At 42.1% G+C, this 57,671-nt stretch carries 53 protein-coding genes (1 of these 53 running past the window's edge); 18 read left to right on the top strand and 35 right to left on the bottom strand.

Features of this window, described 5'->3' with window-relative positions:
- The 4 genes in view from rfaD to VHA01S_RS00430 are tightly spaced (at most 12 nt apart) and all read left to right on the top strand, a layout consistent with a single transcriptional unit that may run on beyond the window.
- Window positions 1-877 carry the 3' portion of an ADP-glyceromanno-heptose 6-epimerase gene (gene rfaD, locus VHA01S_RS00445; protein ID WP_023402404.1) on the top strand. Its footprint begins 65 nt before the window's first position, so 877 of the gene's 942 nt are visible here — the last part of the coding sequence; its start codon lies off the left edge, out of view; the stop codon is at window positions 875-877.
- A 12-nt stretch (window positions 878-889) separates the two neighbouring features.
- Window positions 890-1,846: a lauroyl-Kdo(2)-lipid IV(A) myristoyltransferase gene (gene lpxM / locus VHA01S_RS00440; RefSeq protein ID WP_023402403.1), complete on the top strand. Its 957-nt coding sequence runs from the start codon at window positions 890-892 to the stop codon at window positions 1,844-1,846.
- Window positions 1,836-3,035 carry an O-antigen ligase family protein gene (locus VHA01S_RS00435; RefSeq protein ID WP_023402402.1) on the top strand — a complete coding sequence of 400 codons (1,200 nt, stop codon included), beginning with the start codon at window positions 1,836-1,838 and terminating at the stop codon, window positions 3,033-3,035. The genes lpxM and VHA01S_RS00435 overlap by 11 nt, the downstream gene beginning before the upstream one ends.
- Window positions 3,032-4,126 (top strand): glycosyltransferase family 52, encoded by a 1,095-nt coding sequence (locus VHA01S_RS00430; protein WP_023402401.1) that lies wholly within the window; start codon window positions 3,032-3,034, stop codon window positions 4,124-4,126. The genes VHA01S_RS00435 and VHA01S_RS00430 overlap by 4 nt, the downstream gene beginning before the upstream one ends.
- On the opposite strand, the gene pseI is transcribed toward VHA01S_RS00430, so the two are convergent.
- Genes pseI through VHA01S_RS00385 form a run of 9 tightly spaced genes read right to left on the bottom strand, consistent with a single transcriptional unit; the run spans window position 4,108 to window position 14,120 of the window.
- A complete protein-coding gene (pseI, locus tag VHA01S_RS00425) occupies window positions 4,108-5,154 on the bottom strand; it encodes a pseudaminic acid synthase (protein ID WP_023402400.1) in 1,047 nt (348 codons plus the stop codon). The two genes, VHA01S_RS00430 and pseI, sit on opposite strands and share 19 nt — an antisense overlap.
- 6 nt (window positions 5,155-5,160) lie before the next feature.
- Window positions 5,161-5,862, bottom strand: coding sequence for a VOC family protein (locus tag VHA01S_RS00420; protein ID WP_023402399.1), 702 nt, complete (start codon window positions 5,860-5,862; stop codon window positions 5,161-5,163).
- Window position 5,863: 1 nt separating this feature from the next.
- The gene (pseH, locus tag VHA01S_RS00415) at window positions 5,864-8,047 is read right to left on the bottom strand and encodes a UDP-4-amino-4,6-dideoxy-N-acetyl-beta-L-altrosamine N-acetyltransferase (RefSeq protein WP_023402398.1); all 2,184 of its coding nucleotides are present in this window, start codon (window positions 8,045-8,047) and stop codon (window positions 5,864-5,866) included.
- Entirely contained in the window at window positions 8,040-9,164 is a 1,125-nt protein-coding gene (gene pseG / locus VHA01S_RS00410) for a UDP-2,4-diacetamido-2,4,6-trideoxy-beta-L-altropyranose hydrolase (protein ID WP_023402397.1), read from the bottom strand. The genes pseH and pseG overlap by 8 nt, the downstream gene beginning before the upstream one ends.
- Window positions 9,164-9,853, bottom strand: coding sequence for a pseudaminic acid cytidylyltransferase (gene pseF / locus VHA01S_RS00405; protein ID WP_023402396.1), 690 nt, complete (start codon window positions 9,851-9,853; stop codon window positions 9,164-9,166). Before pseF ends, pseG begins: the two co-directional genes overlap by 1 nt.
- Entirely contained in the window at window positions 9,850-11,016 is a 1,167-nt protein-coding gene (gene pseC, locus VHA01S_RS00400) for a UDP-4-amino-4,6-dideoxy-N-acetyl-beta-L-altrosamine transaminase (protein ID WP_023402395.1), read from the bottom strand. The genes pseF and pseC overlap by 4 nt, the downstream gene beginning before the upstream one ends.
- A 4-nt stretch (window positions 11,017-11,020) precedes the next feature.
- The gene (gene pseB / locus VHA01S_RS00395; RefSeq protein ID WP_023402394.1) at window positions 11,021-12,034 is read right to left on the bottom strand and encodes a UDP-N-acetylglucosamine 4,6-dehydratase (inverting); all 1,014 of its coding nucleotides are present in this window, start codon (window positions 12,032-12,034) and stop codon (window positions 11,021-11,023) included.
- Window positions 12,035-12,053: 19 nt separating this feature from the next.
- Window positions 12,054-13,157 carry a glycosyltransferase family 4 protein gene (locus VHA01S_RS00390; RefSeq protein ID WP_023402393.1) on the bottom strand — a complete coding sequence of 368 codons (1,104 nt, stop codon included), beginning with the start codon at window positions 13,155-13,157 and terminating at the stop codon, window positions 12,054-12,056.
- 6 nt (window positions 13,158-13,163) lie between these two features.
- On the bottom strand, window positions 13,164-14,120 hold the full coding sequence (locus VHA01S_RS00385; RefSeq protein WP_240432741.1) for a CDP-glycerol glycerophosphotransferase family protein: 957 nt from the start codon (window positions 14,118-14,120) through the stop codon (window positions 13,164-13,166).
- 203 nt (window positions 14,121-14,323) lie between these two features.
- Here VHA01S_RS00385 and waaA point away from each other — a divergent pair, with 203 nt between their 5' ends.
- Complete coding sequence (waaA, locus tag VHA01S_RS00380; protein ID WP_023402391.1) at window positions 14,324-15,610, top strand: lipid IV(A) 3-deoxy-D-manno-octulosonic acid transferase; 1,287 nt, start codon at window positions 14,324-14,326, stop codon at window positions 15,608-15,610.
- On the opposite strand, the gene VHA01S_RS00375 is transcribed toward waaA, so the two are convergent.
- Window positions 15,575-16,288: a 3-deoxy-D-manno-octulosonic acid kinase gene (locus VHA01S_RS00375; RefSeq protein ID WP_023402390.1), complete on the bottom strand. Its 714-nt coding sequence runs from the start codon at window positions 16,286-16,288 to the stop codon at window positions 15,575-15,577. The two genes, waaA and VHA01S_RS00375, sit on opposite strands and share 36 nt — an antisense overlap.
- 91 nt (window positions 16,289-16,379) lie before the next feature.
- On the opposite strand from VHA01S_RS00375, the gene VHA01S_RS00370 reads away from it, so the two are divergent.
- Together VHA01S_RS00370 and coaD are read left to right on the top strand one after the other, a co-directional pair.
- Complete coding sequence (locus tag VHA01S_RS00370) at window positions 16,380-17,423, top strand: glycosyltransferase family 9 protein (RefSeq protein WP_023402389.1); 1,044 nt, start codon at window positions 16,380-16,382, stop codon at window positions 17,421-17,423.
- Window positions 17,424-17,426: 3 nt separating this feature from the next.
- On the top strand, window positions 17,427-17,903 hold the full coding sequence (coaD, locus tag VHA01S_RS00365; protein WP_021714245.1) for a pantetheine-phosphate adenylyltransferase: 477 nt from the start codon (window positions 17,427-17,429) through the stop codon (window positions 17,901-17,903).
- 69 nt (window positions 17,904-17,972) lie between these two features.
- Here the strand turns inward: coaD and VHA01S_RS00360 are convergent, their stop codons facing one another.
- The 4 genes from VHA01S_RS00360 to rpmB form a co-directional block, all read right to left on the bottom strand.
- The gene (locus VHA01S_RS00360; RefSeq protein WP_023402388.1) at window positions 17,973-18,977 is read right to left on the bottom strand and encodes an NAD-dependent epimerase; all 1,005 of its coding nucleotides are present in this window, start codon (window positions 18,975-18,977) and stop codon (window positions 17,973-17,975) included.
- Entirely contained in the window at window positions 18,974-19,795 is an 822-nt protein-coding gene (gene mutM, locus VHA01S_RS00355) for a bifunctional DNA-formamidopyrimidine glycosylase/DNA-(apurinic or apyrimidinic site) lyase (protein WP_023402387.1), read from the bottom strand. The genes VHA01S_RS00360 and mutM overlap by 4 nt, the downstream gene beginning before the upstream one ends.
- Window positions 19,796-19,906: 111 nt before the next feature.
- Window positions 19,907-20,074, bottom strand: a complete 168-nt coding sequence (rpmG, locus tag VHA01S_RS00350) for a 50S ribosomal protein L33 (RefSeq protein ID WP_017029383.1) — start codon at window positions 20,072-20,074, stop codon at window positions 19,907-19,909.
- Window positions 20,075-20,087: 13 nt separating this feature from the next.
- Window positions 20,088-20,324 carry a 50S ribosomal protein L28 gene (rpmB, locus tag VHA01S_RS00345; protein ID WP_004728407.1) on the bottom strand — a complete coding sequence of 79 codons (237 nt, stop codon included), beginning with the start codon at window positions 20,322-20,324 and terminating at the stop codon, window positions 20,088-20,090.
- Window positions 20,325-20,705: 381 nt separating this feature from the next.
- Here rpmB and recG point away from each other — a divergent pair, with 381 nt between their 5' ends.
- A complete protein-coding gene (gene recG / locus VHA01S_RS00340) occupies window positions 20,706-22,784 on the top strand; it encodes an ATP-dependent DNA helicase RecG (RefSeq protein WP_023402386.1) in 2,079 nt (692 codons plus the stop codon).
- 78 nt (window positions 22,785-22,862) lie between these two features.
- On the opposite strand, the gene VHA01S_RS00335 is transcribed toward recG, so the two are convergent.
- Entirely contained in the window at window positions 22,863-25,199 is a 2,337-nt protein-coding gene (locus VHA01S_RS00335) for a Tex family protein (RefSeq protein ID WP_023402385.1), read from the bottom strand.
- 225 nt (window positions 25,200-25,424) lie between these two features.
- On the opposite strand from VHA01S_RS00335, the gene VHA01S_RS00330 reads away from it, so the two are divergent.
- The 4 genes from VHA01S_RS00330 (at window position 25,425) to envZ (ending at window position 30,221) form a co-directional block, all read left to right on the top strand.
- Complete coding sequence (locus VHA01S_RS00330) at window positions 25,425-27,323, top strand: ATP-dependent zinc protease family protein (RefSeq protein ID WP_023402384.1); 1,899 nt, start codon at window positions 25,425-25,427, stop codon at window positions 27,321-27,323.
- Window positions 27,324-27,350: 27 nt separating this feature from the next.
- Complete coding sequence (gene greB / locus VHA01S_RS00325; RefSeq protein ID WP_023402383.1) at window positions 27,351-27,851, top strand: transcription elongation factor GreB; 501 nt, start codon at window positions 27,351-27,353, stop codon at window positions 27,849-27,851.
- A 218-nt stretch (window positions 27,852-28,069) separates the two neighbouring features.
- A complete protein-coding gene (gene ompR / locus VHA01S_RS00320; RefSeq protein WP_023402382.1) occupies window positions 28,070-28,789 on the top strand; it encodes an osmolarity response regulator transcription factor OmpR in 720 nt (239 codons plus the stop codon).
- Window positions 28,790-28,805: 16 nt separating this feature from the next.
- Entirely contained in the window at window positions 28,806-30,221 is a 1,416-nt protein-coding gene (envZ, locus tag VHA01S_RS00315) for a two-component system sensor histidine kinase EnvZ (RefSeq protein ID WP_023402381.1), read from the top strand.
- Window positions 30,222-30,319: 98 nt separating this feature from the next.
- Here the strand turns inward: envZ and nfuA are convergent, their stop codons facing one another.
- Both nfuA and VHA01S_RS00305 read right to left on the bottom strand, forming a co-directional pair.
- Window positions 30,320-30,949, bottom strand: coding sequence for a Fe-S biogenesis protein NfuA (gene nfuA / locus VHA01S_RS00310; RefSeq protein WP_023402380.1), 630 nt, complete (start codon window positions 30,947-30,949; stop codon window positions 30,320-30,322).
- Between the two features lie 115 nt (window positions 30,950-31,064).
- Window positions 31,065-31,628: a ComF family protein gene (locus VHA01S_RS00305; RefSeq protein ID WP_152822149.1), complete on the bottom strand. Its 564-nt coding sequence runs from the start codon at window positions 31,626-31,628 to the stop codon at window positions 31,065-31,067.
- Window positions 31,629-31,985: 357 nt separating this feature from the next.
- On the opposite strand from VHA01S_RS00305, the gene bioH reads away from it, so the two are divergent.
- The gene (gene bioH / locus VHA01S_RS00300; protein WP_023402378.1) at window positions 31,986-32,750 is read left to right on the top strand and encodes a pimeloyl-ACP methyl ester esterase BioH; all 765 of its coding nucleotides are present in this window, start codon (window positions 31,986-31,988) and stop codon (window positions 32,748-32,750) included.
- Between the two features lie 5 nt (window positions 32,751-32,755).
- Here bioH and cysQ read toward each other — a convergent pair whose 3' ends face one another.
- From cysQ to gspC, 14 genes are all read right to left on the bottom strand, one after another.
- Window positions 32,756-33,574 (bottom strand): 3'(2'),5'-bisphosphate nucleotidase CysQ, encoded by an 819-nt coding sequence (gene cysQ / locus VHA01S_RS00295; RefSeq protein WP_023402377.1) that lies wholly within the window; start codon window positions 33,572-33,574, stop codon window positions 32,756-32,758.
- A 5-nt stretch (window positions 33,575-33,579) separates the two neighbouring features.
- Complete coding sequence (gene nudE, locus VHA01S_RS00290; protein ID WP_023402376.1) at window positions 33,580-34,137, bottom strand: ADP compounds hydrolase NudE; 558 nt, start codon at window positions 34,135-34,137, stop codon at window positions 33,580-33,582.
- Between the two features lie 118 nt (window positions 34,138-34,255).
- Window positions 34,256-35,029, bottom strand: a complete 774-nt coding sequence (locus tag VHA01S_RS00285) for a type II secretion system protein N (protein ID WP_023402375.1) — start codon at window positions 35,027-35,029, stop codon at window positions 34,256-34,258.
- Window positions 35,029-35,529 (bottom strand): type II secretion system protein M, encoded by a 501-nt coding sequence (locus VHA01S_RS00280; RefSeq protein ID WP_023402374.1) that lies wholly within the window; start codon window positions 35,527-35,529, stop codon window positions 35,029-35,031. The genes VHA01S_RS00285 and VHA01S_RS00280 overlap by 1 nt, the downstream gene beginning before the upstream one ends.
- A complete protein-coding gene (gspL, locus tag VHA01S_RS00275; protein ID WP_023402373.1) occupies window positions 35,529-36,779 on the bottom strand; it encodes a type II secretion system protein GspL in 1,251 nt (416 codons plus the stop codon). The genes VHA01S_RS00280 and gspL overlap by 1 nt, the downstream gene beginning before the upstream one ends.
- Window positions 36,748-37,809 (bottom strand): type II secretion system minor pseudopilin GspK, encoded by a 1,062-nt coding sequence (gspK, locus tag VHA01S_RS00270; protein WP_023402372.1) that lies wholly within the window; start codon window positions 37,807-37,809, stop codon window positions 36,748-36,750. Before gspK ends, gspL begins: the two co-directional genes overlap by 32 nt.
- Window positions 37,790-38,446, bottom strand: coding sequence for a type II secretion system minor pseudopilin GspJ (gspJ, locus tag VHA01S_RS00265; RefSeq protein ID WP_039969886.1), 657 nt, complete (start codon window positions 38,444-38,446; stop codon window positions 37,790-37,792). Before gspJ ends, gspK begins: the two co-directional genes overlap by 20 nt.
- Before the next feature lies 1 nt (window position 38,447).
- On the bottom strand, window positions 38,448-38,807 hold the full coding sequence (gene gspI, locus VHA01S_RS00260) for a type II secretion system minor pseudopilin GspI (protein WP_023402370.1): 360 nt from the start codon (window positions 38,805-38,807) through the stop codon (window positions 38,448-38,450).
- Complete coding sequence (gene gspH / locus VHA01S_RS00255) at window positions 38,794-39,393, bottom strand: type II secretion system minor pseudopilin GspH (RefSeq protein WP_039969926.1); 600 nt, start codon at window positions 39,391-39,393, stop codon at window positions 38,794-38,796. The genes gspI and gspH overlap by 14 nt, the downstream gene beginning before the upstream one ends.
- A gap of 12 nt (window positions 39,394-39,405) precedes the next feature.
- Window positions 39,406-39,849: a type II secretion system major pseudopilin GspG gene (gene gspG / locus VHA01S_RS00250; RefSeq protein WP_021714224.1), complete on the bottom strand. Its 444-nt coding sequence runs from the start codon at window positions 39,847-39,849 to the stop codon at window positions 39,406-39,408.
- Between the two features lie 28 nt (window positions 39,850-39,877).
- A complete protein-coding gene (gene gspF / locus VHA01S_RS00245) occupies window positions 39,878-41,095 on the bottom strand; it encodes a type II secretion system inner membrane protein GspF (protein ID WP_023402368.1) in 1,218 nt (405 codons plus the stop codon).
- Window positions 41,095-42,600, bottom strand: a complete 1,506-nt coding sequence (gene gspE / locus VHA01S_RS00240; RefSeq protein WP_023402367.1) for a type II secretion system ATPase GspE — start codon at window positions 42,598-42,600, stop codon at window positions 41,095-41,097. Before gspE ends, gspF begins: the two co-directional genes overlap by 1 nt.
- Entirely contained in the window at window positions 42,600-44,627 is a 2,028-nt protein-coding gene (gspD, locus tag VHA01S_RS00235; protein WP_023402366.1) for a type II secretion system secretin GspD, read from the bottom strand. Before gspD ends, gspE begins: the two co-directional genes overlap by 1 nt.
- 93 nt (window positions 44,628-44,720) lie before the next feature.
- Window positions 44,721-45,560, bottom strand: coding sequence for a type II secretion system protein GspC (gene gspC, locus VHA01S_RS00230; protein WP_084309009.1), 840 nt, complete (start codon window positions 45,558-45,560; stop codon window positions 44,721-44,723).
- Window positions 45,561-45,855: 295 nt separating this feature from the next.
- On the opposite strand from gspC, the gene hslR reads away from it, so the two are divergent.
- The 4 genes from hslR (at window position 45,856) to VHA01S_RS00210 (ending at window position 51,110) form a co-directional block, all read left to right on the top strand.
- Complete coding sequence (hslR, locus tag VHA01S_RS00225; protein ID WP_023402364.1) at window positions 45,856-46,242, top strand: ribosome-associated heat shock protein Hsp15; 387 nt, start codon at window positions 45,856-45,858, stop codon at window positions 46,240-46,242.
- 14 nt (window positions 46,243-46,256) lie between these two features.
- On the top strand, window positions 46,257-47,126 hold the full coding sequence (gene hslO, locus VHA01S_RS00220; protein WP_023402363.1) for an Hsp33 family molecular chaperone HslO: 870 nt from the start codon (window positions 46,257-46,259) through the stop codon (window positions 47,124-47,126).
- 320 nt (window positions 47,127-47,446) lie between these two features.
- Window positions 47,447-49,075, top strand: coding sequence for a phosphoenolpyruvate carboxykinase (ATP) (gene pckA / locus VHA01S_RS00215; protein WP_023402362.1), 1,629 nt, complete (start codon window positions 47,447-47,449; stop codon window positions 49,073-49,075).
- 106 nt (window positions 49,076-49,181) lie between these two features.
- On the top strand, window positions 49,182-51,110 hold the full coding sequence (locus tag VHA01S_RS00210) for an AsmA family protein (RefSeq protein WP_023402361.1): 1,929 nt from the start codon (window positions 49,182-49,184) through the stop codon (window positions 51,108-51,110).
- Here the strand turns inward: VHA01S_RS00210 and VHA01S_RS00205 are convergent.
- From VHA01S_RS00205 to typA, 4 genes are all read right to left on the bottom strand, one after another.
- Window positions 51,088-52,011, bottom strand: coding sequence for a bifunctional GNAT family N-acetyltransferase/hotdog fold thioesterase (locus tag VHA01S_RS00205; RefSeq protein WP_023402360.1), 924 nt, complete (start codon window positions 52,009-52,011; stop codon window positions 51,088-51,090). The two genes, VHA01S_RS00210 and VHA01S_RS00205, sit on opposite strands and share 23 nt — an antisense overlap.
- Window positions 52,012-52,054: 43 nt before the next feature.
- Entirely contained in the window at window positions 52,055-52,489 is a 435-nt protein-coding gene (dtd, locus tag VHA01S_RS00200; protein ID WP_023402359.1) for a D-aminoacyl-tRNA deacylase, read from the bottom strand.
- The gene (locus VHA01S_RS00195; RefSeq protein WP_023402358.1) at window positions 52,461-53,393 is read right to left on the bottom strand and encodes a virulence factor BrkB family protein; all 933 of its coding nucleotides are present in this window, start codon (window positions 53,391-53,393) and stop codon (window positions 52,461-52,463) included. The genes dtd and VHA01S_RS00195 overlap by 29 nt, the downstream gene beginning before the upstream one ends.
- A 304-nt stretch (window positions 53,394-53,697) precedes the next feature.
- Window positions 53,698-55,527 carry a translational GTPase TypA gene (typA, locus tag VHA01S_RS00190; RefSeq protein ID WP_023402357.1) on the bottom strand — a complete coding sequence of 610 codons (1,830 nt, stop codon included), beginning with the start codon at window positions 55,525-55,527 and terminating at the stop codon, window positions 53,698-53,700.
- Window positions 55,528-56,190: 663 nt separating this feature from the next.
- Between typA and glnA the strand changes: the two genes are divergently transcribed.
- Complete coding sequence (gene glnA / locus VHA01S_RS00185) at window positions 56,191-57,600, top strand: glutamate--ammonia ligase (protein WP_023402356.1); 1,410 nt, start codon at window positions 56,191-56,193, stop codon at window positions 57,598-57,600.
- The last annotated feature ends 71 nt before the right edge of the window (window positions 57,601-57,671 follow it).

Genomic DNA, 57,671 nt, shown 5'->3' with positions numbered 1-57,671 from the left:
AGGCATAAACGATATTTTGGTTGTTGATAACCTGAAGAATGGCAAAAAGTTTGTCAATCTGGTTGATCTTGATATCACTGACTATATGGATCGAGATGATTTTCTAACTCAGATTATGGCCGGCGACGATTTTGGCCCTATCGATGCGGTCTTCCATGAAGGTGCTTGCTCAGCAACTACCGAATGGGACGGCAAGTATATGATGTTGAATAACTATGAGTATTCAAAAGAGCTACTTCACTACTGCCTAGAGCGACAAATCCCATTTTTATACGCTTCATCAGCGGCTACCTATGGCGAAACCGACACCTTTATCGAAGAAAAACAATATGAAGGTGCATTAAATGTATACGGTTACTCAAAACAACAGTTTGATAACTATGTACGTAGACTCGTTGCAGATGCCAAAGCACATAATGAAACCCTGTCGCAAATCACTGGCTTCCGATATTTCAATGTCTACGGCCCTAGAGAGCAACATAAAGGCTCAATGGCCTCTGTTGCCTTTCATTTGAACAATCAATTAAATGCTGGCGAAAATCCAAAGCTGTTTGCCGGTAGCGAACACTTTAAACGCGATTTTGTTTATGTCGGCGATGTAGCTGCAGTAAACCTTTGGTTCTTAGAAAATGAGGTGTCTGGTATCTTTAACTTAGGTACAGGTAATGCAGAATCTTTTGATGAAGTGGCAAAAGCCGTCATCAAACACCATCAAAAAGGACAAATTGAAACTATTCCTTTTCCAGAACACTTAAAAGGTGCATATCAGGAATATACCCAAGCCGATCTAACCAAGCTAAGAGCGACAGGTTGCAACCACACCTTTAAATCAGTAGCCCAAGGCGTTGCTGAGTATCTAGATATCATTAATAAGTAGTTGCGAAGAACAATGAAAGAAACTCGTAATGATTTTGATCCCAAAGCCTATAACCCAGAGTTTAAATGGTCTTTTCTTGCGCCTAAATTCTGGACGACCTGGCTAGGGATTCTATTTTCTATTCCATTTAGCTTTTTACCTATTGCACTGCATCGCAAGTTAGCTTCGTATGCGGCTAAAAAGATTAGTGCAAAAACGCGTGGGCAAGCACAAAGAGCAAGAGTTAATCTTAGCTATTGCTATCCAGACATGCCTAGCAGCAAAAGAGAACAAATTATCTCTAAGATGCTGACTACTGCAGGAACGTATTTAATGCGCTTTCCATTACTAACATTGCGCAGCCGAAATTGGCTAGACCGCAATACAGTCGTTAATGGTATAGAGCATTTCACTAAGCTAAAAGAAGCCGAGCAAAATGTCATTTTCTTGGTTCCTCACACTTGGTCTGTTGATGTATTCGCAATGCTACTTGCATCAAAAGGGTACCCTATGTGTACCATGGTCAAGAGCCAAAAAAATCAGCTTAGCGAATGGGCAATGTCTAAGCAGCGCAAGCATTATGGCGGTCGCCTTTATGAACGTTCTGGAGGCATAAAACCTTTCATCAAAGCCATCAATGATGGCTATACTGGCTATTTTTTACCTGACCAAGATCATGGCCCAGATAAAAGTGTCTTTGTTGATTTTTGTGCCACAACCAAAGCAACGCTTCCTGTCATGGGGTTCTTAGCTAAAGCCACAAAATCTAAAGTCGTCCCGCTATGGACTGAATTTAATGCTGAAACTGGTAAATTTGAAATTGACGTATACCCTGCCCTAGAAAACTTCCCCACAACTTCACCGGAAGGGGATGCTTTGGCGATGAATAAGTTTATTGAACAGTGTTGCGAAGATAAGCCAGAGCAATATATGTGGAATTTGAAGTTGTTAGCAACAAGAGAAGATAAAAGTAACTTATATGCAAACTAAGATAAATTATGAGCAAATTAAAACTTTTTTCTATTGTTTACCACTATATTGGGCTATCTCTGGGTTATTTCTAGTAGACAGCGGTGACAAGAAACTTGTTGTACTAATCCTTTTAACCATACCATTTAAATTAATCAGTTATTTTAAAGGTGACAAAAATTTAAATATAGATATATTGGGTATTTCATTAATTATATTTTCTTTTATTTCATGTTATATCTACACAACAAAAGGTTATAGTTCATCAGAAATAAGAACCGTTTTAAGCTTAACCTTCTTTTATATCTTTATTTTTAATAAATCAAACATAATAAACCATAGAATAATGTCATGCGTTTTGTTTATAACAGCCTCTATTTCTGTTTACAACACATATGACTTTGTATTCTTATCCGATATAGGACGAGGATATTGGTATATAAATGCAATTCCTTATGCTAATCAACTATCAATGCTTTTGATGTTTGCCTTATTTAACTTCACTAAAGATACAACTAAAACAAGATATCTATCGCTATTATCTAGTGGGCTATTTTTATGTTCAATATTCATTAGTGATACAAGAGGGGCATGGGTTTCATTATTCCTATGCTCCATTATTGCCATGATTATATTCAGAAAAAGTTTAATTAAAGACAAATTACTACTATCTACTATAATTATATCGACAATGATTATACTATTGGCAACTAAAAATAATATATCAGAGAGACTAGAACAGACTAAAACTGAAATTAGTGCTATCTCCAAAGATAATTTAAACACATCTCTTGGAATAAGAATTCAACTATGGTCTCTTGGCTTGAAATTTATTAAAGAAGATTTTTCACTTACTGGTTATGGCCAAAAAGGGCATCTTAATAAGATAAAACAACTCAAAAAGCATGGCAAAATTAAGGGTAGACTAGCTAGGTTTGATAGTAAAAACTTTCACAATGATTTTATTGATAGAACTGTCAAATATGGTTTATTTGGACTATCCTCCTTAATATTTTTCATTGTTTTCCCTCTAAAGTTAGGATTTAAAAGTAAAGATATTGAAGTAAAGGCATTACTCATAATAACACCGTTATATATGATATCTGCTTGCATGTCATATATTTCCTTCTCATATAGTACTAATTTAGCGACTTATCTCATAATCATAATGATTGCCACCATAATAAATCGAGAATCCAATAGGATATGAATTTATATATATGCTCTACTCTTCGTCATGTAATATTTAGTATAAGTAAAGCAATTAATGACAAAGAACCAACAAAGATAATTTATTTTTTCGACTACCAAAAAGTAAAGCCTTCGACGTTTGATCAAAGTACACTACCCAATAATATTGAGTTAGTTCTATTATCGAGAAAGCTATTAACCAAACATTTACGAGAAAATTTTCTAGGTAAAATAACTTACGTTTTTGCTCAATGGGGATTAACTTTACCTAAATCAATAAGACACAGGTTAAGTACTCAACTACACACTTTTAATCCTAAACTATACCTATCATCTCAAGATATTAACCTATTTCTATTTAATAATAGAAATAAAATGTCTCGAATTTTTAGTTGCTTAGTAAGCAACTACAGAATAATAGAAGACGGAATGGGAAATTATCTGGATCTTCCAGTTAAAAAAAGTAAGTACATACTGAGATTACTACAAGGAAAGAGTATAAAATACTGGAATTTTGGTGAAGAAAAAAAGTGTATTCAAATATTAGTTCTTTACCCTAATCGCCTTCATCCAAAAATTAGAAAAAAAGGTCATAAAATAACATTTCTTGATACTGAAGAAGGTAATAACGCAATTTTATCTTTATTTTCAGTAGCAACATCAGACATTCCAGAAATAATTATAGCTACGCAACCTTTTTCACCTTCTATTACAAAAAAGTTAAAGTGTAAAAATATTGAAGAATATTTCTGCATGAATTTAGTAAACTATTGCGTAGAAAATGGTATTTCTCATGCCTTAAAGGTTCACCCGAGAGAGAGAAAAGAAAAATATAGCTCATACTTATCTTCAAACAAGATATTGAATGAAAAATTACCTTTAGAGGTATTCTTGCTTGGGAACAAATATAAACCAATAGTACTATCGTTAAATTCAACAGCTGGTGTTGGTTTTGAAGAGTATTGTGAACGAGTCACCCTTGTTGATGATGACTCTACATTAGATTCAATTGCAGAAAACTTAGCTTTATGGGAGAAAAAACCTGAGCTATTAAATAATCAACTATCAGAGAAGCTATCTCCCTATTTAACTCACTCGTTACGTAAATAGTGAGAAAATGCTAGAGGCGTACCAAATTTCAGATCTTCTGTCGCTTCTGCTCCTAAAACTTCATCTAAAAATTTAGGTAAAATACCATTCCCTGGGCGAATAGAACGGATGTGCTCATGAGTAAAAATTTCGCCCTTTAGAATATCCTTTACAACGTATAATGAGCGACGGTGCACCTTTGTTTTTGCCTCAACTTCTGTACTCACAAAGTTTGGCTTACCAATCGCATCAAAGGCCATTGTACAGCTTTCCACTAGAAGTTTTAGTTCCTCTTTTTCCAAAGAAAAAGCAGAATCAGGTCCACCATCTGCCCGCGCAAGTGTGAAGTGTTTTTCAATAACACATGCACCTAAGGCTACAGCAGCAACAGACACACCAACCCCCATAGTATGATCAGAAAGGCCAACCTCACAATCGTAAGCTTCTCTCATTATCGCCATAGTAGATATATTAGCTTGATCTGCCGGTGTAGGATAACCACTGGTACAATGAAGTAAGATAAGGTCTTTTGCTCCAGCTCCTCGAGCTGCTAATACGGCTTCTTCAATCTCGCCAAGATTAGCATTGCCCGTTGACATAATCATAGGCTTACCGGTAGCTGCCACTTTTCGGATTAGTGGCAAATCAATTAATTCGAATGAGGCAATTTTATAAGCAGGAGCACCTAGCCCTTCAAGAAAATCTACAGCGGTATGATCAAATGGCGAACTAAAGATTGTAATGCCAAGTTTAGCTGCTTCTTCAAATAAAGTTTTGTGCCAATCCCAAGGTGTATGAGCTTGCTCATATAAATCATAAAGCCTCGAACCATCCCACAGACCCCCTCGAATCATAAATTCTTCACTATCATGATCTATGGTTATAGTATCCGCAGTATATGTTTGTAACTTTACTGCATCAGCCCCAGCGTCTTTTGCCGCTTTAATCAATTCAATAGCTCTATTGATATCACCATTATGATTACCAGACATTTCTGCAATGATGTATGGCTTGTGACCTTTACCTATTTCTCTATTTGCTATTTTCATATATTTCTACTTGCCAACTAAATACGCATCAATCTTTTGCAACGAGTTTAACTCACCCATTACATCAGCTGGAATACTAATTTCAAATCGTTTTTCGATTTCCATAATAAACATTAGGTGCTTGAACGAATCCCATTCGGGGTTATCTTTCATATTAATCGCAGAAAAATCAGATGCTGATGCATCTACAATATCTCGATAGATACCAAACAAATCACTATTAGATTTAAGTTCATTCTGTTGCGCTTTAGATACATCCGTAGCACAGTGTATTGAAGGGGGATATGCTTCCAATAACTCAAATAAACCATGCACTGGATGAACTAAGAATACTACCCGACGACCATCGAATGCACCATCAGCCCTAGGCTCTACTACTAATTTAGCACCGAAATCTTTCTCTGCAACTTGTATAGCATTGTCTAAGTCAGCAACTGCATAGCATAGATGGTACGCCCCCCCTCCAGACTGTAAGTGATTCAGAATAGGCGACTCTGAACCCAAGGGAGACAAGATTTCTACAACTCCCATACCATTTAGCTCAACAAAAGCATAGTTGACTTGTTGTGCAGGGTTCTCACCAGGTCCGCGCAAAAGCTTAGAACCAGGAATAGAAAGAAAGTCATTTAACGTGGCAACAAGATCTCTTGTTGTCACCGCGTAATGATCAACATGTATTACACCCAATGCAGAAAACATAGGATTCATATTAATTTACCCACTTTAATTTCATTATTTCAGATTCTGGTAATTGTGTTTGGCTATCAAATTCAAAGCACCAGTCATCAGCCACTTTTGTGAATCCATTTTGTTCAAAAAGGTTGCTAACAGGCATATTTTTAGGAGTTGGAATATATCGCCCTAGCACCTTACCTACGCCGGACTCTTGTGCTTTATTTAAAAGACTAGAGAGTAGCGTATGCTCGATATCCCTACCCATGACCCTGCACGACATTACGAAATTATCTATGACCCACTGTGTACGTTCTTTATGCACAACTATGGCAGCAACTCCTTCATATTCAGAAGAATATTTATCCTTAGACTTGATATGTAATACCATCACATCAGGAGAATCCTTCCACAGGTTCAATTGTTCTTTGTTATAACGAATGGTTGTCGTATTAAATTGATTTGTTTTGTTAAATAATTGGAATGTACGTTCGAAATTTTTTACATCTAAAGATTCAATACGGATAGTCATTTCCAAATTTTTCAGAAATTCAATTCTATCTGCAAAGCTAATTTGAGCTTTTTGAATACCAACCCTCTTTTTATATAGCTCAGCTCTGCGCTTATCAGACTCGCTAATGTTGGCAAGCGTCAACTCCGGCAGCCTACTAATAAACTGATACCACTCAGAAGGATCTTCTGGTAACTCAGGAACAAAGACTCCTGGTGCATTTCTGCGCACTTCTTCTCGTTCAATAGGGTTGTCATCAATAAAACATAAAGAACTTAAACCTAAATTCAATTCTTCAGCTAGCTCATGGATGTTTTGCGATTTAGCTCTCCAATTGATTCTCCATGATACAAAATCACCCTCCCTCAATCGCATTTCAGGGTGCTCTTTAATAGCTTGCATAGCAATAGATTCGGTATTTTTACTGCAAATAGTCAATAAAATCCCTCTCTGTTTTAATGCTAAAAATAACGATTGCAGCTCTTTGTAAATATTACCCGGGTAATCACCACCGAGAGATACCCCCTCTATACCATCATCACCAATAACCCCTTTCCATAAGGTGTTATCTAGATCTAGTACCAGAGCTCTAGCCGATAGTGATTGGTTAGCGAATATCGAACCTATAATCATTTGAGCATAACGCTCTAGGCAGGTTAATGAGAAAGGCAACCTTGCCATATACCAATATTTATTAGCGAAGGATTGCCCGACATTCTTCAATAGTTGAGCATAAGGCAGTACCTCTACCGTATTGGTGTTTTTTAAATCATAAAGGGTACGATTCCAATCCGAAACCAACCGATTTAATCGTGAGTCGCCTTGTTGCTCTTCCAAAGAGTATGGGAAACCTTTTTGAATAGAAAAATCGGCGACGAAGACTTTATTACCTCGTTTAACAATTTGCTCAATAAAGGCCAAATATGCCATAACTCGATGCTCGGTTTCTAATAGGGCATCCTCAATAGGAAGGGTGTAGATGTCAGAAAAAAAGTCTTCAATTCGTTCGATAAATACATAGCAACTACTTGAATTATTTAAACTTATTTTATCAGTGTCTAAGAGATCCAACTGATACCGCCCGAACTCTGTTTTCTGAACCTTATATGGGAACTGGGGATATTTGCCACTTTCTTTAATCAAGGTATCAGTTAAGAAGTCCGTATTATGAGACGCAAACAAATAGAGCTCTGGACGAACATCAGGTTTATTATGTGAATGTTCGTATTTCATATAAATTACATTTTTATCAGTTTGTGTCGCACTATTGGGAAGTTCACATTCCTTAAAGCCTAGCTTCTCATGCAGTTTCCATGCTAATTGGTTGCTTTTTAGCGATTCACAATATAGTTCAAAAACATGCAACTTCTCATCTGAATATTTGATCACTTCTTGTTCAAGTTGAAGCCAAATAGCCGTCTTCTCACTCTGTTCTAGAGTGGCATTATCTAGGTAAAAGCCCCACCAAGCTGAAGCCTTAACCTGATTCCAAGCATAAATCGTAATAATTCCGACTGGTGTATCGTTTCTTTCAAAAATCAGAAGTTGTCGTTCTTCCATCTGCATAGTTTTATCCCACCAAGCTGAATGTTCAGCTGTCGAGATTAGATGATCAGTCAACATAACAGCACGCACATCAGGGTGGTTACGCCACTTTAATACCATCAATTTATCTTTATCTTCCGCAAGGCGAATTTTATAACTATGCATCAACCATATCTTCCAAAATTTTACACACTCTCTCGACTCCTACACCATCAACTAGGCCCGCACACTTACTAGATTGTTCCGTCAGCAGGCTAGGTTCCCTTAAACACTTTTCATAAATAGCTCGATAACTTTCTTCTGTGATTTCCTGATGCTTACCCAAATAGAAATGCCCTCCAATTTGGTGTAAATCTTTTGCTACTTGTTCTTGATTGTCAGCAACGGAGCACACTATTCCAGGTAAAGCCATTACACATCTTTCCCAAGTAGTCGCACCTACCGCACCAACATATAGATATGCCTTGGAAAAGAAATCCGTCATATTGCTAACTTGAATATATAAAGTGACTCGGTCTAAATGAAGATCACAATATTTTTTCACAGCAGCTTTGTGAGGGTTATTCATACCGATAATGACATCGAAATGATCGCTACTGTCAGCTTTAAGTAAGCCTTTTAGTGCTTTAAGGGTTTCATTTGCAATGTCGATCCCTCCAAAAAACAACACAACTCGTTTTTCTTCTCTTCTTAATTTATATGTTCGTAGCCTCTTTCTAGCTAATGAGAATTCGTCTCTTAACAGAGCGAAACTTGGGCCACATAACAACTTGGTATCGTTATCGATATAATGGGAGTAACGAGATTCTCCGAGCAGGTAGTAATTCTGGTCTAGCACTACATCCGCAGACAAATCTCTATCAGCCAAGTCATCTATTTGAAGAATATTCTTCGATAATGAAGATAATGATTCATGCCACTTCTTTTCAATAGCGTAGTTGTCCACTACAATCCAATCAAATCGTTCTAAATTGAAATGCTTTATTAATTTTTCAACAGCATGAAATGATTCATCTATTTCATGTTGATAGGGAACCTCTAGCCATGTTGCATGCGCACAATGTGCTGGCCAGTCGTTCAGGTTCTCTTCTATTTCTGGTTTGCTTAATTCAATGCATAAGTACTTAGTTTTAATCAACTCAAATAAATTACCCTGCAATTCACGAGCAATAAAATAGACCTTATGCCCTAGCATAGTTAACTTGTCTGCTAACGTAAGCATTCTATAGGTATGCCCAGTACCCATTTTTAATGAAGCATCTACACGAATTGCAACATGCATCAAGAATTCATTGCCTTAAAAAGAGTAAGAGCAAAATCCCAATCTTCGGGTGTATCAAGATCTACAACTCGTTTTCTTTGAATAGGAAAAGCTATCGCCCTATCAGAAAACATAGGTATACGTCTTTTAAAAGCATCAGGCTTACCCCAATAAAACTGAGCCGCATCATGATACCCCGCCTCTAGATCCTGTGAACGAGTATTGAAATGTTCTGGTTGAAACATACTCACACGCTTCCTCGAATCCAGCTTTACCCCTCTTTGAATAGGAAATGGGAATTCACATACAGGGAAGCAATAGTCAGCATTTTCTTGATGCGTAAAGATACTATGACAAGCATTTATATCCTCAGAGGATATAAATGGTGCTGTAGCATATATGCAGCAAATTGTGTCTATAGACTCTCCATTCATTTCATACCAGTCAATAGCATGCTCAAGCACATCTGCAGTTGTTGCATAATCATCTGAAATATCACTAGGTCTCAAAAAAGGCACTTCAGCTCCATGCTTCTTTGCTACATCAGCTATTTCAAGATCATCAGTAGAAACTATTACCTTATCAAAACACCCTGACTCTAAAGCTGCTTCAATGGAATAGGCTATAATTGGCTTGCCTGCAAATTCCTTTATATTTTTCCTTGGAATTCGTTTACTACCACCACGAGCAGGTATTACGGCTATTTTCATAACTTTCTTTCCAGAATATCTCTCAACAATGTCACTATATATACTTGCTGTTCTGCACTAAGGTTGGGGAACATTGGCAAAGAGATAGCTTCTCGATAATATTGTTCAGATTCAGGAAACATCCCCTCAGAGAACCCCATTTTTGAGTAATAAGGCTGTAGATGGATTGGAATATAATGTAGATTCACTCCAACCCCATTATCTCTAAGTGCATCAAATACCTGTTTATGTGTTAAATTAATTTCTTCCAATTTAAGTCTAATGACATAAAGATGTAGACCAGAATAGGTATCCTCTAATTGGAATGGACATTTTAAAGGTAAGCCTTCAAGAAGACGGTTATAGTTATTGGCCAAAACGTGACGTTTTGAAACAAACTCTTCCAATCTAGACATTTGGGATACACCCAGAGCTGCCTGTAACTCAGTCATTCTATAGTTGAAACCCAAATCAACTTGCTGATAATACCAAGAACCATGACTAGGACTTTCCATCAACGATTCATCACGTGTAATACCATGACTTCTAAATAAGGCCATTTTTTCAGCTAAGAGCTCATCATTAGTAAGAGCGGCTCCACCCTCAGCGGTCGTTACTATCTTAACTGGGTGAAAACTGAAAATTGTAATATCAGAAAACTCACAGCAACCAATTGGCTGAGATTTATATTTCCCACCAATCGCATGAGATGCATCTTCAATAACTCGAAAACCATATTCTTTTGATAGTTTCCAGATGGCTTCCATATCGCAAGATTGTCCACATAAGTGCACAGGGACCACCACTTTTGGCAATCTCCCTTGCTTTTTCGCCAATTTGAGTTTTTTCTCAAGTTGTATTGGGCACATGTTGTACGTCTTTGGATTAATATCAACAAAATCCACTTTTGCACCACAATATAAACCACAATTTGCTGAAGCCACAAAAGTGATAGGAGATGTCCAAAGCCAATCTCCTTCACCCAACTCCAAAGCCAAGCAAGCAATATGCAAAGCCGAAGTCGCACTATTAACCGCTAAAGCATACTTCGAGTGAGTAAATTGAGTTAATGCACTCTCAAAGGCTGGAACCTTCGGTCCTTGAGTCAAAAAGTCAGACTTAAGCACCTCTATTACATGATTTATATCTTCTTGAGAGATATCCTGTTTACCATATGGAATCATCCGTTTAAACCTCGAAGTTAGGGTCAACATGCTCTCTAATCAGTTTTCTTAAGCCTTCTACCGTTTCCCATTCGTCATTAGTCCCAGAATTATATTTAAAACCAAAAGGTACTTTTTCAGCTTTATGATGCTCTAGATATTCATCTTCTGAGTATGTAAACGATACCGAAGGCAAAATAGCGTAGTAACGCCCCATATCGATGGTATTAAGAGCATCCGTATCAGTAATCATCTCTTCATGAAGCTTCTCACCTGGACGAATTCCAACCTCTTTGATAGTGCATTCTGGAGCCACTGCCTGGGCAATATCGAGGATTTTATATGACGGAATTTTAGGTATAAATATTTCGCCACCCAAATGATTATCTAAAGCATACATAACCATATTTACACCATCTTGTAGAGAGATGTTGAAACGTGTCATTTCTTTATGGGTAATAGGTAATACTCCCTCCTCCCTCTTACTCAAGAAGAATGGTATAACCGACCCTCTAGAGCCCATAACATTGCCATAACGAACGACAGAGAAACGAATGTCCTTTGAGCCACGGATATTGTTTGCGGCAGTAAATAATTTATCCGAGGCAAGTTTTGTTGCTCCATAGAGATTAATTGGAGCACAAGCTTTGTCTGTAGAGAGGGCTACTACGTTTTTTACACCACATTGAAGAGCGGCTTGGATAACATTTTCAGCACCATCTATATTAGTACGTATACATTCAGTAGGGTTGTATTCTGCAGTATCCACTTGCTTGATTGCAGCGGCATGAATAATAACATCGACACCTTCACAAGCCTGAATCATCCGATTTCTGTCTCGCACATCCCCAATAAAAAAGCGAAGCTGAGGATAATCTTTTTGAGGGTACTTCTGTCTAAGTTCAAATTGCTTAAGCTCATCACGAGAAAAGATAATAATTTTCTTAACCGACGGATAACGATTCAAAATAGTTTTAATGAACTGCTTACCAAATGAGCCTGTACCACCCGTAATTAGGACACTTTTTCCATTTAACATATAAATCTCTCAATAGTAATCAGTTGTTCAAAAGCGATTTGTAGATTTTTAATGTTTTGTCTACACCTTGCTCTACATTAAATTGTTTTTTGATTCTAAGTCTAGCCTGAGAGCCATACTCTTTACACAACTCACGATCCCCATAAAGCTTTTCTATTGCTATAGCTAAAGCTTTAGGATCCGAAGGTGGAACTACGATACCTGTATACCCATGTAAGACAAGTTCTGCATTTCCCCCTGTATCAGATACAATGGCTGGAACACCATATGAGTTGGCTTCTAAAACAGCACGACACAAGCCTTCTCTTTTAGTTGTAGGAAGTATAATAACATCGGAAGCAGCTGCGACTTCTGGTGCATCTTCACGGTACCCCATAGCATGTACTCTTCTAGGGATTGTACTTCGCTGAATCATTTCTTTTATTTTTTCATTATTAGGATCTGCACCAACCAAAAGTACATCTATATTTATATCCTTTGGCATAAGAGCTAATGCATCCATCAATACATGCAGACCTTTTCGAGGTCTCAAGTTAGCCACTAAAGAGATCTTAAATGAGTCATTATGAAGAGGTAGATGAGATAAGTCGGCACTATCACTTTGGTACCATGATTGATCATGTCCTTTGTAAACTGTAATAGCTCGATTTTTATCTCCCCACAAATATTTTTTCAGATCATTTTCTACAGCTTTAGCCACACAGATAATCTTATCCAGCCTAGGGTGTAGCATAACCAAATAGCTTGAAGGATCTAACCTACTAACATTACCCGTCTGACCTCTATAAGCTATCACTTTAGCTTTTAGTCCCAGAGCTGCTGTTGCACCATTACTACACGCTATATTGTTAAACAGATGCAATACGTCAATATTCCTCTCGATTAGAATATTCCTAATTTTACTCATTGTTCTAAAAGAAATTTTCTTATCGAGAGGATCCGTTAATACTTCGATACCTTCTTTTTCAAGATAAGGTATCAAAGTCGAATCAGGATTACATAAAACTGTTACATCAACTTCACCTGATCGATGTAAGCCTATGATTTGGCTCGCTTCAGGTCGTATAGGATTTATGTTGTTTCGACTGTGGTGCGTAACAGCCAGAAGTTTTATCTTTCTCAAATCAGTCTACCAATTGAAGTATTTTAATTTTTTCCGAAGCTTTAGTTGCCTCAGGATGTTTAGAGGCTTTGGAGGGCGTTTAGCTCCACAATCAAGCATCTCATTAACTTTATGAATTACACGGGCGCTACTCTGGCCATCATTAAATGGGTGAATATGATTCGCATAGTCACCTATAATTTTATTTTGACTTTCAGTATTTAAAAGTGCCATTTCTAAAGCTCCTTCCACCTCATCTATGTTATCAACATTGATCAGATAGTTTGATGGAGAACGATTTCGAAAAGTAACTACCGGTTTTCTTTGAATCAAAAACATAAGTAACACAGAAGATGTGTCACAAAGCATAACATCGGCAGCTTTCAATAATGGCACTACATCATCCGTTTCCACAAAAGTAAGGTTTTCATTTTGAAGGGACTTATATTTCTCAACAATATCTTTCGGCATCTTAGGGTGAAACTGAACTAGCCATCTCCACTTAGTTTCTTGAGAAAGTTCTTTTATTTTCTCAAATAATATTGGGGCACAAGAAAGATGTCGTGAAAATGTTGAACACATCAATACCGTCGGCCTTTCATCATTTTGAACATTAAAAGGATTTGATGGATCGATTGTAAAAAGAGGATCAAGTGCTGGCCAACCTGTTTCAGCCACATCAAAATATTTATACTTCTTTGCCAATTCGAGAAACGGACCTGTAGTTTCAGGTCCTTGAGTACAGTATAGATCAAAGCAACCACGAATCTCAAAATGATCAAGTCTCCCGCGTCGGTTCACCTTACCTGCATTAAACCCATGAAAAACAGCCACTTTTAATCCAGGAATAAAATTCGGAACCATATTACCCGGAACAAAGACTGCATCTGGATTCCAAGAAATCACATCAGAAACGTTAACCAATTTAAGTTCATTAGGCTTCAAATACTCATGGTTTACTTCGTCTCCTTCCAAAAACCACATGACCTCTCCTCCTTGCGAGAGGATGTATTTCTCCAAAGGTCTTAAAATGGCGTACGAATAATTCTGAGAGATATACATGAGATAGCGGCGATTATGACAGATCACTAGTCTTTCCTTACACTGGCTTACTTCTGTATTGTAACTTAAAATGACCGTTAATTGTGCTTCCTTATTTGTATTGCCCAACAATCGTCTAGAGTCTAATGAAAAACATAACTTCCAAAGTATTTTACAATATTGCTCTTATCTTTCTGAGTCCACTCTTATTAATTGCCCTATTAAGAAAGAAGAAAGGGAAACCCACTATTGGCAAGCGCTGGACAGAATACTTTGGTTATTCCGTCCCTCTAAGAAATAAAAATCCGATTTGGATTCACACTGTCTCTGTTGGCGAAACCATAGCTGCTACACCACTTATCAGGGCAATTAATACAAAATACCCACAACAAGCTATCTTGATAACTACCACCACTACCACCGGTGCAGAGCAAGCAAAAAAATTAACAGATATTGCTGAACATAGATATATGCCTGTCGATTTTAGCTGGTGTGTGAGGCGATTTTTAAAGGTTATTCAACCAAAATGTATGCTAGTGATGGAAACCGAACTTTGGCCTAATACGCTAAATGTTGTAGCAAAAAACAAAATTCCAATAACAATACTAAATGCCCGTTTATCGGAGCGATCTTGTCACAGATATCAAAAGTTTCAATCTGTGTTCGATCTCATGTCGAAGCATTTAACCCAAGTACTATGTCAACATCCAGAAGATGCAAAACGGTTTGAAAAACTAGGTGTTAAATCGAGTGAAATCACGGTAACAGGCTCACTAAAGTTCGATATTGAAATTTCAGAAACATCAATATCACAAGGCAAAGAACTGCGTAAACAACTAGGAACTAAAAGACCCATCTGGATAGCAGCAAGCACCCATGAAGGTGAAGACGAAATCATCTACAAAGCACACCAAAACCTGCTTAAAGATATCCCTGATGCTTTACTCATTTTAGTACCTCGCCACCCAGAGAGATTCGCCTCTGTCGCTAGGCAAGCGTTAGAGTACGACTTCAAAGTGGTTTCTAGAACAGAGGGGGCCGCCGTTTCTGCCGATACTCAAGTTTATCTTGGAGATACTATGGGAGAAATGCTGACTCTGATCAGTGCTGCTGATGTATGTTTTATGGCAGGTAGTCTTGTTGGGGATAAGGTGGGTGGACATAATATGCTAGAACCTGCGGCTCTAGAAAAACCAATTCTTAATGGCCCCAGTTTCTTTAACTTTAAAGATATAACCCATCAGTTGATTCAAGAGCAGGCATTAATCATTTGCCAATCTGAAAACGAAATCACTGATAATCTTGTGCAATTATTTAAAGATTCAGCCACTCGCATTCAGATGGGTAAAAATGCTTATCAAGTCGTCGCGCAAAACCAAGGCGCGGTAGCCAAAACCTTAGACGCTCTCTCTAGCGTGGTAACCAAGCAATAACTGCTCCCAATCACTCTCTTGCCAGTGAATCGAAAAGCGCTGTACTTCCTTTAGGAATGAGCGCTTTAATCTTTCTAAATTCGCCTGCTTCCAATCATCACCATCTTGTTGATAGCATTTATCAAAATCTATGATCCATACCTGATCACTGCTATCGAGCAAGATATTGTGGATATTGAGATCGGTGTGATTAACTTGTGCTTGATGAAGCTTGTGTATTTGCCTGCCAATAGACTGATATATATCAGAACTTAACGGTGAGTGTTGTAGTTGTGCCACTAAGTCTTGAGCATTTGGTATTCTTTCACTCAATAAATCCGCGGTATAAAAAGGGCCAAATTTATCGGCCTTAGCGGCAATAGGTCTGGGGACGTTAACTCCTTGCTCACGCAGATGCTGTAGCAATTTATACTCTTGATAGCTACGGGTGTTCTGCCAACCAGAAAACCAGTATTGATCTTTGACTAGCTTGCCAAATAACCCGCCACGACGATAATGGCGCAGTGCGGCTTGTAAACCATCAAGTTGTACAAACCAAGTGGTGCCTCGTCCTTTTGCACTACCGGTTATTTTGTCCTGCACAAACCAATATGGGGCTTCAAAACACATTTCTGGTGGGACATTGAGTAAGCTAGGCTCATACCAAATGACTTCTGACCCATTATTTAATGTTTCCAATCTACATCCCCAATCAATTCAATTCTTTCCTGATTTTACAATTAACTCTAGCACCTGCATAATTTATCTATCTCCTTTATGAGCCAATTGCATGACACTGTTTAAATCACCACCAAAATCACTCTGTATTCTTCGCCTTTCTGCCATCGGTGATGTTTGCCATGCTATCGCTGTTGTACAGGCAATCCAAAACTATTGGCCAAGCACTAAGATCACTTGGATTTGCGGAAAAATTGAAGCTCAGCTTATCGGTGATTTACCCAATATTGAAATTGTGGTGTTCGATAAAAAGCTCGGATTTAAAGGCATGAAGGCAGTGTGGAAACAACTGTCATCGACTCGCTTTGATGCTTTACTACATATGCAAGCCGCACTTCGAGCAAGCGCCCTCTCTTTTGGCATTAAAGCGGATTATAAGGTTGGCTTTGGCAAGAATAGAACCAAAGAAGGTCAATGGCTGTTTACTAACAAACACATTCCAAACTCACAAAGCTTTCATGTTTTAGATAATTTTGCTGATTTTGCGCGATACATTGGGGTTCCGTTTCAGGTTCCGCAATGGCACATTCCTGTTAGCCATACCGACACTGAATTTGCTAAAAACGTTGTCAATAACCAGCCAACGTTAGTGATTTCTGCCGCAGCAAGTAAAGATAGCCGCAACTGGTTAACTGAGCGCTATGCTGCCGTCGCTGATTATGCAATAGACAAAGGCATGCAAGTCATACTGTGTGGCTCACCTGCTGACAGGGAAATCAAATTAGCCGAAAACATTGCTCACTTGATGCAAGGTGATGTGAATAACATGGTGGGGAAAACCTCATTAAAACAACTGACTGCAGTACTTAATGAAGCGAGCGTAGTACTCGCACCCGATTCAGGACCCGCTCATTTAGCCACTACGCAAGGCACGCCTGTGATAGGGCTTTATGCTCACAGCGATCCGCGACGCACTGGCCCCTATAATAGTCTGGAACTGGTAGCGAATGCCTATGATGAGCATATTCAACAGCAAACTAATAAGTCACTGTCGGACATTCCTTGGGGAACTCGCGCGAAAGGCGATGATCTAATGATTGCAATTAGTACCGAACAAGTCTGCCACCTACTCGATAGAGCATTAGAGAAGAATTAATTTATGAAAAACCATGTCCTTTACCCTGGCACTTTTGATCCTTTAACCAATGGTCATTTAGACATTATCACCCGCGCAGCCAATCTTTTTGAGCAAGTCACAGTATGTGTTGCCGCAAGTCCAAGTAAAAATACAATGTTCACCCTAGAAGAACGGGTAGCCATGCTTCAAGAATCTGTCGTGCATCTAAACAATGTCAAAGTGGAAGGCTTTTCTGGGTTACTAATTGAGTTTGCCAAACAAAAACAAGCGAACCTGCTTATTCGAGGTTTGCGTACTACGATGGATTTTGAATATGAGTTTGGTCTAACTAGCATGTACCGAAAACTGATGCCGACATTAGAAAGTATCTTCTTAACGCCGTCTGAAGAGTTTGCCTTTCTGTCGTCAACCATTGTTAGGGAAGTTGCGATTCACGGTGGGGATGTGGAAGGTTTTGTGCCGTCTTCGGTATTTAAACGCATTAAAGAAAAGGTTTAGCTCTTCTATTCTTTTATTCCAACTAAAAGAACCAAGAATCAAGAAGCAAGAACTAAACCTAATACCAGACTATAGGGTGTAATAAGCTTTGTACCAATCAACAAAGGCCTGTACGCCCTCTTTCACTTTCACTTCAGGCTTGTAACCGGTCGATTTAAACAAGTCTGCTGTATCAGCGTAAGTGGCATACACATCACCTGGTTGCATTGGCATGAAGTTTTTCTTCGCTTCAATACCCAAAGCCTCTTCTAGCGCTTCAATATATTCCATCAGCTTCACCGGACTGCCGTGACCAATGTTATACACTCGGTATGGCGCAGAGCTGGTTGCAGGAGAACCTTGTTCAACATTCCAGTCGGCATTCGCCTCAGGGATTACGTCTTGGATGCGCAGGATACCTTCAACGATATCATCAATATAAGTGAAATCACGCTGCATATCGCCGTTGTTGTACACGTCAATTGCATCACCATTTACGATAGCTTTAGTGAACTTAAATAGCGCCATATCAGGACGTCCCCACGGGCCATAAACAGTGAAGAATCTTAATCCTGTTGTAGGTACGCCATAGAGATGCGAGTAAGTGTGAGCCATCAGCTCATTGGATTTTTTAGTTGCTGCGTAAAGTGATACCGGGTGATCGACTGAATCTGCAGTATCGAACGGCATTTTTTTGTTCAAGCCGTAAACTGAACTAGAAGATGCATACACAAGGTGTTTGATCTTATGGTGGCGACAACCTTCTAAGATAGTCAAATGGCCGATAAGGTTACTGTCGGCATACGCTAGCGGATTATCAATGGAATAACGCACGCCTGCTTGCGCGGCCAAGTGAATCACTTTATCAAATTGCTCTTCAGCAAATAGCGTGGCAATGCCTTCACGGTCAGCTAAATCAAGCAACTTAAAGGTAAATTTGTCATGTTCAATACGCTTTAAGCGATCTTCCTTTAGAGAAACTTGGTAATAGTCATTCATATTATCGATACCGACAACATCATGTCCTGCTTGCGTTAAGCGCTCGACGACTGCACTACCAATGAAGCCTGCAGCTCCGGTGACTAAATATTTCATGCTGTTTCCTTCTGTTGGCATGTTTCACACCAAAATGTATTTCTTTGCCCAACCATCTTTTGGCTAATGTTCGTTGCGCAGACCGGGCATTCTTGTCCAGCTCTGCCATAAACTTGTAGCTCTTGAGCAAAATAACCGGGCTTACCGTCTGGCTGAGCAAAATCATTAAGCGTGGTTCCGCCTTGTTTTATGGCGTTGCTAAGCACTTGTTTTATTTCTTTAACTAGCTCATCCCACTCTTTATGTGTCAATGAGTTAGCAGGTCTCAATGGATGAATTTTAGCATTAAACAAAGATTCGTTAGCGTAAATATTTCCTACGCCCACCACAACCTTATTATCCATAATGAATTGCTTTACGGCGATGCGCCTTTTAGTCGCCAGAGCAATGATATGCTCAGAGCAAAAATCATCACTAAGAGGTTCCGGCCCTAGGTTATCTAAGATAGATAATGATTCACCGGCTTCGATCCACAGCCAAGATCCAAACCGTCTCGGATCGTTATAGCGCAATAACTTGCCATTTTGCAAAATAAGATCAACGTGATCATGTTTGCTTGCCTGCACACCGTCATCTTGAATCCTTAGTGAACCCGACATACCTAAATGCACCACAATACAACCATTGGCGGTATGCAGTAGAAGATATTTAGCACGGCGAGTGACCGCTTCAATCACCACACCACAGAGTTGTTGCAGTTGCTCTGGCACAGGCCAACGTAGTTTTGGCTGACGCACTACAATTTTTTTGATCGTTTGACCTGTAATGTGCGGACTAATCCCCATGCGGGATACTTCAACTTCTGGTAACTCTGGCATGCATCGCTCAATTCATTCTATGGAATCATCATTCTAACGTTTTCTAGGCATAAAAAAACCCAGCAACAAGTGCTGGGTTTTTATGTTCTGCGTAAAGAAGTGTTAAATCAATTACTTGATTTTAGCTTCTTTGTACATAACGTGTTGACGAACAACTGGATCAAATTTCTTGATCTCAAATTTGCCCGGCATGTTACGTTTGTTTTTATCTGTAGTATAGAAGTGACCTGTACCAGCAGAAGAAACAAGTTTAATTTTTTCGCGAATGCCTTTAGCCATTGCTCAATTCCTCTTAAACGTTTTCGCCACGTGCACGGATATCAACAAGAACAGCATCGATGCCTTTCTTATCAATAATACGCATGCCTTTAGCAGTTAGACGTAGTTTAACAAAACGTTTTTCGCTCTCTACCCAGAAACGATGAGTTTGTAGGTTCGGCAGAAAACGGCGCTTAGTAGCGTTGCGTGCGTGAGAACGGTTGTTACCCGTTACAGGACGCTTACCAGTTACTTGGCATACTCGGGACATGAATGTCTTCTCCAAATCGTTTCAGCTCGATATCAACCTTGGTGGCCGAACCTCTCTAGTGAGGCCGAAAACCATTATGGAAAATCCATACAAGGCTATCAAAGGTCGCGTATTATACTAACTTGACGAGAATTGCTCAAGACCCGAACAGATCCTTTTTACAGAATTTGGTGATCTTTTTTGAGCAGAGCTGATTTTTGTTCAAAAATAGTGCGCGTATGTTACCAGAAATCCTACACCCTACAACCACTAATTAGCTATCAGACCTATATTTAATTTAGCTTGACGACTATTTGTGTTTGGCTAGCGTAAATTGTTAGCCTAATATAGCTTGGAATTCATCATCATACTGATATAAATCATTTACTTACCGAGGTCAGAATGTCGCAACTCTTATCTGCAATCCCACTGACTTCCTTAAATGGCGTTGGGGCAAAGGTCGCTGAAAAGCTGGCTAAGGTCGGCCTTATCTCTATTCAAGACCTTTTATTTCATCTTCCGCACCGTTATGAAGACCGAACTCGCGTTTATCCGATGATAAGTTTGCACGCTGGCCTATGGGCGGGAGTGCAAGGCAAAGTTATGACGGTGGATACCGTTTTTGCTCGAAGAAAAATGCTCACCGTAAAAATCAGTGATGGAAATGGCACTATCACATTGCGATTTTTTAACTTTACCGCCGGAATGAAAAATAATTTCAGTGAAGGCAAATGGGTACACGCTTATGGCGAGATCAAACGCGGTAATCAAGGTTTAGAGATCGTTCATCCTGATTTTTCATTTTTTAATGAAGGTAAAACGGTGACGACCGAATCCAGTTTGACCCCTGTTTACCCAACAACCGAAGGTCTGCGCCAACTCACTTTACGCAACCTCACCGATCAAGCGTTAGAGCTGTTAGATAAGTCAGCGGTGAACGAGTTACTGCCCGACGGGTTGTATGATGCACAATTATCCCTAAATCAAGCCCTGCACATTGTGCATCGCCCCTCTCCAGAAATAAACATGGAGCAGTTCGATTTAGGTCGTCACCCCTCACAACTACGCTTGATCATCGAAGAGCTATTAGCCCAAAACCTATCGATGCTAGCGCTCAGAAGCAAAGGACAGCTTGATGATGCAATTGCACTGCCCGCATCAAATCGCTTAAAAGCGCAACTGCTGGATTTACTGCCTTTCTCCCCGACCAAGGCACAAACTAGGGTTGTTAACGAGATCGAAGGCGATCTTCTAAAACCCCATCCAATGATGCGTTTAGTACAAGGCGACGTGGGGTCAGGCAAAACACTGGTAGCAGCACTTGCCGCCGTCACCGCCATCGAACAAGGCTATCAAGTGGCAATGATGGCACCAACCGAACTATTGGCTGAGCAACACGCCATCAACTTTACCGCTTGGTTTGAGCAACTGGGTATAAAGGTTGGTTGGCTGGCGGGTAAAGTCACCGGCAAAGCCAAACAAGCACAACTGAATGCCATTGCCAGTGGCGAAGCACAAATGGTGATCGGTACGCATGCTTTATTCCAAGAGCAGGTGAAATTCCATAACCTCTCTTTAGTGATCATTGATGAACAGCACCGTTTTGGCGTCCACCAGCGTCTAGAGCTTCGAGAAAAAGGTGCGGTGGCAGGGTTCTACCCTCATCAATTAATCATGACTGCCACACCAATTCCAAGAACCTTAGCCATGACTGCTTATGCCGATCTTGAAACCTCGATTATTGATGAACTGCCACCGGGAAGAACGCCCATTCAAACCGTTGCCATACCCGATACTAAGCGCGCCGATATTATTGAACGTATCCGAGTTGCTTGTGCGCATGAAGGTAAGCAAGCGTACTGGGTGTGTACGCTAATTGACGAGTCCGAAGTGTTAGAAGCTCAAGCCGCTGCTGAAATAGCTGAAGAGCTCACGGCTAAATTACCGGAGCTAAAAGTAGGACTGGTGCATGGACGAATGAAGCCCGCTGAAAAACAAGCCATCATGCAGCAGTTCAAAGCCAATGAATTACAACTTTTGGTCGCCACCACAGTGATTGAAGTGGGCGTAGATGTGCCAAATTCCAGCTTAATGATCATTGAAAACCCAGAACGCCTCGGGTTGGCACAATTACACCAATTACGCGGCCGCGTTGGACGTGGAACCGTCGCCAGTCATTGTGTGCTTCTCTATCATGCGCCTTTATCTAAAACCGCTCAAAAGCGGTTAGGGGTACTCAGAGAAAGTAATGATGGCTTTGTGATTGCGCAAAAAGACTTAGAAATTCGCGGTCCGGGTGAACTGCTTGGCACCAAGCAAACCGGTATCGCCGACTTTAAAATTGCCGATCTGATGCGCGACCAACATTTAGTGCCGCAAGTGCAAAAAATGGCGCGCTATATTCACCAGCAATATCCAGAAAATGCCCAGCAGATCATTGAACGTTGGATAGTAAATAGCGATGAGTATGCGAAAGCTTAGCGAACCTTGAACAAATCACTATCGAAATAATAAGAGCCTCAATTGAGGCTCTTATTAAGTTCTAAAAGTAAACGATTTTTAACGACGCTTCTTATCTGCATTAGCAAATGCTGCCGCCATCGCGCCGCCTAAACCGCCACCCAGACTAGAGCCTGAAGACGAACGGTTATCACGGCGCTCATTGCGCGCTGGACGTTTATTGTCTTTATTAGCCTGCCCGCGACTGGTGCGATTATCTTGACCCGGCTGATCATTTAGGCGCATAGACAGTGCAATACGCTTACGCTGAATATCCACTTCCATTACCTTAACCTTCACAATATCGCCCGCTTTTACCACCTCACGAGGATCAGAAACGTATTTATCGGTCAGCGCCGAAATATGCACCAATCCATCTTGGTGTACGCCGATATCCACAAAAGCGCCAAAGTTAGCCACGTTGGAAACCACACCTTCGAGCACCATTCCCACTTCTAAATCAGAAACCTTGTCGATTCCCTCAGCAAAAGTCGCGGTTTTAAATTCAGGTCTTGGATCGCGTCCCGGTTTATCTAGCTCTTTAATAATGTCGGTAACCGTAGGCAAACCAAACTTATCATCAATAAAGTCGATGGCATTTAGCTTACCTAAAAAGCCGCTATCGCCAATCAAGTTTGAGATTGGCTTACTGGTTTTCTCAGCAATGTTTTTGACTACTGGGTAAGCTTCTGGGTGAACAGAAGAAGCATCTAATGGATTTCGACCATTCATAATGCGCAAGAAACCTGCACTTTGTTCGAAGGCTTTTGGCCCCATACGCGCCACTTTCTTAAGGCTAGCACGGCTTTCAAAGCGACCGTTTTCATCACGATGAGCCACAATGTTTTGTGCCAATGTCGTCGATAATCCCGCCACACGATTAAGCAAAGCAGCAGAGGCTGTATTCACATCCACACCCACTGCATTCACACAATCTTCAACAACAGCATCTAGACGTTTTGCCAGTGAGGATTGACCCACATCATGTTGATATTGGCCCACACCGATAGATTTAGGATCAATCTTAACCAGCTCTGCCAACGGGTCTTGCAAGCGTCTGGCAATAGAAACCGCACCACGTAAAGAAACATCCATATTTGGGAATTCTTTGGCGGCGAGCTCAGAAGCTGAATACACCGAAGCGCCCGCTTCACTCACCACTATTTTTTGCACCTTAGTGCCGTTTTTAATCAGCTCACCAATAAAGCTATCTGACTCACGAGAAGCGGTGCCATTACCAATCGCCACCAAATCAACATTATGTTGTTTGATTAAGCGGTCGATGATTTGCAACGATTTATCGTATTGCTTTTGCGGTGCGTGCGGATAAATCACCTCTGTAGCTAATACCTTGCCTGTGCCATCGACCACGGCAATTTTACAGCCTGTTCTTAAACCAGGATCTAAACCTAAAGTTGCGCGAGGCCCTGCAGGTGCCGCCATCAACAAGTCTTTTAAGTTAGTCGCAAACACTTCAATCGCATCAATTTCAGCGCGCTCTTTCATCGCCGACATCAACTCTGTTTCCAAATGCATGGATACTTTTACCCGCCACGCAAAGCTAATCACCTGCTTACGCCAAGTATCAGCAGGAGCATCACTCAATGAAATGCGGTAGTGATCGGCAATGATTGTTTCGCAATATGAACTGCGAATAGAAGGATCTTGCGCAGGATCGGCATTTAATGACAGCTGTAAAAAGCCCTCATTACGGCCACGAAGCATAGCTAGCGCACGGTGCGATGGAACGCGACTGATGGCCTCATCATGCTCAAAGTAATCTTTGAATTTCTCACCTGCTGCTTCCTTGCCAGATACAACGCGAGATTGTAATTGCGAATGTTTATTAAGATACGCTCTTAGTTTTTCCAATAGATCGGCATCTTCAGCGATACGCTCCATCACTATGGCTCTTGCACCATCTAGCGCCGCTTTAGTATCAACAACACCTTGCTCTGGGTTTAAGTAATCCTGCGCCACGGTTTCTGGCACCAAAGAAGCGTTATTCCAGATGGCATCCGCTAGCGGCTCCAATCCAGCTTCAATTGCAATTTGACCTTTAGTGCGACGCTTTGGTTTGTACGGCAGGTAAAGATCTTCAAGACGAGTCTTATTGTCAGCCTGATTGATCTCTTTTTCTAATTCTGTCGTCAGTTTCCCCTGCTCAGAAATAGATTTAAGGATCGCTTGTCTGCGATCGGCAAGCTCACGAAGGTAAGTCAAACGGCTGTCTAGAGTACGCAATTGGGTATCATCAAGCCCACCGGTTACTTCTTTTCGATAACGAGCAATAAACGGTACGGTATTTCCCTCATCAATCAGGTTGGCCGTAGCCGTCACCTGTTGGGTGGAGACGTTTAGCTCAGTGGCAATAATCTGAAAAATCGTCTGACTCATCTTAATTCACTTATTTCCTTAATGTTTGCAACTAACTATGGGGGCAAATGTCAGAAAAACCAGATCTCAAAACAATGATTAGCCCCAATAAACTGTGGTCAACGAGTTAAATTAAAGATTTAACCTAACATTTGCCTGCAAGTTACTGATTGTTGGTTAGAATTAAACAAGGTTACTCTTCAAATACTCAGTTGCTAGAAACTGGATTAGACATGGATGTTGATAATGAAAAATATAACCAAGCCGCTGTCATTGCTCATTGCCTCTTTAGCGAGCCTGCCTGTGCTGGCCGAAGGAGACGACACTTCAATCATGATGAATGAGAATAAGCAGGCTTATACCACCGCCAGCCCCGCCTTAAAATGGCAAGATAAGGTTGTATTAGGGCGTGTCGAAAACGTGTATTACCAAGATATTGATGCCCTTGAAGGACAAGCCTTTATTGGCAAAATCGATACCGGTGCCGATACCACCTCTATGCACGCTGAAAATATCCACGTATACAGCAACAACTCCAAATATAAAGGACTGCAAGATACCGAGTTGATGCAAACCATCGTCGATGAGTTTGGCGGCCCTAAAAGTAATTGGTGGCTAGAAAGTTTTGATACCCCAGAAAGAAATATCCAAGGTATTGTGAAGTTTGATCTTCGCCACCCCACCACAGGGGAAGTGATTGCTCTTGAAAGACCACTGGCTCGCACCAGCGTTATCCGCAGTCGCACCAGTGAAATCCCTTTATATCGCCCCGTAATTACTATTCCTCTGCAAATTGCAGGGGTAACTGTTGATACCGACGTCAACTTAACCGACAGAAGTAACTTCTCCGCTCCTATTCTGATCGGTAAGACTTTCCTTAAAAAAAATGCATGGGTATTTGCCGGTTATGATTATCTGCAATCACAAAGTGACGCGCACATTGTCGGGCGCAGCGAAACCTTTTTTATTGATGATATCTCGTTAAAAACCAGCTTCTCACTGGTCAATAGCTATAGCCAAATACACGCGACTAATATCAAGGTCGATCAAGACAAACACACCGTCACCTTCGACACAGGCAATAAAGAAATCAGCACTACGCTGACTCTACCATTAGAGCGTATGCTCCGAGTGGGCGGAGAAAAACGTCCTTTAGTATTTGTGCCAGTAACAGCAGGTGATTTTAAAACGCCAATTTTGGCTTACCTTAAAGACCGCTCTAAATACAGCTCACAACTTCGCCTTGGTAAAAATACCCTCAGCAAATATTTTGTGATTAACACCGGCGACAAACATGTGCTGCACACTCAAAGCAAAAAATTGAGCTCGCTGCTGGACAGCAAAAATCCATTAATGGTGACCCCGCACGAAGTGATTTATATCGACAACACTCCTGTCGATGCAAAACCCTCTTTTGCCATCAATACTCCAGTATTATTTGTGGACAGCTTTGAGCTAAGCAAAGGCAAAAGTGGTGAACAAGCCAGTTTCTACATCCCAAGTACTAACGGTAATGACCGGAAAGTCATCAAAAAAGTGGAGCGAAAAATACGCATTGGCGATAACGTCCGCCCTGTACTTAAAGAGGCTGTCACTATTGGCGGAAAAGAGATGACATTAGAATTTGCTTTGGAAGCCACAGATAAAGGCAGTGACCCTTACTTTGCCATGGGCCGCGCTTTCCACAAACAAGGGGTACTGATTAACACCCGAACCGAAGACTTGCTCACTCCACACCCTCTGTTTCACGCCGGCTTTATCGAAACCGCGCAAGTGGAAAACCTAACCTTCCCCGTAAAACTGGATACCGGTGCCGACATTAGTTCAATCAATGCTCTTAACATCAAACGCTTTGAAGAAAATGGTAAGCCTATGGTGAGCTTTGATTACCAAAATTCAGACGGGATTACGCAAAAGTTTACTAAAGAAGTGATCGATGTAATGCGTATTCGCGCCAAAGCAGGAGAAAAACCCAATGAGCGCCCAGTGGTACTCATGAATGTCAAACTTGGTGAGGTAAATCAAAGCGTGCGTGTTAACCTGCAAGATAGAAGCCGCTTTGAATACAGCATGATATTAGGTAAAAATTTCCTTAAATATGGGGTTGTAGTCAGCAGTGACCAGACCTATTTATTAGGTAAATAAGGTATTTATTATTAACGACACTATTAGATGAAAACGAACTTAATCACTCGAGAAGGCTTTAACAAGCTACAACAAGAACATGACTACCTCTGGCACGAACGTCGTCCAGAAGTCACCAAAATTGTCACCTGGGCAGCAAGCCTAGGTGACCGCTCCGAGAACGCTGATTATCAGTACAATAAGCGTTTATTACGCCAAATTGATCGTCGCGTTCGCTATCTACGCAAAAGACTACCCGACCTTAAAGTGGTCGACTACGCTAGCGCTCAAGATGGTAAGGTGTTTTTTGGTGCTTGGGTGGAAATAGAAAACGAGCAAGGTGAGCTAAAACGCTTTCGCATTGTCGGGCCCGATGAGATTTATGGCGACGATGTAAAGCAGTATATCTCCATTGATTCTCCTATGGCGCGCGCTCTATTAAAAAAAGAAGTGGACGATGAAGTACAAGTTAGAACCCCAGAAGGCACAAAAGAGTGGTTTGTGAACAAAATCAATTACCAAATACCTGATTGGTACAAAATCAAGTAAAAATAATGAGTTACATCAATAAAAATATTTTTTATTAGATACTGTTAATATTATCTAACACTTTATCTCTCTATAATCGATTCAGCTTTGTTACATTTCCAAAAGTATTATCATTCAGGTGTGATAAGGAGCGAATTTGCAAAAGTGACGGACTACTTGCTCGCACTCGCCAACTCCCACTTTTAAATTTAAAAATTGGATTAAGTAGGTTCTATACAATGCAAGAAAACTTCAAAATTTTAGTTGTCGATGACGACGCTCGCCTTCGTTCATTACTTGAGCGCTACCTTTCTGAACAAGGGTTCCAAGTTCGCTCTGTTGCTAACGCCGATCAAATGGATCGTCTGTTAACTCGCGAAAATTTTAACTTAATGATTCTCGACCTCATGTTGCCGGGTGAAGATGGTCTATCCATCTGCCGCCGTCTGCGTAGCGCAAACAACACGTTACCCATCCTAATGCTAACGGCAAAAGGTGATGAGATTGATAGAATTGTCGGGCTAGAAGTTGGTGCCGATGATTACTTACCAAAACCATTTAACCCAAGAGAACTGCTCGCACGTGCTAAAGCAGTACTGCGCCGTCAATCTGTTGAAGCTCCGGGAGCTCCAAGCTCAGAAGAAGCCATTGTAGAATTTGGCGAATTTGCACTCAACCTAGGTACTCGCGAAATGTATCGCGGTGAAGAGCTTATCCCTCTTACCTCTGGTGAATTTGCGGTATTAAAGATCCTAGTGACCAATGCTCGTGAACCTATGTCTCGTGACAAGCTCATGAACCTTGCTCGCGGACGCGAATATTCAGCAATGGAGCGTTCGATTGATGTGCAAATCTCTCGTCTACGTCGTATCCTTGAAGAAGATCCTAGCCACCCTCGCTACATTCAAACCGTATGGGGCCTAGGTTATGTATTTGTACCAGACGGTAATAAAGTATAATTTTTAGGATAATTTAATGCGATCGCGTAGTTCGATAACTCAATCAATCATCGGCTTTATTGCTCTTTTGATTGCTAGCCAAGCCTTTTCTTACTACGCGATTTTTAATTACGCATTACTTCCCAGCCTTAAGCAGTTCAACCGCATACTCTCGTACGAGATAAACCTCGTTACCGAAGAGTACGCGCGAATTCGTCAAGAATCAGAACTTGGCATTCCTGAAAGTGAGCGCACTAGTCCTCTAAGACAAGCCCTTTTGCTTAGGCTTGGAGTAAGTGTTCACCCTATGGCAGGCGTGGCTGAAGAAGAGTTTCAAAAAGCCTTCTATCTTGATTTTATGAGTGATGAAATCACCGAAGAGATAGGCTCACCCGCAGAAGCACGCTTAGCAAGAGACAGCCAAAGTTACCTACTGTGGATCAAACTTGATGTTATGCCCAACTGGATTTTAAGAATCCCGTTAACAGAACTCACTCAAGATGAATTCAAACCTCTATTTATCAACAGCTTACTTATAACCATCTTCTTTATATTAGGTGGTTGGGGCTTTATTCGTTGGCAAAATAGACCTCTCAAAGATCTTGAATCGGCGGCAATCAGTGTCGGTAATGGCGTTATCCCCGACCCGTTACCGGAAAATGGCACTACTGAAATTCGCGCTGTAACCAAATCCTTTAATAAAATGGCGCGCGGCATTGAAGAACTCGAAACCGATAGACGCTTAATGTTAGCCGGTGTCAGCCACGATATTCGCACGCCGTTAACACGCATTCGTCTTGCCACTGAAATGATGTCCGATCAAGACAGTTATTTAGCCGATGGCATGATTCAAGATATCGAAGAATGTAATGACATCATTGCGCAGTTTATCGATTATTTAAAACCGGTTGATCGCAACGACTTTACTAACCTCAACCTCAATAACATGGTTGAAGAGCTCGAATGGGCGCTAAAAATCTACCAATCTGGCGGATCTATTGAAGATGAGACGTTGGACAGCGAGCTGAATAAAGACATTGTTAATTACACCTTTGATGTTCAGCTTCAACCGGATTTGCCGGATATTTACGCCAGTTATATTCCGATAAGACGGACTTTGAGCAACTTAATCGTTAACTCTAAGCGCTATGGCAATAACTGGATTGGTATCAAGACTGGCTTTTTGCACAATAAAGTATGGGTAACCATCGAAGATAATGGCCCTGGCATTGATGATGAACAAATGCAGAAAGTATTTGAACCCTTCACCCGTGGTGATACATCGCGTGGCAGCGAAGGCACAGGTTTGGGACTATCTATCGTTAAAAGAATCATCGCTGAGCACAATGGCACGATAGACATGAGCAACCGTAGCGAAGGCGGATTGATGGTAAGACTTACCTTTGATGTCTACAGCAAGAAACACAAAAATAACACCAATCGTACTAAATAACTGGTCATTCTAGCTTGTTGAAAAATAAGCATTAAAAAAGCGGAGTTCAACCATGTTGAACTCCGCTTTTTACTAATTCTATCTAGAACTACTCACTATTATTGATAGTAAGAGTGCTCACCTTGTTCATGTTCAGTCGCATCTTTAACCGCAACTAATTCACCAGAGAACTCTTCTAGTAGTTGCTTTTCAATGCCGTCTTTTAGCGTTACATCTACCATAGAACAGCCGTTACAACCGCCACCAAACTGAACCAATGCAATGCCATCATCAGTGATTTTAACTAGGCTTAGGTGACCACCGTGGCTGGCAAGCTGCGGGTTCACTTGAGTTTGAATCACGTACTCGACACGTTCTAGCAAAGGTGCATCGTCAGATACTTTACGCATTTTTGCATTTGGTGCTTTCAACGTTAATTGAGAACCCATTTTATCCGTTACATAATCGATCTCAGCATCCTCTAAGAATGGTAAGCTCAATTCGTCTACGTATGCAGAGAAAGCCTCAAATGATAGCTCTGTATCAGTTGCTTCAATGGCTTCTGGTGGGCAGTAAGATACGCCACACTCTGCGCTTTGAGTTCCGGGATTGACCACGAATACTCGAATGTTTGTTCCCTCTGCTTGCTGCGACAACAAGTTAGCAAAGTGCGCTTGAGCAGATTCTGTAATAGTGATTTTATTAGACACGATAAATACCTGAGTAATTCTGTAGGTTATTATGGGCATTCTACTCTGTTCGATTTATTTTTCAAACATGTATTAGCTGTAGATCATTGTGACAATTTGAGTTGATAATCACCAACATCAAGCAAACTTGAACCGATACTGTCAAAAAATCCTTCTATAAAATAGGCCGAGATGCCCTACAAATGCAATAAATATCAATCCGTTGTACACCTTTCTCTTTAAGCAGCACACAGATTTCGGCCACGGTACTGCCCGTAGTCACCACATCATCAAGCAAAGCGACATGAGGTTGGTCTTGCAATTTAGTTAGATACTTAGGTGATAATAGAAATGCTTTTTTTAGATTAATCAGCCGTTGCCGACGATTCAATCCCATCTGATTTTTCGTCATTTTACTGCGCGTAATGGCTTTAGGTAGGAAGCAAATTGGCACTTGAGTACGCTCTGTGAGGCACTGATATAAAGACTCCGCAAGATAATCACTTTGGTTAAATCCGCGCCATAAATGCCTGCGCCAATGCAATGGAATCGACAGTAATACAGGCGCAGGTGACTCGATTTGCTTTGCCAGTAACGCGGCTAACTCTTTAGCGTGCCACACTTGTCGACGATACTTTAGTTTCTGAATAAATCCAGACAGCGGAGCTTGATACTCCCCTACACAAATCAACTTATCCCAAGGTGGAGGGTCGGTAATGCATTGTCCACACCGTTCCATTGGGGTTACCGTATTCACCCCGCACATCTGACAACGAGCTACCGGTTTAAGCCTTTCTAGACATTCATCGCACCATTTACTCGTCCCACCTTCCTTGAGTAGATTGTCACAAGCGTAGCAATAAGAGCCCAAAAGCGTAAATGCAACACCAGATAGTCGCTGAACAAGCAAACTCAAGCATTGAGTTAATGACGGATTTCCAATAATCTTCCCCTTAATGTTAAGCAGTGCTTACTGTTATTTTTAGCTCACCGACATTGATTACAGGGCTGAAAAGAGTATGACATGGCTACGATATGACTTTAGCTCGACCAATCAACGGGCTAAGTAAAAGCACTCAATAAATAGGTACAATGGATGAGCTTAAAAACAAAACTGCATTGGGATGTATTTGGGAAAGGTGAAAACCTCATTCTAATCCATGGTTGGGGCATGAACGGCGCAGTTTGGCATCAAGTCGTTGAGCAATTAAGCCAACATTTTTGTGTACATGTGGTCGACCTACCGGGATATGGGCACAGCCATCAAGTTGCGAGTGCTTCCATTGCCGATATCGCACAAGCGGTATTAGAAGATGCACCACAACAAGCAATATGGCTAGGTTGGTCTTTAGGTGGATTGGTTGCAACCCACGTTGCTCTCCATCAGCCGCAGCGTGTCTCTAAACTCATTACTCTTGCCAGTTCACCACGCTTCTCCGCCGAAGGTCGAGTATGGCGAGGTATTGCCCCTAAAGTGCTAGACGACTTTACCAGTCAACTTACCGATGATTTTCAAGGCACTATAGAGCGATTTATGGCACTACAAGCAATGGGAAGCCCATCAGCAAGACAAGATGTAAAACAGCTAAAGAGCGCCGTTTTATCGCGTCCTATGCCCAATCCTGATGCATTGCACCTTGGACTAGAATTATTAGCCAGTGTCGATTATCGCCAACAATTAAATGAGATTAGCGTACCACTGCACCGTTTATACGGTCGTCTCGATGGACTGGTACCGGTTAAGGTTGCAGCGGTATTGGATAAACAATTACAGACAGAATCACATATATTTAAGGCCTCATCGCACGCTCCTTTTATGAGCGAAAGACAGGCCTTTTGTGATTTGATAACCCAGTTATAGAGCAATCAGTCTTGGGTTAGGATTTCATTCCAAGGAAGGTTGCGATCACCGATAACAATGAAGTTAGGGTTCTCCAAGGTTTCACGCAAATTATAAGAAAGAGGCACAAGTTGTGTATCAAGGATAGTACCGCCCGCCTCTTCCACAATGCATTGTGTGGCCGCAGTATCCCACTCACCTGTTGGACCTAAACGCAGATAACAATCGGCGCTACCTTCAGCAACCAAACACGCTTTTAACGCAGCCGAGCCCAACGGAATCAATTCATAATTCCACTTGTTACTCATTCGCTCAGTAATACGATTGATGTCTTGGCGGCGACTGATGGCAATCGCAATATTTTGTTTAGGCAATTCATGAGTATGGGTGTTGATACGAATATTCTCATCCATATCAGGAATTTTCCACGCCCCTTTTCCCTGATAAGCATGGTAAACCACACCAGAAACCGGCGCATAAACCACCCCCATAATCGGCTTGTTGTTCTCAACTAACGCAATAATGGTGGCAAAATCACCGCTACGGGCAATAAACTCTTGAGTACCATCTAAAGGATCGACTAGCCAGTAACGTTCCCACTGTTCACGCTCAGCTAAGCTAATATCAGAGTCTTCTTCGGAGAGTACAGGGATATCAGGAGTGAGTTCAGACAAGCGTTCCATAACCAGTTTATGAGCCGCTAAGTCAGCGCTGGTAACCGGCGTATCGTCAGACTTAATAAACTCTTCGTAATCTCGCTTTAGATAAATATCAAGGATGAGCTGACCAGCGGAACGGGCGATTTCTATAACGTTAGGCAATAAGTGGGAAAAGTCTTGTCTCATTACTGTTAATCCTTTAATTGAGCAAAGTATCGCTGTGCTAGCATCAAGGCGCTAATACTGCGTGCCTCACAAAAATCCATATGTGAGAGTAACTCATCGGCTTGAGCCAGAGGCCAACGAATCAATGTCAGAGGTTCAGGTTCATCGCCGACTAAAGTTTCTGGGTAAAGATCTTGAGCAATAAACAGCGTCATTTTGCTAGAAAAGTATGACGGCGCCAGAATGACTTGTTTTAACGGTACAAAATCCTTCGCACCAAAGCCAATTTCTTCTTTTAATTCACGATTGGCCGCTTCTACTGGTGCTTCACCAGCATCAATTAAGCCTTTCGGAAAGCCTAGTTCGTAGCTTTCTGTGCCTGCCGCGTATTCTCTAACCAATAACAGATCCCCATCCGCTGTCAGGGGGACCATCATCACTGCATCGCGACCAGAAGGACGCATTCGTTCGTAAGTACGTCGCTCACCGTTCGAAAACTCGAGATCCAAAGCCTCAATGCAAAACAAACGCGAACGCGCAACTTCTGCCTTGTGTAAAATCTGTGGCTTTTTATTACCTGCCATTCTAATTAGCCTCTTCGTTAATTCACGAAATTAACTTTACACCAACTCAAGCAAATGTCTGAATATTCTTACCAGTTAAATCATTTATAGAAGCGAAACGTACTTATAAAAGAATCGACTATAACCGGCCAGAATAAACAAATGGGTAGTGACCTTGTCCGTTCGGTTCACCTAGCCATTTTAACTGTTGCCCCAACTTTTGCGGAAACTCAGCGCCGGGCTTAAACCATGCATCGAGATCGTAGCTCATATCCGAATGCAGCGACGCGGTAAATTGACTCGATACCTGAGCCGTTTCTTGATTGCCTTTAGCGGTTAATTGATTGTCCGTACAAGTCACATCAGAAACGATGTTCCCAAGGTCTAAATCTCCCATTGGAGAACTGGCTTTACTGTTATTCCACACCAGTTTTGCCGAACCTGATTGACACCACGGGCTTGCATACTGGTAGTCTTTCACCGCTAAGTCGAGTTGTCCATCAACAGACACTGGAGCAGGTACATCAACGTATTTAAGCACTTGCTTAGCGGGCATCGATAAAATCAAACTGCTGGCATAAGGGCCATCAAAGCTGTATCCCACCGTGCCTCTGCCGGTTAAATCAAGCGCACTATTACGGCCTAATCGCACATTTAGCTCAGCCTTTCCTTGCAACAGCTTCCACCCTTGCAGATCCCAGTTTACTTCACCAAGGCCATATTGCTGCCAAGTTACCTCTTTGGCCGTACCTTTCCATAATGTCCCACTCACACCAGAGATGCTTAGGCCATTAATACGCGGCGCTTGTTCTAAGGCGAACTTTGCCGGTAAATGCACGATGACACTGCACAAAAATACGATTAACAACAAAAAGCTGTAGCCAAACAGCTTTTTAAAACTGATACCAAACATTAACTACCTACTCTCTTAAACTGTAAGCGACTGACTTCAACAACACCGGGCTTTTCCGTCTCAGTGATGTCTAAAAAGGCTACATCAACGCCTCTTTCTTGACGCAAAAACAATAGCCAGTTCATTAGTTGATTAAAGGCAACCGGTTGCACCCATACCTGCACCATATCGTCGCGAGGTTGCAGTCGAATCAACTCAATATTAAAGCGACGTGTCGAAGTTGATAGCACTTGGTTTAATGGCTGATTAGAGATGGTTGGTGCATTACTGGTTTTACGTAATTCCGTGATCTCATTGGCTTCTTTTTGCACCCAGCTTAATAGCTGCGTTTCACGAACCAAACGTGTTTGAGCTAGTTCACTTTTCTCTTTTAACGGGGCAAAACCGCCCCAATAAAGCAAACCCGCTAAGCCAAAACCAATGGCAATAATGAGCATGCGTTGCTCTCGCAGGCTAATGCCACTCCAATAACCAAGGATGGATTCTTGTAATTTTCGCATTATTTCACCTTCAGCACGTAGCTACTGCTGACCAAATCACCATCACGATTTATCTGGCCTTGCTGTACAGAGAATTTGTCAGATAAAGCCACACGCAGTTTTTCAAACGTTTGGAAGTCACTGGCTTGAGCTTGAATTCGTAACTCTTCACGGTTGCTATCAAATTTCACACTCTGGATCTTCACTTTATCAGAGCCTTTCAATGACTGTTGAACTTCAAGCATCCACGTAATCAATGGCGCCTCAACTGTGCCACCGCTCAATCGTGTTTTTTCATCCGTCATTTGGCGCTTCAGATAACTGACGGTTGGAATTCGACGTTTACCAGGGAATACAGCTCGGAAAATACGTTCACTTTCCGCGCGGTAGGCGGTTGCTTTTGATTCAATCTGACTGACATTCATGTAAGTATTAACGCTGAACACAACCAATAGAATGACGGCTGCAATTGCAGGAGCACGCCATAGTTTAATGTTCTTTAGCCAAGACGCTTGTCGCTTAAATTCACCACTCAGCAAGTTCACCGTGGAAAGCTGAGCATTTTTTGCCAGCAATGCCATTGGCAATTCAGCCGGTTGCTCATCAATGGTTGCCGTCACTTGCTGTTGCAGTGCTTCAGGAAGCGCGCCAAAAGATTGAATCGTCACTTGCTCAACAGGAGTCGCTTCTTGCTCTGCGTCTTCATCTGATTCTGTCGCTGATGACATCTGCGTCACAGCAAAAGGCACCAGTTGCTCTGGTAAGGTCATACCTTGAAATTGATTCTGACGAATCAGGTAATGACCATCCCAAGGAAGTATGCTGATGGCATTTTCTTGCAAAGGAAGTGATAGCACATCGGGCAATACTTTGTGTAATTCGATGCCCGCTTCCGCAAAACGTGCAATACATTGTTTGAAGTAGCTCTTGTCTACCGCCGCAATCCACGCTTTATCACCCGCTAGCTTAAGAATAGAAAAATGGAGTTCATCAATATCTTGTGCTAGCTCTTCTTCAAGAAGAAAAGGCAACATGGTGGCAAACTGACGGGTTGCGCCCGCAGGAACATTAACCTCTTTCAAGGCTATATCTTGCCCATTCAGTAGTAAGGCAACGTTGCGGTCGGTTACATAACTGGCGAGATCGTCTAGCTCATGTAAACCGTTGAGTTCTCCACTCGCGATAATTTCGTCTTCGGTTGAAGACCAAACCAGCCATGGGATTGTATTTAAATTCTGCCTACTGAGCCGAACTGTCAGGATTTCGCTCACTAATTCCTCCAAATCGACGGCGTACTACCCGCGATTCGTCTTTATTTTCACTATAAAGCAGGCTTCTCAAGCGAACTCGAGCTTCCTGCACAAATACTTCTGTATCCAGTTCAAAGTACTTACTGTCTACCGATAAATAGGCTTTGGCTTTGTTTTTGATGTCATCACTAACGCCAGCAATATCGGGTTCAGATAAAAATTCGTCCGTACTTTCCCAACCGTCATATGGACGGTCTTCAATAACTTTTTGTGCTTGTTCTTCACTGATTTCAGAGTTAAACAGAGCCACAATTAACTTAGCTTGCCAAGCTCTGATGGTATTCACATTAATACGCAAATCATCGGTTGGTAACGCGCACGCTAGCCAAGAAATTTGTTTCATTGCCGGGCCCGTCATTTGATAGACACTTCTTAGCTCACTAAGATCGGCAATTAAACCATTCGGTGCCATATACGCAGGAGAGAGCCCCTCATAGGTGGCATCTTCCACTCCAGATTGAGTGGTCACAACGTCGTTTTCGTCTAGATATTCCCACGTAGAATCAGCAACCACTTCAGCCTGATAGTTATCTAGGCCTGCTTCTTCTAATAAAGTGCGCCACACCTCGAGCAAGTAAGGGCGAGCACTGGTGGTTGCGTCCAACTGAACAGCGGCCAGAGCATTAACATTGAAACACGCTTGCATGTCACGAATCACACCGCGAGCTTCACCATATTCCAACGGGTATGTTTGTTCATCTAAAGCCCAAGGCTGACTCAAGTTTACCGTTTCGCCGTCTTCCAGACTCTGCTGAATACCATATTTTGCCAATGCTTCCACACCAATTGCGTACCAGTAGGCTTGTTGGTTATTCACCTGATTACCCGCTCTATCCACACTGAGCATTAAACGCTCAGACATAGTGGCAGCAATGGCAGTCATTACAGCTAATAGCAACAATACAATGATCAAAGCAACGCCTTGTTGTTGCTTGTGGCCTTTATATGTTCGACCAATAAGCTGGGATGGATTATTCTGGCGTATCTTCATTGATCCTCTCAAACTTACCGTCTGCAGTAAGGTAGATACGCTCTAACTTGCCATAATCTTCCAGTGTTAAATCCACCGCGATAGCTTTTGGCAACGCATCACTGTCGACCCACTCTTTTACCCAAGCTTCGCCATTGTAAAAACGCATATCGAACTTCTCGACCTTATCCAGAAGTGGCGTCACTATGCCTTCTTGTGCGGCTGGGGTATCTGGGTATCGCCACCAGACACGCTCTAATTTGTCACCCTGAATTCGATAACCCACTTTGGTAATTTCACCACGGGGAAATTGCTGTTGCGGGTTAATCCAACCTAGACGAGTAAACAATACGCCTTTGGCATCAGAGTCGAGTAAATTGTCTTTCCAATACAACAGGGATTGTCCTGATTCTTCTGTACCCGCTTCCTCTCCATCATTACGGAAGCGGCGCACGGCAATTTGACGAAAATCACTGTCTAAATAAACTAATGTGGCTTGCAATTGCTGTAAGCGACCCAATTTTTCTTGAGACTGGGTATTGCTCAATTGAACCTGAAATACCACTTGATACGCGGCAATACTTAAACTGGCAAAAACCGCAATTGCGACCAGTACCTCTATTAAGGTAAAGCCTTTCGCTTTATTGTAACGAGCCATACTATTGCAACGGAACATAACTTCTCACCGTTACTAGAGGGTTATCCCCGTTTTGATTTAAAGACACGCTAATATCAATCGCACGCAAATAGTCATTACCGGTTGCTACCGGAGTTTGCGTCCAAAACCATTCTTGCCCAGCCAACTCAGAAGTGCCCTTACGCGGGCTTTTCGGTGGCTCAGCGAGCATCATCAATGTCATTTGATTATCGGCAACCATACCGGCAAAGGTTTTTTGCTCTAAATAGCCAATGCTATTAATGTGCTGAGTGACCGCTCGAACGACACTCATTGAAGCGGTAGCAAAAATAGCTAGAGCTATGAGAACTTCCAACAAAGTCATGCCTTTAGCGGACTTCATCTTTCAGCTCCTCACCCGGCTTAAGTAACTTAACACTGCCGTTCTCTAACGCCACAACTCGCCAATTATCATCCCCTTGCGCTTCTGAGCTTGGATAGATGTACACCTCAAATGGGGTTAACTCACCACTTGAAAGAATAAAGGCTTGCGGAGGCAGTTCTTGTTTTTTCTTTTCTTCCTTGGCAAACATCTCTTCATCAAACAATGATTCTTGTTTAAATAAGGAGTCTTGCTTACCCCAAGTGCCGTCACCTAACTCCCAAGTGAGTGTTAGGCCGTCCTCAAGTTCAGTATCTGCGGGAATTCTGCGATGATCTAACGCTTGCCAACCGTCTTTAGTCAGTTTCAATAAGCGATACTTTTTCCCCGCTGGATCAAAGCGAATGCCAAGATCCCAACCATTAAGAATTGCATCTTGATGCAACATGGTCAGACGCTGAAAAAGCTGTTGTGAGCGCGTTTGCGCGGCATCAGAACCACTTTGAGGTAAGTTTATGACAACAGCAATGGCACTTACCGAAACTAAAACCATGACTAACATGATTTCTAGCAGGGTAAAGCCACGCTGTTTTTTATGCTGTTTCACCACGAGTTAAGGCTACTGGAAGTCTTGCAGGTTCCAGTTACCAATATCAGTTGATGAACCTTCGCCTCCATCTTGACCATCCGCACCAAGCGTGAAGATATCGATATTGCCGTTATCACCAGGGCTTAGGTATTGGTAATCATAACCCCATGGGTCTTTTGGAAGACGACGAATATAACCATCAGCACGGTAGTTACGAGGCTCTGGTGAACCTGTAGGACGGCTTACCAATGCATCTAAGCCTTGGTCTGTGGTTGGGTAAACACTGTTGTCTAGCTTGTACATATCTAGCGCATTTTCCAACGCTACAATGTCGGTGATCGCTTTTTGTTGGTCAGCTTTCTCTTTGTTACCTAACAAGTTAGGAACAACAAAGCTGGCCAAAATACCTAGGATTACCACAACAACCATAACCTCTAGCAAGGTAAAGCCTTGTTGTTTCTTATTTCGTTTCATTTTTTTCTCCATACACTCGGGTTAATGACTAAGCACCCGATACCAAGTTATTCAGTTCAAGCAGTGGCATCATAGTGGCAACTACAATAAATAATACAATCCCTGCCATAAAAACAATCAGCAGTGGTTCAAAAACACCCAGCGCCATATTCACCTGAGACTCAAAATCTTGGTCTTGGTTATCGGCAGCACGAGTCAACATTTGTTCAAGTTCACCCGATTGCTCACCACTGGCGATCATATGCAGCATCATAGGTGGGAACAGTTTGCTCTGTTGCAAAGAGTGACGCAAACTTCCCCCTTCTCGCACTTTATCTGAAGCTTCAAGGACCTGCTTCTTAAAGAACTTATTACCCATAACGTCTGCGGCAACAATCATCCCATCTAAAAGAGGGATAGCACTTGCCGAGCATATAGCTAAGGTACGAGCAAAACGAGAGGTATTTAAGCCTCGAGCAACGCGGCCAATCACAGGAACGTTTAATACACGACCGTCCCAGCGCAGCCTTAACTCTGGCTTTTTCAATAAAATTTTAACGCCAACAACCAACACCACAACGCTAACCACCAATAGCACACCATAGTCTTGTACAAAGGCACTGGCATTGATCAAAATCTGAGTTGAGGTGGGTAGTTCTTGTCCCATTTGAACAAATTGGTCGACAATTTTTGGCACAACGGTAGCCAACAAAAAGCCAATAACCGCGACCGCAATCAAGGTCAGCATAATTGGGTAGATCATGGCTTGTTGTAGTTTTGAACGTAATTTTTGGCGTTTTTCGGCATAATCGGCAAGACGTTCTAAAACCGCGTCTAGGTGTCCAGATTTTTCACCCGCCGCGACCATAGCACAGAACAGGTCATCAAAGACGGTAGGATATTCACTCATACTGTCAGCTAAAGTGTAACCTTCAACGACCTTAGAGCGAACACTCACTAACATACTGCGAATGTGCGCTTTTTCAGATTGTTCCGCAACCGCTCTTAAACACTCTTCTAAAGGCATGCCGGCTTGAACAAGGGTCGATAATTGACGCGTCAATAACGCAAGATCTGGCGTGCTGATACCGCGCTGAAAACCACGAGACTTTGATGACTTTTTCTTAGTCTGAGTTTCGCTGATCTCAATCGGCATTAAGCCTTGCTCTTTCAAGCGTTGCCTAACTTGTCTGGCGTTATCACCTTCGGTTACGCCTTTCTTTTGGCGACCTTTCGCATCTAGCGCTTTATATTCAAATGCAGCCATTATTCTTCCCTAGTTACTCGCATAACTTCTTCTAGGGTCGTTTTTCCAGCCCTTGCTTTGTTCAAACCGTCTTGGCGAATGCTTGGCGTAGATTGACGCACGACGTGTTCAATCTCTTGCTCGCTTTGCTCACCATGAATCAATGACTGGACGCTTTCGTCAACCACCAGCAATTCATGAATACCAGTACGGCCTTTGTAACCTTTGTTATTACAATGCTCACACCCTTTTGGTCGATAAAGCACTAAGTCGTCATCAGCAGCAAGGTGGAACAGTTTTTTCTGCTCAGCATCGGCCTGATAAGGTTCACGACACTCTTTACACAGCGTACGCACCAATCGTTGCGCCAAAATACCCAATAGAGAAGAAGAGATTAAGAAAGGCTCAATGCCCATATCTCTTAAACGTGTGATAGTACCGACGGCGGTGTTGGTGTGCAGTGTAGACATTACCAAGTGACCGGTTAAAGACGCTTGTACCGCAATCTGAGCGGTCTCAAGGTCACGAATCTCACCAATCATTACTACGTCAGGGTCTTGACGCAGAATCGCTCTTAAACCACGCGCAAAGGTCATATCAACCTTAGGGTTTACTTGCGTTTGACCAATGCCATCAATATCAAATTCAATCGGGTCTTCAACCGTCAGGATATTTCGCTCGGCACTGTTTAGTTCCTGCAAGCCTGCATACAAGGTGGTGGATTTACCTGAACCTGTAGGGCCTGTTACTAAGATAATGCCGTGCGGTTTTTGAATTAAGTTTTGTAGACGCACGTGGTTGTTCGAGGACATACCTAAGCTATCAAGATCAAGCTGAGTGGCATTTTTATCCAATAGACGCATAACCACACGCTCACCATGAGAGGAAGGCATAGTAGACACACGCACATCCACCGCTCGTCCACCAATCAATAGTGAAATACGACCATCTTGTGGTACACGCTTCTCGGCGATATCCAGTTTTGCCATAACCTTAACCCTGGACACCAACAAAGGGGCCAGTTTACGGCTCGGCGCTAAGACATCACGCAATACGCCATCCACACGGAAACGAATGGAAAGGTGCTTCTCAAAGGACTCGATATGAATATCCGAAGCCCCTTCTTTGATTGCTTCACCCAACATGGCGTTGATCAACTTGATAATTGGCGCGTCATCTTCGGCTTCTAATAAATCCTCATTGTGCGGAATTTCTTCCGCCAACGAGAAGAAGTCATCGTTGTCTGCACCAATGTCTTCCATTAACTGTCTAGCTTCTGAAGAATCGCGCTGATAAGAATCTGAAAGTTTCGATTCAAAATCATGCTTATCCATCTCAACCAATTGGATTGGCAGAGGTGATACTCGCATCACCTCTAACAGTGTCGACGTTTGCATTGGATCGACATAAAACAACTGGTATGCATCGCCTTTATCGTTCGGCTCAAGCACTACACTAAAGCGCTTAGCAAAGCCAAACGGTAGACGTGTAGTACCTGCTTTATATGTTGAAAATGCTTCGTCCATTACTTGTGGTCCACTTGCTCAATAAAGGCTTGTAGCTCTTTTGGACGGCTAGCTTCATCACCAAACTTAGGCATTACCGGAATCAAGTCATCCGGTAGCAGTTTTAAGCCTTCTTCGGCTTTGTACAATTGCTCAGCGCGGATGTAGTTGTATTTACGCTGGGTAATACCATCGGCTGTCATACCATCACGAATAATGGTTGGTTTAATGAATACCATTAGGTTTTTCTTTTCTACCTGAGTGCTGGTTGATCTGAACAGTTGTCCTAACCAAGGAATATCACCCAGTAGCGGTACTTTAGATTCACTTTCCATTGCACGCTCATCAATCAAACCACCCAGCACGAGCATTTGTCCGTCTTGGATCATAACGGATGTATTTAATTGACGTTTCGCAAAGCGAACATCCACCGCACCGTTTGCACCAAGTACGTTAGAAACTTCTTGTTCAATCTTCAACTGAACAGAGTCACCTTCGTTAATTTGTGGCACAACTTTAAGTTTGATACCTACTTCTTTACGATCAACGGTTTGGAATGGGTTTTCATTGTTTGAGCCCGAAGTAGAACCCGTTAATACCGGCACCTCTTCACCCACAATGAACGACGCTTCGCCGTTATCCATAACCGTAATGCTAGGAGACGATAGAATGTTAGAGTTTGAGTCCGTTGCCACTGCGCTAATCAACGCTGTCCAGTCACCCATCGCCAAACTCACTGCCGCGCCGTTTACGCCGCTAAGTGCACTTGCAAGCGTTGAGTAGTCACCTGACTCATCAATGGTTTTAGTGGTAGTTAGACCAGTTGATGGATCTGTGTATGTTTCAGTACGAGAAGTATCTTTCGCTTCTTCTCTACCGACCATAACCTGACCAATAGAGGCGCCACTGTTACCGTATTGAACTACCGCACCTGTTTCTAAGTTACCCCATTGCACGCCAAGGTTAACGCCATCACCTTCCGACATTTCAACAATCAAGGCTTCAATCAATACTTGAGCACGACGAATATCTAGCTGAGCGATCACATCACGTAATGCTTTCATGATATCTGGCGGAGCAGTAATAACGAGGGAGTTGGTGCCTTTATGCGCTGAAATCATTACATCAGACTTGGAGTTTCGAGTCGCAGCGCCGCCCTGTGCTGTTTTCTTAGCCGCAGCTAAGTTATCTGACACACCTTTAAGAACTTCGACTAAATCTTCTGCATTCGCATTTTTTAAGTAAATAACTTGGTTGTTGCCTTTAACTTCCATCTCTTTATCAAGTTGCGATACCACTTTCTTCAAGCGCTTACGCACTTGTGGATCGCCAGAGATTAATACGGAGTTAGTACGTTCATCAGCAACCAGTTTTGGTTGTAGGAAAGCTGGAGTATTTTTCGCTTCCGTGGTTTTGTTTAGCGCTTCAACGATACGCACCATCTCTGCAGCAGAAGCAAATTTTAGTGGTACAACTTCAATTGATTTATCGCCGGCTTTATCCACACGCTCAATAATCTCAGCCAAGCGGTTTACTACAGCCGCACGACCTGTAATCAGGATGATATTCGCTGGATCATAGTGAACAACGTTACCGGCACCCGCATTATCGTTCAATTGACGAAGTAGTGGCGAGAGTTCACGTACCGATACATTACGCACTGCTACTACACGAGTTACTACCGCATCACCTTTGATTTTGTTGTCCCCGACTACAGGAACAGCAGAGGTTTTCGCATCCTTAGATTTAATCACCTTGATGACGCCGTTTTCCATTTCGACAACGGCAAACCCATACACCTCAAGGACACTAAGGAAAAACTGATAATACTGTTTCTCGTTCAAAACATCATAGCTACGCACATCAATCTTGCCCCTCACCGAAGGGTCAACAATAATGGTCTTTTCTAAGTTTCGTCCGACAATATTAATAAATTCGCCAATATCAGTGCCTTTGAAGCTGGCGCTAAATTCATCGGCACTAAATGCTGGTGTGCATACCAAACTACCTAACAGTAGCCATGCACTCTTGCTAAACCAACCTTTCACGTGATACTCCCAAAAATCAATGGCACAAAGTGCCTAGCATGGCGCATATAATTAGGCTCATGCTCTCGCAATGATAGCTAGACAGCTATCAAACTATAGTTGTAAATAAATATCGTAGCGTTGACCGTTTCGCTCAACCGTGAGGTTAAGCTCACTCAAATCACCTAAAGACTTCCAAATGGCGCCCATTGATGCTGGATTCTTTAAATCTGCACCATTTAGTTCTACCGCAATGTCACCATCTTGCAGACCGATAGAATCAAACAAAGTACGTTCTCGTCCTGGACGAACGCGATACCCGACTAATTTTCCATCACGATTTACCTGAGAAAGGCGGATATATTTAAGAAGCTGTTGAGGATTCTCAGAAATTTCTGCTTTTATTTTATCTAGGCTAGCAGTGTCTACTTTAGGATTGTTACCTTGAACATTAGATTGAGGCTGTTTTTTAACCGCCCCCGCATTATTTGCTACACGTTTGTATTCTATACCTTCTAGCATTAAGGTTTCGTTACGGCCCTGATTTTCAATAATCACGCGATCACTTAAGACATTACTTAATTTTGCGCGAGTACCATCAATAGTCTCGCCAACGCCATAAGTATCTTGGCTGCCTTTATTAGCAATAACCGCTAGGCTGTTTTTTTGAATTGAACTTGCTACCACACCCACCAGCACAAGGTTTAATCTTGTCTTTGGTGCGTCAACAACTTGTTGTGTTACTTTCGGTGTGCTTTCTTTCGATTCAACCCCAAATAAATTGGCGTTTACTAACGAAGAAATATCCATACCTTGATGCGGTGACGAAGCGACACCGCTACCGGAGCCTGCAACAGGTCTCCAATGCTCAACATCTGATTCTGAACCCATTAGATGCCATAATAAATGACCACATAACCAAGCTGTGCTGACGAGCAAAATAAACGTCAACATTTTAGCTATGATCGCCTGTTGATTCACGACACTCGTCAATAATTGATTGGCTTTGTGCGAATATGTGGAAAACTTAGACAAGACAAGTCCCTATTGATATACCGATTTTTATACAATATGCCACGCAGGCATTGGTGTTACTGGGTTAAACGGATGAGCAAGACTACCATACATATTATTACCAATAATTAAACAGGGAATAATTTCGATTGTAAATAAAGACATTTACTTGAAAAATGCTATATACGTCACCATTACCCTCCTGCCAGACATCACTTAGAGAGCAAAGATCATTATGAGTTCCACGATTGAGTCTGTTCGGCTCGACAAATGGTTATGGGCTGCGCGCTTTTACAAAACCCGTTCAATCGCTCGAAATATGATCGATGGCGGCAAAGTTCATTATAATGGGCAGCGTAGCAAACCAAGTAAAATGATAGAACTAGGGGCTACAATTACCCTGCGACAAGGACTCGTTGAAAAAACGGTCACGATAGAAAAAATATCGGACCAAAGACGTGGTGCACCTGAAGCACAACTACTTTACACCGAAACGGCGGAAAGTATAGCGAAGCGAGAACGCACAGCGCTAGAACGTAAAATGCACGCACACAATCCAAGTCCTGATCGCCGTCCAGATAAAAAACAACGACGTGATCTGATTAAATTTAAGAACCAATAAGCTGGAGTTTCCTAATGGAAAGCAACGTATTAAATCGTTATTTATTTGAAGACCTATCTGTACGTGGTGAGTTAGTACAGCTAGATACCGCCTACCAAGCCATCCTAGATAGCAAACAATACCCAGTTGCGATTCAAAACTTACTTGGTGAACTGCTTGTTGCGACCTCATTGCTCACCGCTACCTTAAAATTTGAAGGCTCAATTACTTTACAGCTGCAAGGTGACGGTCCTGTGACTCTTGCGGTAATAAATGGTGACAATAACCAAAAAGTCCGTGGCGTCGCTCGCTTTGAGGGCGAAATTGCCGACACTGCCTCTTTGCACGATATGTTGGGCAAAGGTCACCTAGTAATCACTATTTCTCCAAATAAAGGAGAGCGTTACCAAGGCGTGGTTGGTTTAGAAGGCAATACTCTTTCAGAAGTACTAGAAACTTACTTCGAACGCTCAGAGCAGCTAAAAACTCGCTTATGGTTCCGTATTGGTGAATTAGATGGTAAAGCACATGCCGCAGGTATGTTGCTACAAGTCGTTCCCGATGGTACAGGCTCTGCGGATGACTTTGAGCACTTAGAACAGCTTACCGATACCGTTAAAAATGAAGAGCTATTTGGCTTAGAAGCGAACGAACTTCTATATCGTTTATACAACCAAGAAACCGTTAAATTGTTTGATCCTCAACCGGTTGAATTCTTCTGTGGTTGCTCAAGAGAGCGCAGTGGCGCAGCCATTATTACCATTGCAAAAGAAGAAGTTAACGACATCTTAGCCAGCGAAGGTAGCATAGGTTTACACTGCGATTATTGCGGGACAACTTACGACTTTAATGCCGCCGAAGTTGAAGAATTATTTGCTCAGGTAGATAAACCCACACTGCACTAAGCTCACAATTTTATAATTAAAAAGCCGGCTCTAAGTAGCCGGCTTTTTATATTCACTCTCATTCATAGCATAAAAAACTCAAAAAGCGTCATTATCCGCGTTTTTTAACAACAAAAAGCGGTAAAAAACCGTTTTTACAAATCACTTCAATCCCCACCCTACCTAGCATTCTGAACTACAAAAACGTGATCCTTGTTTATAAAACATTCAATAAAGCCATATATAGTCAATAATGTTACAACTACTGATTAAATCAAATACTTATAAATTCAGTAGCTTCACAAATTTTTAACTAAAAACGCCCTACACAAGGAGCACCTATGACTGTTATAGAACATACTAAGGTTGCAAACATCGATCTGACTCAATATGGAATCAGCGACTCTACTGAAATTATTCGTAATCCAAGTTATGAAATGCTTTTCGCAGAGGAAACTAGCGACACATTAGAAGGTTATGAGAAAGGAATTATAACTGAACTAGGTGCAGTTGCCGTTGATACAGGCATATTTACAGGTCGTTCCCCCAAAGATAAATTCATTGTGAAAGACGACACTACGCGTGAAAACATGTGGTGGACGACAGATACAGTGAAAAACGACAATAAACCTATCAATCAAGCTGTATGGACAGACTTAAAACAGCTAGTGACTACTCAGCTGTCGAATAAACGTCTTTTTGTTGTGGACGGTTATTGCGGTGCTAACCCCGATTCTCGCTTAGCGGTGCGAATCATTACCGAAGTAGCTTGGCAAGCACACTTTGTAAAAAACATGTTCTTGCGTCCCTCAGCGGAAGAACTGGCCACTTTTGAACCTGATTTTGTGGTAATGAATGGCGCTAAGTGCACTAACAGCAAGTGGAAAGAGCACGGCCTGAACTCCGAGAACTTTACCGTATTCAATCTCACTGAAAAAATGCAGTTGATTGGCGGTACTTGGTACGGCGGTGAAATGAAGAAAGGTATGTTCGCTATGATGAACTACTTCCTTCCTCTGCAAGGAATGGCATCCATGCACTGTTCGGCCAATATGGGTGAAGAAGGCGATGTTGCGATCTTCTTTGGCCTATCTGGCACAGGGAAAACAACTCTTTCGACTGATCCTAAACGCGCCTTAATTGGTGACGATGAGCACGGCTGGGATGATGACGGTATTTTCAACTTTGAAGGGGGTTGCTACGCCAAAACCATTAAACTGTCTAAAGAAGCAGAGCCTGATATCTACAATGCTATCCGTCGTGATGCCTTGTTAGAAAACGTCACCGTACGTAATGATGGTTCAATCGATTTTGATGATAATTCAAAAACAGAAAACACCCGAGTTTCGTACCCGATTGAGCATATCGAAAATATCGTTAAGCCAGTCTCTAAAGGCGGTCATGCAAACAAGGTGATTTTCTTATCTGCAGATGCTTTTGGGGTTCTACCTCCAGTATCTAAGCTCACACCAGAACAAACTAAGTACCACTTCCTTTCTGGATTTACCGCTAAATTAGCGGGTACTGAGCGCGGTATCACAGAGCCAACTCCGACGTTCTCGGCCTGTTTTGGTGCGGCATTCTTAACTCTTCACCCAACCAAGTATGCAGAAGTGTTGGTGAAACGAATGGAAGCGGCTGGTGCCGAAGCTTATCTTGTCAATACTGGTTGGAATGGCTCTGGCAAGCGAATTTCCATTCAAGATACTCGTGCCATCATTGACGCTATCTTAGATGGCTCAATTGAAAGCGCACAAACCAGAATGATTCCAGTGTTTAACTTGGAAGTACCTACCGCATTACCTGATGTAAATCCTGAGATTTTGGATCCACGCGATACGTATGTCGATCCTCTGCAATGGGAAAGCAAAGCCAAAGATTTAGCAACACGCTTTATCAACAACTTTGAAAAATACACTGACAACGATGATGGCAAAGCTCTAGTTAAAGCAGGACCTTTGTTAGATTAATCACATCAATAACCAATCAAGCCCCTGCTTTTAGGGGCTTTTTATTGATAAACAAATAGATATAAGTCATCTTTACCCCTACGCGAAAAACCTTTTGGGACACAAGATGAAAGCAGTATTTAAAATCTGTGGCTGGCTTCTACTGCTATTACTTGCGGGAGGCTTAGCTCTATTTTTATTCTTACAAACCTCTCATACCGCTTGGTTAACCCAACAGGTATTGTCGCGCGTCACAAGTGATAACATTCATATTGGTCACTCCCACTACCAATACCCTGATACGGTGGTTTTATCTGACATCACCATCAAGCAACCCAACGATTTTATTGCCACTGTTAATAATCTACAAATCACTCTCGATTCCCACCTAGATTGGTCAAAGCCGGTTTCTGTTACCAAGGTATCTCTTTCTGGTGTGAATTTGCCCCACGGCATTCCTGATTCGCAAGAAGTGACCTCTTGGGTTAAGCAATGGCAACCTCAACACATTGAAGTGCGTGGAATGGATTTTGCGGACCATGATTTAGTTGCCCGTGATTTGCAACTAAACTATTCACCTAGTCAGGGTTTTCCTGAAGGGTATATCAATATCGATGGTGAGCAGGTCTATTGGAAAGGTGAAGCCTTTAATCACTTCAAAGCTAATCTAAACTACCGTAAAGGCAAAACTCAGCTCGACCTACTCAGCTTCGAATGGCGTAAAGGGAAAATACAACTTATTGCCGAGCAAGATGGTGATAGTTGGACACTCAACGATGCTTTAGTACGAGACCTGCATTTATCGGCACCTTTAATGACCCAGTCGGGCCCTTCACCTGTGTTAAGCCTGCTCGATAAAATCCATCATATTGAGCATTTGTCCGTCGAGCAATCTAGCTGGCAACAAGCGCAATTTTCAGTTAACCAAATGCGTTTACAGCTGAGCAATTGGGATATAAATAAAAGCATTTGGTCACAAGAGAGTGAACTTAGCTTCTCCGCCGAAAGTGTTGATTGGCACAAACAACTGTTCCTCGAACCGCAAGTTTCTGCTCAACTGCAAACAGGGGATATTCAATTAGAACAGCTGGATTTTCTATTTGAAGAAGGACAAATTTCGACTCAAGGACAATTATCCCCTGAGAAAATCGCACTGGATAACCTGAGTATTAAAAACCTTAAGTGGAGCATCAAAGACGCGCAGGTACATGCACTTATCGAGCAGCCTCTCAAGCAACTGCAACAGCTGCAAATCAACAAGCTCAAGGTTGAACGTAGCCAAGTCATCGACCTTGCCACTAATCAGCATTGGCAAGTTTCTAACTTGAATGCCGAAGGCGATAACTTGAGCTTGAAGAAAGACAATAAATGGGCGCTTTGGAATGGCAGTTTAGCCGCCAGTGCCAACAGCCTTACCCTGCTGGGTGTGACTTCAATTAACCCTTATATCGAAGCCTCGAGCAAAGATGAGCAGTGGAATATTAAACAGCTATTCTTGCCAATTGATGATGGCTTGATCAAGGTACACTCAAATGTGAACCTAGCTCTACCAAGCATGCCGTGGGATCTCTCTGTACAAGCCTATGGCATCCCATTACAAGCGGTCACTGCACCGCTGAATATGGCAATACATTGGAATGGCGTCACTGACTTAACGGCGGATCTGAACGGCTTAGGTGGTGATGATTTAATGTTTAGACACAGCTTAGACGGCACCATAAAGATTGCGCCACATGATGTACAAGTACAACTACCTTTTGCCACGCAAGGGTCGCAATCTCTTATCATTCCTGAAATTAAGCTCACAGCGCAAAGAGGTGTACTCAGTGTCGAGAATACGCAATTTGTCAGTGATAACCTGGCAGGAAATATTCAAGGCCGAGTCGACTTAGTAAAACCCACTGATGGCAATATTATGTTTAACTTAACCACCGACTGCGTCTCTTTTTCTTCAGCGCAACCTAAAGGCCGCAGTCATATTGCCGTTACTTGTACTAAACCTGATAACGAAGATGAGAGTAACGACCTAACGTCTACACACTCAGTGTCTCATTAGCCTGAGAGCTAGGTAATAGTACGTAAGTTCCAGTAAACTCAACCGCCTCTTGAGTACCACTGTAAATTAATACTTTAATGATGATTCGGGCACGGCGACCACCCTCTAATCTGTCTAAGTCGCCGCTAATACCATCTAAAGAAGTACTGGCTTTAGGGCTTTCTTTGACGGGGTGACGATAGCGTATATTACTGTCTGCTAGCACAATATCAGCATGCAAATTGCGCTCTTTCATCAGTAGCCATGCCATACCCCACCCGGTAAGAGTGGCTAACGTAAAAGCAGAGCCAGCAAACATAGTGTTATGAGGATTAAGGTTGGGGTTTAACTGCGCCACACATTCAAACTTATATCCGGTGTACTGATTGATCTTAATACCCATTTTATCGCTAATTGGGATTTGCTCTTCCCAGCGACGTTGCAACTCATTACACCAATCAGGGCGGCGCAAAACATTCGCCATAGGGTCAATGGTTTTAACCATTTGTTGATGGCGCATCGGGCCGCGCTCATCACTCAATTCGCCCTGACTTTCAAAGCCATTATTTCGATAAAACTCAATGGCATCTTCACGCGCATTACACACCAGTCGCTTTACCCCTTCCTCGCGCGCGAGCGATTCAAGAGCGACCATAATCAAGGAACCAACCCCTTTACCTTGACGGTTTTTCTTCACTGCCATATAGCGAATCTGGCCATCATCATCGGCCGTCACATATAAACGACCAATCGCCACAGGGCGACCTCGACCGTCCACAATCATGCGATGGTGACTCAACTCATCGTATTCATCTCTTTCGGAGCCTTTTGGTCTTTGCCAAGGCTCACGCAACATTTGCCAACGAAAGTGATAATACTTTTGTAATTGATTTTCGGTACTGGGAGTAATTAGTTTAAACATAGTGTTTCAGGTCCATTGAATCCATTAGTTATGGGGCGCAACCCTAGACTTGCAGCCAGAAAGTCACCGGTCCATCATTGACCAAAGAAACTTTCATATCAGCGGCAAATCGACCGCGCTCAGTGGGCAACACTTCTTCGCATCTGTCCGAGAAATATTCATAAAGTCGCTTCGCTTCATCGGGCGCAGCGCCACGCGAGAAACCCGCTCGAGTGCCTTTTTTAGTATCCGCTGGCAAAGTAAATTGAGAAACCACTAATACGCTACCATCAACCTGCTTCACATTCAGGTTCATTTTATCGTCGTCATCACCAAATACACGATATGTGGTGACGCGTTCCATTAAGCGCTTAGCTTTGGCTTCGTCATCGTCTTTTTCAACACCGAGTAATACCAGCAAACCTTTGCCAATCTCACCCACCACTTCACCATCGACCTTTACGGCCGCTTCACTCACTCTCTGTATCAGAGCTATCACGTCGAATCCTTTTTCTCATTAATATATTTTGATAATGCAAAAATGAGCTCATATCAAATGGCTTATTCACTCGCCAAACCTCATCTTCACCAAGACTTGCGGTAATTTCCGCGCCGATTAATACGATCATCCAACACAGATAGATCCACATAAAGAGCAAAGGTACGGCAGCTAAAGCGCCGTAAATTAACTGATACGATGGAAACTGCGACACATAATAAGCAAACAGCTTTTTACTGACTTCAAATAAGCAACCCGCCACTAACGCGCCCGCCAGTGCATGATTAAAGCGAACCTTAATATTAGGCACTAATAGATAAAGCCCAAAGAATGCGATGAAAGAAAAAATAATCGGTAGCAAACCGTACACCAGATGGACGGTATCTTCACTCCATACTTTGAGTGAGGCGATGTAAGAAGAAAACACTAAGCTCGTACCCATTAAGATTGGGCCTAAGGTCAATACCATCCAATAAATCGACAATGAATACACGGTGCGGCGCTTCTTGCGCACTCGCCAAATGTAATTCAGATTCTTATCAATTGCTGAAATCAACAATACCGCAGCCACAAACAGGAAGATCAATCCAATCGACGTCATCTTGCCCGTATTGGCAATAAATTCATTTAAGGTGTGCTGAATTGCCTCACCCGCCGTAGGAACAAAATTACTAAACACAAATTGCTGAACGGTATCACCAACCCCGTCAAACATCGGTACTCGAGACAATGCCGTTAAGGTTACAGTGGTCAGCGGCACTAAAGATAACAAGGTAATATAGGCCATATAGCCGGCATTTACGGGCAACCTATCATGCTTTGCTCTTTGATAAAGGTAGCTGAAATAGTGCAGTAACACATGCACCCAATTTGGAAGGTTTGGAAGATTTGGAATTTTCTGCATCCTGCTGTAACACCGAACTTAGTTTCTAGCCTACTCGATCTGAGGCAGAGAAAGTTAAAAGACTTAGGGTGAATTATACCAATCCCTTGTAGTGACCCTTATATCAATCCTGGTACACATTTCACTGTGTGAACGTTTCCTTGAGTCATTTTTGACACACTCAGATATTGGATTGATATCAAAAAGTCGTCTCAGTTTAGCAAAACTCATTCGCTGATAAAAGAAAGCCCCACTGAGGTAAGTCAAATGACAACTTCAGTGGGGCTTAAATAAGTTAGATAACTAGCGAAACGCTAATTGTCTCTTATTTTGCTGGGCGACTCGCACGTTTACGTTCGTTTTCAGTAAGAAGTTTCTTACGGATACGAATGCTTTCTGGAGTTACTTCTACTAGTTCATCTTCATCGATAAACTCTAGAGCTTGCTCTAGTGTGTGTTTGATCGGTGGTGAAAGAACCTGAGCTTCATCCGTACCAGAAGCACGTACGTTAGTTAGCTGCTTACCTTTAAGACAGTTAACTGTAAGGTCGTTAGAACGGTTATGAATACCGATAATCTGACCTTCGTATACTTCGTCAGCGTGCTGAGCAAATAGACGACCACGCTCTTGTAGGTTAAACAATGCGTAAGTCAGTGCTTTACCTGTTGCGTTAGAAATTAGAACGCCGTTATTACGTTGACCGATTACGCCACCTTTGTGAGGACCGTAGTGATCAAACGTGTGGTAAATCAAACCAGAACCAGAAGTCAGAGTTAGGAACTCAGTTTGGAAACCGATAAGACCACGAGAAGGCATCATAAAGTCCATGCGTACACGACCTTTACCATCTGGAGACATATCTGTTAGCTCACCTTTACGTAGGCCGATATTTTCCATGATGCCACCTTGGTGCTCTTCAAGCACATCGATGGTTACTGTTTCGTATGGTTCTAGAAGTTGACCATCTTCTTCTTTGATGATTACTTCTGGACGAGAAACAGCAAGTTCAAAACCTTCACGACGCATGTTTTCAATCAAGATAGAAAGGTGAAGTTCACCACGACCAGAAACACGGAACTTGTCTGGATCGTCGCTTTGTTCAACACGTAGTGCTACGTTGTGAACCAATTCTTTTTCTAGACGCTCTAGGATATTACGTGAAGTAACGAACTTACCTTCTTTACCTGCAAATGGAGAGGTATTTACTTGGAAAGTCATGGTTACTGTTGGCTCATCTACAGATAGAGGAGTCATAGCTTCAACGTTGTTTTGATCACAGATAGTGTCTGAAATTTTCAGCTCGCCTAAACCTGTGATTGCAATGATGTCGCCAGCGTTTGCTTGTTCAACTTCATGACGCTCAAGGCCAAGGTAACCAAGAACCGTACCCACTTTACCGTTACGTTTCTTACCATCAGCACCAATAATGGTCACTTGTTGGTTTGGTTTGATGCTACCGCGAGTAACACGACATACACCAATAACACCAACGTAAGAGCTGTAATCAAGTTGTGATACTTGCATTTGTAGAGAGCCATTGATGTCTACATTAGGCTGGTCTACGTTATCAACGATAGCTTGGAACAATGGTTCCATATCTTCGCCAACTTCGCCTTCTTCAAGTGTTGCCCAACCGTTTAGAGCTGATGCGTAAACAACTTGGAAGTCTAGTTGCTCGTCAGTCGCACCTAGGTTATCAAACAAATCAAATACTTGATCCATTACCCAATCAGGACGAGAACCAGGACGGTCAATCTTGTTGATTACAACAATTGGTTTAAGACCGTGTGCAAATGCTTTTTGTGTTACGAAGCGAGTTTGAGGCATAGGACCATCAACCGCATCAACAATAAGTAGCACTGAGTCAACCATAGACATAATACGCTCTACTTCACCACCGAAGTCTGCGTGTCCAGGAGTATCAACGATATTAATACGGTAATCGTGCCAGTTGATGGCGGTGTTCTTCGCCAAAATGGTGATACCACGTTCCTTTTCGATATCGTTTGAGTCCATCACGCGCTCTTCAACTTCGCCGCGGGATTCAAGCGTACCTGATTGTTGAAGCAGCTTATCAACCAAAGTTGTTTTACCGTGGTCAACGTGCGCAATGATGGCGATGTTTCTTAACTTATCAATCTGTGGAGTAGACATGAATAGAGTTCACTCAGTAGAGTCTCGGCAGTGTGCCGATGACAGGGAATAAAAATTTCGCGCTAATGTATCAGATTTTAGCCAAAATCCCAACTAGATGTGATCTATCCCCTACTTATTTCCTAATTTATTTGTTATAGATTAAGAAATATTGCCAAATCCGCCTTCAATAAACAGCAAAAACACCCAATCTAATGCAAAGAATTGGCTGCTATATATAAGAGAAAGCTTTTTTCAGCTTAGACCTCTCTTTATATTTACTCGAAAAAACAGCCAATTCTCACCAACAAGCAATGGCATGCCCATTACCGATTTCGCACCAACATTGGGCGAATCAATTCTACATCCCGATGAATCTCTCAAAATCAACTTGCAACAAGACGCAAACAGCTAAAAACATCCTTAAATTTGCACCAAAATAGAGCAAATAAGGATCATTTTGGTGCATTAGCTATTCTCAAGCACCATCAAAACAACAGCAACCCCTTGAACAATAAGGAAATATAAAACTTGGCACACCTTTCGCATAAGAGAGTGTATTAGAGAGAACAATCGAAAAATATTCATTGTTCGATGACTAAAAAAGAGTGTAGATTGTGTTCTAGGACTTTACGCTCACCATTATCGAGCAATCACGTTTACCAACACTGGAGGTTATCCAACATGTCAGTAGAAAATGTATTATCGCTGATTCAAGAAAACGAAGTTAAGTTTGTAGACTTACGCTTCACAGATACTAAAGGTAAAGAGCAACATATCTCTATTCCTTCACATCAAGTTGATGCTGACTTCTTCGAAGAAGGCAAAATGTTTGACGGTTCATCTGTAGCTGGTTGGAAAGGTATTAACGAATCTGACATGGTTATGATGCCAGATCCAGCAAGTGCTGTCCTTGACCCATTCACTGAAGATTCAACGCTAAACATCCGTTGTGACATTCTTGAGCCTGCGACTCTGCAAGGATACGACCGTGACCCACGCTCTATCGCTAAACGCTCTGAAGAATACATGCGTTCTACAGGTATTGCTGACACCGTATTAATCGGTCCAGAACCAGAATTTTTCCTATTTGATGACGTGAAGTTTAACACTGACATGTCTGGCTCTTTCTACAAAATTGATGACATCGAAGCTTCTTGGAACTCAGGTACTGATTACGAAGAAGGCAACAAAGGTCACCGTCCAGGCGTTAAAGGTGGTTACTTCCCTGTAGCTCCAGTTGATTCTTCTCAAGACATCCGTTCTGCAATGTGTCTAATCATGGAAGAAATGGGTCTAGTTGTTGAAGCGCATCACCACGAAGTTGCTACTGCGGGTCAAAACGAGATTGCTACTCGTTTCAACACGCTAACAACTAAAGCGGATGAAACTCAAATCTATAAGTATGTTGTTCATAACGTAGCTCACGCTTACGGTAAAACAGCAACTTTCATGCCTAAACCACTCGTTGGCGACAACGGTTCTGGTATGCACGTTCACCAATCTCTAGCAAAAGACGGTGTAAACCTGTTTGCTGGTGACAAATACGGCGGCCTTTCTGACCTAGCGATCTACTACATCGGTGGTATCATTAAGCACGCTCGCGCAATCAACGCATTTGCTAACCCTGCAACTAACTCGTACAAGCGTCTAGTTCCAGGATTCGAAGCTCCAGTTATGCTTGCATACTCTGCACGTAACCGTTCTGCTTCTATCCGTATCCCAGTGGTACCAAGCCCTAAAGCACGTCGTATCGAACTTCGCTTCGGTGATCCAGCGGCTAACCCATACCTAGCATACTCTGCAATGCTAATGGCTGGCCTTGACGGAATTAAGAACAAGATTCACCCAGGGGAAGCTATGGATAAAGATCTATACGACCTACCTGCAGAAGAAGCAGCTGAAATCCCAACAGTTGCAGCTTCTCTACAAGAAGCTCTAGACGCTCTTGATGCAGACCGTGAGTTCTTGACTGCTGGCGGTGTATTCTCTGACGATTTCATCGATTCTTACATCGGTCTGAAATCTCAAGATGTTGAGAAAATCAACATGACAACTCACCCACTTGAGTTTGAACTTTACTACTCAGTTTAATCTGTAAATAGTCAGTTTAATTAAGTAAGGGCCTGCCAATTTGGTAGGCCCTTTTTCTTGCTCAGCTATTA

It is taken from the genome of Vibrio halioticoli NBRC 102217, from assembly GCF_000496695.1.
Lineage (GTDB): Bacteria > Pseudomonadota > Gammaproteobacteria > Enterobacterales > Vibrionaceae > Vibrio > Vibrio halioticoli.
This window is presented reverse-complemented; position numbering and strand designations above follow the sequence as displayed.

What these genes read in the sequence shown, in the direction of transcription:
- lpxM (WP_023402403.1), top strand. Translation starts at nt 890, where the DNA reads ATGAAAGAAACTCGTAATGATTTTGATCCCAAAGCCTATAACCCAGAG.
- VHA01S_RS00435 (WP_023402402.1), top strand. Translation starts at nt 1,836, where the DNA reads ATGCAAACTAAGATAAATTATGAGCAAATTAAAACTTTTTTCTATTGT.
- VHA01S_RS00430 (WP_023402401.1), top strand. Translation starts at nt 3,032, where the DNA reads ATGAATTTATATATATGCTCTACTCTTCGTCATGTAATATTTAGTATA.
- pseI (WP_023402400.1), bottom strand. Translation starts at nt 5,154, where the DNA reads ATGAAAATAGCAAATAGAGAAATAGGTAAAGGTCACAAGCCATACATC.
- VHA01S_RS00420 (WP_023402399.1), bottom strand. Translation starts at nt 5,862, where the DNA reads ATGAATCCTATGTTTTCTGCATTGGGTGTAATACATGTTGATCATTAC.
- pseH (WP_023402398.1), bottom strand. Translation starts at nt 8,047, where the DNA reads ATGCATAGTTATAAAATTCGCCTTGCGGAAGATAAAGATAAATTGATG.
- pseG (WP_023402397.1), bottom strand. Translation starts at nt 9,164, where the DNA reads ATGCATGTTGCAATTCGTGTAGATGCTTCATTAAAAATGGGTACTGGG.
- pseF (WP_023402396.1), bottom strand. Translation starts at nt 9,853, where the DNA reads ATGAAAATAGCCGTAATACCTGCTCGTGGTGGTAGTAAACGAATTCCA.
- pseC (WP_023402395.1), bottom strand. Translation starts at nt 11,016, where the DNA reads ATGATTCCATATGGTAAACAGGATATCTCTCAAGAAGATATAAATCAT.
- pseB (WP_023402394.1), bottom strand. Translation starts at nt 12,034, where the DNA reads ATGTTAAATGGAAAAAGTGTCCTAATTACGGGTGGTACAGGCTCATTT.
- VHA01S_RS00385 (WP_240432741.1), bottom strand. Translation starts at nt 14,120, where the DNA reads ATGTGGTTTTTGGAAGGAGACGAAGTAAACCATGAGTATTTGAAGCCT.
- waaA (WP_023402391.1), top strand. Translation starts at nt 14,324, where the DNA reads ATGAAAAACATAACTTCCAAAGTATTTTACAATATTGCTCTTATCTTT.
- VHA01S_RS00370 (WP_023402389.1), top strand. Translation starts at nt 16,380, where the DNA reads ATGACACTGTTTAAATCACCACCAAAATCACTCTGTATTCTTCGCCTT.
- coaD (WP_021714245.1), top strand. Translation starts at nt 17,427, where the DNA reads ATGAAAAACCATGTCCTTTACCCTGGCACTTTTGATCCTTTAACCAAT.
- VHA01S_RS00360 (WP_023402388.1), bottom strand. Translation starts at nt 18,977, where the DNA reads ATGAAATATTTAGTCACCGGAGCTGCAGGCTTCATTGGTAGTGCAGTC.
- mutM (WP_023402387.1), bottom strand. Translation starts at nt 19,795, where the DNA reads ATGCCAGAGTTACCAGAAGTTGAAGTATCCCGCATGGGGATTAGTCCG.
- rpmG (WP_017029383.1), bottom strand. Translation starts at nt 20,074, where the DNA reads ATGGCTAAAGGCATTCGCGAAAAAATTAAACTTGTTTCTTCTGCTGGT.
- rpmB (WP_004728407.1), bottom strand. Translation starts at nt 20,324, where the DNA reads ATGTCCCGAGTATGCCAAGTAACTGGTAAGCGTCCTGTAACGGGTAAC.
- recG (WP_023402386.1), top strand. Translation starts at nt 20,706, where the DNA reads ATGTCGCAACTCTTATCTGCAATCCCACTGACTTCCTTAAATGGCGTT.
- VHA01S_RS00335 (WP_023402385.1), bottom strand. Translation starts at nt 25,199, where the DNA reads ATGAGTCAGACGATTTTTCAGATTATTGCCACTGAGCTAAACGTCTCC.
- VHA01S_RS00330 (WP_023402384.1), top strand. Translation starts at nt 25,425, where the DNA reads ATGAAAAATATAACCAAGCCGCTGTCATTGCTCATTGCCTCTTTAGCG.
- greB (WP_023402383.1), top strand. Translation starts at nt 27,351, where the DNA reads ATGAAAACGAACTTAATCACTCGAGAAGGCTTTAACAAGCTACAACAA.
- ompR (WP_023402382.1), top strand. Translation starts at nt 28,070, where the DNA reads ATGCAAGAAAACTTCAAAATTTTAGTTGTCGATGACGACGCTCGCCTT.
- envZ (WP_023402381.1), top strand. Translation starts at nt 28,806, where the DNA reads ATGCGATCGCGTAGTTCGATAACTCAATCAATCATCGGCTTTATTGCT.
- nfuA (WP_023402380.1), bottom strand. Translation starts at nt 30,949, where the DNA reads ATGCCCATAATAACCTACAGAATTACTCAGGTATTTATCGTGTCTAAT.
- VHA01S_RS00305 (WP_152822149.1), bottom strand. Translation starts at nt 31,628, where the DNA reads ATGGAACGGTGTGGACAATGCATTACCGACCCTCCACCTTGGGATAAG.
- bioH (WP_023402378.1), top strand. Translation starts at nt 31,986, where the DNA reads ATGAGCTTAAAAACAAAACTGCATTGGGATGTATTTGGGAAAGGTGAA.
- cysQ (WP_023402377.1), bottom strand. Translation starts at nt 33,574, where the DNA reads ATGAGACAAGACTTTTCCCACTTATTGCCTAACGTTATAGAAATCGCC.
- nudE (WP_023402376.1), bottom strand. Translation starts at nt 34,137, where the DNA reads ATGGCAGGTAATAAAAAGCCACAGATTTTACACAAGGCAGAAGTTGCG.
- VHA01S_RS00285 (WP_023402375.1), bottom strand. Translation starts at nt 35,029, where the DNA reads ATGTTTGGTATCAGTTTTAAAAAGCTGTTTGGCTACAGCTTTTTGTTG.
- VHA01S_RS00280 (WP_023402374.1), bottom strand. Translation starts at nt 35,529, where the DNA reads ATGCGAAAATTACAAGAATCCATCCTTGGTTATTGGAGTGGCATTAGC.
- gspK (WP_023402372.1), bottom strand. Translation starts at nt 37,809, where the DNA reads ATGAAGATACGCCAGAATAATCCATCCCAGCTTATTGGTCGAACATAT.
- gspJ (WP_039969886.1), bottom strand. Translation starts at nt 38,446, where the DNA reads ATGGCTCGTTACAATAAAGCGAAAGGCTTTACCTTAATAGAGGTACTG.
- gspI (WP_023402370.1), bottom strand. Translation starts at nt 38,807, where the DNA reads ATGAAGTCCGCTAAAGGCATGACTTTGTTGGAAGTTCTCATAGCTCTA.
- gspG (WP_021714224.1), bottom strand. Translation starts at nt 39,849, where the DNA reads ATGAAACGAAATAAGAAACAACAAGGCTTTACCTTGCTAGAGGTTATG.
- gspF (WP_023402368.1), bottom strand. Translation starts at nt 41,095, where the DNA reads ATGGCTGCATTTGAATATAAAGCGCTAGATGCGAAAGGTCGCCAAAAG.
- gspE (WP_023402367.1), bottom strand. Translation starts at nt 42,600, where the DNA reads ATGGACGAAGCATTTTCAACATATAAAGCAGGTACTACACGTCTACCG.
- gspC (WP_084309009.1), bottom strand. Translation starts at nt 45,560, where the DNA reads ATGTTGACGTTTATTTTGCTCGTCAGCACAGCTTGGTTATGTGGTCAT.
- hslR (WP_023402364.1), top strand. Translation starts at nt 45,856, where the DNA reads ATGAGTTCCACGATTGAGTCTGTTCGGCTCGACAAATGGTTATGGGCT.
- hslO (WP_023402363.1), top strand. Translation starts at nt 46,257, where the DNA reads ATGGAAAGCAACGTATTAAATCGTTATTTATTTGAAGACCTATCTGTA.
- pckA (WP_023402362.1), top strand. Translation starts at nt 47,447, where the DNA reads ATGACTGTTATAGAACATACTAAGGTTGCAAACATCGATCTGACTCAA.
- VHA01S_RS00210 (WP_023402361.1), top strand. Translation starts at nt 49,182, where the DNA reads ATGAAAGCAGTATTTAAAATCTGTGGCTGGCTTCTACTGCTATTACTT.
- VHA01S_RS00205 (WP_023402360.1), bottom strand. Translation starts at nt 52,011, where the DNA reads ATGTTTAAACTAATTACTCCCAGTACCGAAAATCAATTACAAAAGTAT.
- VHA01S_RS00195 (WP_023402358.1), bottom strand. Translation starts at nt 53,393, where the DNA reads ATGCAGAAAATTCCAAATCTTCCAAACCTTCCAAATTGGGTGCATGTG.
- typA (WP_023402357.1), bottom strand. Translation starts at nt 55,527, where the DNA reads ATGTCTACTCCACAGATTGATAAGTTAAGAAACATCGCCATCATTGCG.
- glnA (WP_023402356.1), top strand. Translation starts at nt 56,191, where the DNA reads ATGTCAGTAGAAAATGTATTATCGCTGATTCAAGAAAACGAAGTTAAG.